Raw genomic sequence first — 57,671 nt, 5'->3', positions numbered from 1 at the left:
ACGCCGCAGACGATCCCACCGAACCATCACAGCCCATGCAAACCTCGACGCCCACGCCCATGCAAAGCCGCAAGATCCCCGCCACCATCGTCACCGGCTTCCTCGGCAGCGGCAAGACCACGCTGCTGCGCCACCTGTTGCAGAACGCCCAAGGCCGGCGCATCGCGGTCATCGTCAACGAGTTCGGCGAACTGGGCATCGACGGCGAGTTGCTGCGCGGCTGCGGCATCGGCTGCGACGAGACCGGGGCGCCGGACGGCCAGGTGTTCGAGCTGGCCAACGGCTGCCTGTGCTGCACCGTGCAGGAAGAGTTCGCGCCGGTGATGGAGCAACTGGCCGCGCGGCGCGATCAGATCGATCACCTGGTCATCGAGACCTCGGGCCTGGCCTTGCCCAAGCCCCTCGTGCAGGCCTTCCAGTGGCCGGCGCTGCGCAACGCCTTCACGGTGGACGCGGTGATCACTGTGGTGGACGCACCGGCCGTCGCCGCCGGCCGCTTCGCGGACGATCCGCTGGCGGTGGACGCCCAGCGCCGCGCCGACGAGAACCTCGACCACGATTCGCCGTTGTCGGAGTTGTTCGAAGACCAGCTGGCGACCGCCGACCTGGTGGTCGTGCACAAGACCGACGGGCTCGACGCGGCGACGCTGGCCGGCGTGGAGGCTGTCATCCGCGCCGAGACCGCGACGGGCGTGAAGCTGGTGCATGCGCAGCATGGACGCATCGACCTGGATGTGCTGCTGGGCATGGAGCGTGCGGTGGAGGATGCGATCGACCAGCGCAAGACGCACCACGACGAGGAGGAAGACCACGACCACGACGCCTTCGACTCGGTCTCGGTGACCCTGCAGGTCCCTGACCGCGGCCGCTTGCTGGCCGCCTTGCAGAGTCTGGTCGAGCGCCACGAGATCTACAGGGCCAAGGGCTTCGTCGCACTGCCCGGCGCGGCGATGCGGCTGGTGGTGCAAGGCGTCGGCGCGCGCTTCGACAGCTACTTCGACCGGCCCTGGCGCGCCGACGAGGCTCGGCAGACGCGCCTGGTGCTGATCGGGGCCGACCTCGATGCGGCGGCCTTGCAAGCCGAGCTGGACGCGGCGCTGGGCATGGCCGCGGTGGCCTGACGCGTCACCGGAAGCCCTTCATGCATCTGCTATCCACCCGCCCAGGCGGCCACGTCGAAGACGGCGGCCAGGGCGTCGTGCGCGTGGCGCAGACGCCCGCCTCGGTGGTCGTGCTCAGCGCCGCCGACACCACCCTGTCGCTGCTCGCCGACGCGGCCGGGCAGATGGGCGCCGACTATCCCAGCGTGCGCCTGGCCAACCTGATGTGGCTTCGACAGCCGGCATCCGTGGACATGTATGTCGACGACGTGCTGCGCCATGCCCGCGTGGTGGTGATCGACCATCTGGGTACCCCGAGCGACTGGGCCTACCTGGTGGAGCGCGCCATGTCCTCGGCGCGCGAACGCGGTCAATGGCTGGCGATATTCTCGGGCGATGCCTTCGAAGACGTGCAGCTGCTCATGCGCAGCAGCGCGCCGCACGACGATTGCCGCCATCTTTGGCGCTGCCTGCGCGAAGGAGGGCTGGCCAACGCGAAGGCCTTCTTCTCGCTGATCGGCCATGCGGCGTTCGGGCTGGGCAGCCGGCCGGCGCAGCCGGTGCCCCTGCCTTCGGCCGTGCGCTATCGGCCACCGGAGGCCGCCGGCCGCACCACGTGGAAGGCCGGCGCGCCGGTGGCGCTGCTGCTGTTCTACCGCGCCCATCTGCAGGCGGGCAACACGGCGGTGTTCGACGCGATGCTGGAAGCGCTGTCGGCCGCCGACCTGAACGCGCTGGCACTCGCCGTGGATTCACTCAAGAACCCCGACAGCCACGCCGCGGTACAGGCCCTGGTCGCGGAACATCGCGTGGCGATCGTGCTGAACGCGACCAACTTCGCGGTCGCGTCGATCGACGGCCGCGACGATGGGAGCGCAGGCGACGGCGACATGTCGCTCGCCACGCTGGCCGGGGACGCCCCCGTGCTGCAGCTCATCACCGCCGGCGGCACGCAGGAGCAATGGCTGGCCGACCCGCACGGCCTCGCGCCGCGCGATCTGGCCATGCAGGTGGTACTCCCCGAGGTGGATGGGCGCATCCTCACGCGCGCCATCAGTTTCAAGGGCATGGCCTGGCGCTGCGAACACACCGAGCTCGACGTGCTTCGCTACCAGGCCGAGCCCGGCCGAATGGCCTTCGTGGCCGAACTGGCACGCCGCTGGTGCGTGCTGCGCGACAAGCCCAACGCCGACAAGCGGATCGCGCTGATCCTGGCCAACTACCCGATCGACGACGCGCGCATCGCCAATGGCGTCGGCCTGGACACGCCGGCGTCGACCGTGGCCGTGCTGCAGGAGCTGCGGGCCGCGGGGTACCTGACCGGGGATCTGCCCGCCAGCGGCGACGCCCTGATCGCAGCGCTGTTGCGCGGCATCACCAACAACAGCGACGCCAACGACGCCCGGCCCGCCGCGCAGAGCTTCTCCCTGGCCGACTACCTGGAAGATTTCAATCGATTGCCCGCCGACAGCAGGGCGGCGGTCAATGCCCGCTGGGGCGCGCCCGAGCAAGAGCCGACGCTGCGCAGCGGGCGCTTCACGATTGCCGGCCTGCGCTTCGGTCATGTCTTCGTCGGCATCCAGCCGGCGCGCGGGCGTGCCGTGGACCTGGCGGCCACCTACCACGACGCGGACCTGGTGCCGCCCCACCACTACCTGGCCTTCTATTTCTGGCTGCGCCGCGCCTTCGCGGTCGACGCGATGGTGCATGTGGGCACGCACGGCAATCTCGAGTGGCTGCCGGGCAAGAGCGTGGCACTGAGCGAGACGTGCTGGCCCGATGCCATCCTGGGCCCGCTGCCGCATCTCTATCCCTTCATCGTCAACGACCCGGGCGAAGGGAGCCAGGCCAAGCGGCGTACCCAGGCCGTGATCATCGACCACCTGATGCCGGCGATGACGCGCGCCGAGACCTATGGCCCGCTGCAGCAGCTGGAGCGGCAGATGGACGAGTACTACGAAGCCTTGTCGCTCGACCCGCGACGCGCGCGGCTGCTGCGCGAGGACATCCTCGGGCGCACCGTGCGCGAAGGCTTGCACGAGGAACTGGGTTTCGCGCCGCCGACCGACGAGGGCGCCCGCGAGAGCCTGCTGCAGGGGCTGGACGCCTATCTTTGCGAGATCAAGGAATCCCAGATTCGCGACGGCTTGCATGTGCTGGGGCGTTCGCCGCAAGGCCGCCAGCGCATCGACACGCTGCTGGCGCTGGCGCGTTTTCCGGGCGGCACGGCCGCCAGCCAGAAGAGCCTGCTGGTCGCGCTGGCGCAAGACCTTGGCGTGGAGGGCGCGGACGGCTTCAGCGCGCTGGGGCCGGACTGGGCAGCGCCGTGGCAAGGCCCGCGTCCGAAGGCCTTGCAGGCGCTCAGTTCCGAGGCATGGCGCCACGCCGGCCACACGCGCGAGCGGCTGGAGCTTCTGGCCGCGCAACTGGTGGCGGCGCAGGCGGTGCCCGGCGACACCCGGGCGGGCGCGGCGCATGATGCCTTCGATGTCCATGCCTGGCCGCATGCGGCACCGGTGCTGCAGCGCCTGAAAGAGGTGCTGGCCCCCCGTCTCGATGCCTGCGGTCCGCAGGAAATGACGCAATTGCTGCGCGGCCTGGCCGGACGCTTCGTGCCCCCCGGCCCGAGCGGCGCGCCGTCGCGCGGCCGGCCCGACGTGCTGCCCACGGGACGCAACTTCTACAGCGTCGACACCCGTGCCGTGCCCACGCCCACGGCCTACGCCATGGGCGCGGCCGCGGCGGAAAGACTGGTCGAGCGGCACCTGCAGGACCACGGCGCGATGCCTGGCGAGGTGGGCTTGTCCGTCTGGGGCACGAGCACCATGCGCACCGGTGGCGAAGACGTGGCGCAGGCTTTCGCGCTGCTGGGCGTGCGGCCGAAGTGGGCCGACGGCAGCGCGCGGGTGATCGACATCGAAGTGCTGCCGATGGCCATCCGCCATCGGCGGCGCGTGGACGTGACCCTGCGCGTGTCGGGATTCTTCCGCGATGCCTTTCCCAACGTGATCGACCTCTTCGACACGGCCGTGCGCGCCGTGGCCGCGATCAGCGAAGACGACGAATCCGACGAGGTGAATCCGATCCGGGCCCGCGTTCGACGCGAAGCCGCCGAGGCCCTGGCGGCCGGCCAACCGGTCGACCAGGCACAGCGCCAGGCCACGTGGCGCGTGTTCGGCCCGCGTCCCGGCGGCTACGGCGTGGGCGTGCAGGAGGTGCTGGACAGCGGTCGATGGCAACACGGCGCCGACATCGCCCAGGCCTATCTGCAGGCCGGCGCCTTTGCCTACGGGCAGGGCGAACACGGTGTTGCCGCGCGCGCCTCGTTCGAGCAGCGACTGGGACAACTCGATGCGGTGCTGCACAACCAGGACAACCGCGAGCACGACGTGCTCGACGCTGCCGATCACGCGCAGTTCCAGGGTGGGATGGCGGCCGCCGTGGCGCATCTTGCGGGCGCACCGGCTGCGCTCTACCACGGCGATTTCAGCGTGCCGGGGTCGCCGCGTATCCGCAGCTTGCGCGAAGAGGTCGCGCGCGTGCTGCGATCGCGCGCCGTCAACCCGAAGTGGCTGGACGGCGTGCGCCGGCATGGCTACAAGGGCGCGGCGGAGATCGCCACCACCGTGGACAACCTGTTCGCGTACAGCGCCACCACGGGCGTGGTCGGCGACCACCAGTACGCGCTGGTGGCCGATGCCTACCTGCACGACGACAAGACGCGCGAGTTCCTGCAGCGGCACAACCCGCTCGCCTTGCGCAGCATTGGCGAACGGCTGCTGGACGCGATGCGGCGTGGCTTGTGGCAAGAGGCGGGCGACCACCGCGAACGCATCGAACACCACCTTCTGGCGCTGGAGCGCCGGCTCGAAGAACACGGCGAAGGGCCGCTCTGATGACATTCCATTCCACCGAAGCGATCGCCGGCCCGAGGCTCGAGGCCGCCAGTCGAACGACCTTCCCGTTCAGTGCGCTGATCGGTCAACCCATGCTGCAACGCGCACTGTTGCTCGCGGCCATCGACCCCGGTATCGGCGGCGTGCTCATCAGCGGACCGCGCGGCACCGCGAAGTCGACCGCGGCGCGGGCCCTGGCCGCGTTGCTTCCGCCTACGCCGGCTTCATCGGCCGCGCCCTTCGTCACCTTGCCGCTGTCCGCCACCGTCGAGCAGCTGGTGGGAACGCTGAACGTCGAGGACGTGCTGCGCGATGGGCGGCTGCGCCTGGCACCGGGCCTCGTGACGCGTGCCCACCATGGCGTGCTGTACGTCGATGAAGTCAACCTGCTGCCCGACGCGCTGGTCGACGCGTTGCTCGATGTCGCCGCCAGCGGCGTGAATACCGTGGAGCGCGACGGCATTTCGCAACAGCACGCCGCACGCTTCGTGCTGGTCGGGACCATGAATCCCGAGGAAGGCGAACTGCGCCCGCAGCTGCTGGATCGTTTCGGCCTGTCGGTGGCGCTGGCCAACCCGAGCGAAGCCGCCCAGCGTATGGCGATCGTGCGTGCGCGTCTGCGCTTCGACGAAGACCCGCTCGGGGTGGCCGAAGCACATGCCGGTGAACAGGCCCGTCTGGCCGCGGCGGTCGTTGCGGCCCAGGCCGGGCTGGCGCGCCTGGCGTGGTCGGATGCCGTGCTGCAGCGCGCTGCGGAATGCGCGCTCGTGGCTGGCGTGGACGGGATGCGGGCCGACCTGGTGATGCTGAGAGCGGCGCGCGCGCTTGCTGCTTTCGAGGGTCGCTCCGAAGTCACGACGGACGACGTGGATGCGGTGGCGGAACTGGCATTGGCCCATCGACGGGAGGAGGGCAGGGACAGCCCGGCGCCAGAGCCGAAAGCCGACATGCGGCAGGCAGCGCCGACGTCCACCGGCAGTTCCACACCATCCGCCAACAGTTCCCCCATGGGCGACTGGGGCGCGCTGCCGCCGATTCCCGAAGCCACTGCCCGCGTGCGGCCCGAAGGAGGGTGGCCCGCAAAAAAAGCGTGAGCCACCGCAGCCGCCTCATGCGCGCCGGGCGCGGAGGTCTGCGGTGGCTGAATCCAGCGGGGCCACCATGGTTGGCGCCGCCTGCACATCCGGATGCCGGGCGTTCGCGGGCTGCCATCGCATGGTTGCCCACCCTGCTGGCCAAGGGCCCGCAGCCCTTGCAAGGCGGCCATCTGCGCTACAGCCAGCGCTCGGTGCAACCGGCGCGCCTGCACCTGATCGTGCTCGACACCTCCGGCTCGATGCGCCAGCGCGGGCGATTGGCGCTGGCCAAGGGCCACGCCACCTGGCTGATCGAGCAGGCAGCGCGCGCCGGCGACAGCGTGGCCATGCTGAGCTTTGGCGGTCAGGGCGTCGAGCTGCGGCTGCCGCCCGGTCGGGCGCGCGCGTCTTGCAGGGAAAAAGTCCGAGCGCTGGGCGGTGGCGGGGGCACGCCGCTGGCGCATGCCCTGGCTCAGGCCGACAAGGTCCTGCGCCGCGCCGAGCGCCGCGACGGCCCCGCGGAATCCTGGCTCTGGCTGCTGACCGATGGCCGGACCGTGGAGCAGCCGGCGGCACCCGAGGCCGCGCGGCATGTCGTCATCGTCGACTTCGACGAACCCGCGCGCGCCATCGGCCGCTGCGCCGCCTGGGCGCAGCGCTGGGGCGCGGAACATCGCCTCGCCAGCCGATCCGAGTGACCCCCCTCAAAAAAAAGAACCATGTCCCACGCAGCTCACCCAGCGCCCGCCGCACCCGTCACCGAAGTCATCGTCTGCACCACCTGCCGACCTGCGGGAGCGTCGCGCGATGTGCCGGCGGCCGGCCAGATCCTGCTGGACAACGTGCAGATGCTGCAGTGCGAAGACCTCCGTACCGGAGTCCAGGTGCGCGGCATCGCCTGCATGAGCGGTTGCTCGAGGGCCTGCACGGTGGCGTTGCAAGCCGCCGGCAAGCCCACCTACTTCTTCGGCGATCTGCTCGCCGATCCCGAAACGGCGGCCCAGGTCCTGGCGTGTGCCGACCTGCACGCGCGCAGCGTCGACGGCGCGCTGCCGCGCAGCCAGCGCCCCGAGCGGCTGCGCAGCGGCATCCTTGCCAAGCTGCCGCCGTTCCTGTCGGCCGTGGTGGCGTGAGGCGTGCGCGCATGACACTTCCCGATCCTTCCGAAGCGGGTTCGCACGCCGAACCGACCGGACTGCGCCCCGCCGCCAAGGGCTGGTGCCCCGGCGCGCATCGCGCCATGGCTTCCGGCGATGGCCTGCTGGTGCGTGTCCGGCCGCAGCTGGCGCGCTTGACGCGCGCGCAGACCCTGGGTCTGTGCGAGCTGGCACGGCGCCTGGGCTCGGGGCTCATCGACCTGACCCATCGCGCCAATCTGCAGTTGCGTGGCGTGAAGCCGGACGACCACGGCGCGGTGGTCGATGCACTCTGCGCCCTGGGCCTGGCGGATGCGGACGCCACGCGAGAAGCCTGGCCGCCGGTTCTCGTGGCGCCTTGCTGGCTAGCGGGCGATGACACCGAAGGCATCGCCACGGAATTGTTGTCGCGCCTGAACGAGCTGCCCGCGCTGCCGTCCAAGTTCGGGTTCGCAGTGGATGCGGGGCCGGCGCCGGTCCTGGCTGCGGCCCCGGCGGACGTGCGCATCGAGCGGGCCCGCTCGGGTGGCCTGCTGGTGCGCGCCGACGGCGCCGCGGCCGGTCATCCCGTGTCCCGCGCCGGGGCGGTGGATGCGGCCCTTGCGATGGCCGCCTGGTTTGCGGCGACGGCCAAGGGGGTCGAGCCGGCATCGCGGCGGATGCGTCGCCATCAACAGATCTTCAGTTGGGCCGATGGCCCGCAGCCGCTCGAACCCGCGGCCGCCTCGGCCTCGCTGCCCGCACCCGGCATGTCCTCGCTCGGCCCGGTCTACGGCGTGCCTTTTGGGCAGATCGAGGCTGCGGCCCTCGCCACGCTGCTGCGCGACAGCGGCGCCGTGGGGCTGCGCCTGACGCCGCATCGCGCCCTGGTTCTGGAAGGGGGCCGGTGGTGCGAGGCGAAGGCCTTCATCACCGTGGCCGAAGATCCCTTGCTGCGCGTCGATGCCTGCCCGGGCGCGCCCTCGTGCGCCTCGGCGACAGTGGCGACCCATGCCGTCGCCCGCGCGCTCGCTTCGGGGCTGGATGCTGTGGGCAGCGCTGCACCCCGCAGCCTGCATGTGTCCGGCTGCGCCAAGGGTTGCGCACGTGCGCGCCCGGCCGATGCCACCCTGGTGGGCCGCAACGGCGCCTTCGATCTGGTGCGCAACGGCTGCGCCTGGGATGCGCCCGTGCAGACCCGACTGCCCCCTGAAGCCTTGTGCTCACTCATCGGAATGCCCTGATGCACGTCTATGAAACCGATGGCGCGGAAATCTACCGTCGCTCTTTCGCCATGATCCGGGCCGAGGCCGAGCTCTCGCGCTTCGATGCCGACGACGAGCCCGTCGCGGTGCGCATGATCCACGCGGCCGGCCTGATCGGGCTGGAAGCCCAGCTGCGCTTCCAGCCCGGCTTCTCTCGCGCGGCGCGAGCGGCGCTGGCGGCCGGCGCACCCATCCTGTGCGATGCACGCATGGTCAGCGAGGGCGTGACCCGCTCGCGCATGCCGGGCGGCAACGAGGTGGTGTGCACCTTGCACGACCCGGAGGTGCCCGGTCTGGCCGCCGCCATGTCGACCACCCGCTCTGCCGCCGCGCTGGAACTGTGGCGGCCTCGGCTGCAAGGCGCCGTGGTCGCCATCGGCAACGCACCGACGGCCCTGTTCCATCTGCTGAACATGCTGCAGGATCCGGCCTGCCCGCGGCCCGCGGCGATCATCGGTTGTCCGGTCGGCTTCGTCGGCGCGGCGGAATCGAAAGACGCGCTGTGGGCCGAACAGCCCGCGCCCTGTTGCATCGTGGCCGGCCGCCTGGGCGGCAGCGCCATCACGGTGGCGGCGATCAACGCGCTGGGGAGTCGTCTCGAATGAACCCGCGCGGCACCCTGTACGGACTGGGCCTGGGCCCCGGGGATCCGGACCTGATGACCGTGCGCGCGCACCGCCTGTTGCAGCGCGCGACCCATGTCGCCTACTTCCGCAAGGCCGGCCGGCCCGGGCAGGCGCGCCGCATCGTGGACGATCTGCTGCCCGAAGGGGTGACGGAACTCGCGATGGAGTACCCCGTCACCACCGAGATCCCGGTGGACGATCCGGCCTACAACCAACTGCTGTCCGCCTTCTATGCCGAATGCGCGGCACAGCTGCGGGCGCTGTCGGACGCCGGCCACGACGTGGTCGTGCTGTGCGAGGGCGATCCATTCTTCTACGGCTCGTTCATGCACCTCTACACCCGGCTGGTCGAGACCCACCCGGTGCAGGTGGTGCCGGCGATCACGGGCATGTCGGGTGCATGGACGGCGACCGGCCAGCCCATCACCTGGGGCGACGACGTGCTGACCGTGCTGATGGGCACGCTGCCCGAATCCCGGCTCGCGCGCCACATGGCCGACAGCGAGGCGCTGGTCGTCATGAAGATCGGTCGCCACATCGACAAGGTGCGCCGTGCATTGACGACGGCGGGTCGACTGCAGGACGCCTGGCTGGTCGAGTTCGCCACCATGCCGGGTCAGAAAGTGATGCGGCTCGCAGAGGCCGACGGCCGCGTCACGCCCTACTTTTCGATCGTGCTGGTGCATGGGCAAGGACGGCGGCCATGAGCGCCGCCCGGCCGCCCGAAGGCAATCGCACCGGAGTGCGAAGCACGGAGGTTTCCGAATGAGCGCCGCCCGGCCGCCCGAAGGCGCTCGCACCGCAGTGCGCAGCACGGAGGTCGCCTGATGAGCTTGGCAGCAGGCTGGCTGGTCATCGCCGGGCTCGGCCCGGGCGCCGATGGCTGCGTGACACCCGAGGTGAGCGCGGCCCTGGCCGATGCCACCGACGTGGTCGGCTACATCCCCTACGTGGCCCGGGTGGCGCCGCGCGCCGGACTCAGGCTGCACGCGAGCGACAACCGCGTCGAGCTGGAACGCGCCGCCCACGCTTTGCGCCTGGCCGCCGAAGGCCGGCGCGTGGTGGTGGTGTCGTCGGGCGACCCGGGTGTGTTCGCGATGGCCTCCGCGGTGTTCGAGGCGGTGGAAGCCGGCGATGCGGCCTGGCGCCTGCTGGACGTGCGCGTGTTGCCCGGGATCACCGCGATGCTGGCCGCCGCCGCGCGCGCCGGAGCGCCGCTGGGCCACGACTTCTGCGCCATCAATCTGTCGGACAACCTGAAGCCCTGGGCGCTGGTGGAACGCCGCCTGCGGCTGGCGGTGCAGGCCGATTTCGCGATGGCCTTCTACAACCCGCGTTCGCTGGCGCGGCCGGAAGGATTCGCGCGAACGCTGGCGGTCCTGCGCGAGGCCTGCGATGCGGCGGGAAGCCCGGCGCGTCCGGTGATCTTCGCCCGCGCCGTGTCCACGCCCGACGAGACCCTCCGCGTGGTCGCGCTCCAAGATGCACAGCCGGAGATGGCCGACATGCGCACCGTCGTCATCGTCGGCTCCAGCCTGACGCGGGTCATTGCCCGCGAGGGCCGACCCTGGGTCTACACGCCGCGCTCGGCGCCGCCCGAGGGGGCCGCATGATGCGCTGCCTCCAGCCACTGCAGCACCTCGGCCACGCGTGTCGCTTCCTGTCGCGCGGGCAGCGGTGGCCGCGCCACCATCACGATCGGCAGTTCGAGCTCGCGGGCAGCGTGCAGCTTGGCCTCTGCACCGGTGCCGCCGGCGTTCTTGCAGACGAGGATGTCCACGCAGTGCGCGCGCAGCAGGGCGATGTCGCCCGCCATGTCGAAGGGTCCGCGCGAGACGATGACCGTGTGCTGCGGCAAGGGCGGCTGCACCTCGGGCAGGTCGACCAGCCGCAGGATGTAGTGATGCTGCGGCTGTGCCGCAAAGGCGGCCAGATGCATCCGGCCCAGGGCCAGCATCACGCGTTGCGGCGGCCCGCTCAGCGCGGCGACAGCCGCGGGAAGGTCGGGCACGGACTGCCAGCGGTCGCCAGGGCCGGCCTGCCAGCCGGGGCGAGTCAGGGCCAGCAAGGGCAGGCCGCACTGCGCGCAAGCCGCGACCGCGTTCGCGCTCATGCGCGCGGCAAAGGGATGGGTGGCGTCCACGACGTGCGTCACCTGCTCTTCGCGCAGATGGCGCACCAGGCCGCTCACGCCACCGAAGCCACCCACGCGCACGGCGATGGGCTGCGCCTTGGGCTGGGTCACCCGGCCGGCATAGGACAGCACGGCGCGTTCGCCTCGTTCGGCGAGCGCCCGCGCCAGCGCGCTCGCTTCGAGCGTGCCGCCCAGGACCAGGACATTGCGCATGGCTGAATTCACTGAAACTACCCCGTGGTTGACGATCATCGGACTCGGCGAAGACGGCTGGGAGGGCCTGCCTTCCGCCAGTCGCGCGGCACTCGATGCGGCCGAACTGGTGGCCGGCAGCGCCCGGCATCTGGCGTTGCTGCCCCATCTCCGCGCCGAGCGGCTCGAATGGCCGGTGCCGTTCGCCGATGGCATCCCGATCCTACTGGCACAGCGCGGCCGCCGCGTGGCGATGCTGGCCTCCGGCGACCCGTTCTGGTTCGGCGCGGGCAGTTCGGTGACGCGCCATCTCGGCGCGCACGAATGGCATGCCCTGCCCGCTGCATCGACATTCGGCCTGGCGGCTGCGCGCCTGGGTTGGCCGCTGGAGCACCTCACCTGCCTGGGTCTGCACGCGGCGCCGCTGGCGCGCCTGCGACCGCACCTGCACACGGGCGAGCGGCTGCTGCTGCTGCTGCGCGACGGTGCCGCAGTGGCGGCGCTCGCGCGCTATCTCGTCGACAACGATTTCGGCGCCAGCGCGATGAGCGTGCTCGAAGCACTGGGTGGCCCGCACGAGCGGCGGCGCGACGTCGCTGCATCCGCCTTCGACCTGGCCGATGTGCGGCATCCGGTGGCCGTGGCCTTGCAGGTGGCCGGCACGGGCATGGCCATGCCATGCAGCACCGGCCTGCCGGACGACGCATTTGCGCACGACGGCCAGCTCACGAAGCAGAAGGTGCGTGCCCTGGCGCTGTGCGCCCTGGCACCGCGGCCCGGCGAGCGGCTGTGGGACATCGGCGCGGGCTCCGGGTCGATCGGCATCGAATGGCTGCTGGCGCATCCGAGGTGCGAGGCCGTGGCCATCGAGGGCGACCCCGAGCGCGCGATGCGGCTGCGTGCCAATGCCGACCGGCTGGGCGTCGATCGGCTCGCATTGGTGACAGGCCGCGCACCCGACGCCTTGGCCGGCCTGCCGCCGCCGGATGCGGTCTTCATCGGCGGCGGACTCAGCGACGCGCTGCTGGTGCATCTGTGGCGCCTGCTTCCGCGAGGCTGCCGCGTGGTCGCCCATGCAGTGACCCTCGAATCCGAAGCGCTGCTCGCCGACTGGCACGCGCGCGCCGGCGGCAGCCTGACGCGCATCGAGTTGGCGGAGGCCGCGCCATTGGGGACGCGGCGCGCCTGGCGCGCTTCCTACCCGATCGTGCAATGGAGTGCGACGCGATGATGGTGGCGGGCTTCGGTTTCAGACACGGCGCGACGCTGGCATCGCTGCGCGACGCGTTGGCGCACGCGACCGCGGCCTTGCAACCCACGGTGGCGGTGCAGTCGATTGCCTTGCTTGCCACCGCGCAAGACAAGGCCGACGCACCGTGCCTGCGCGCACTGGCCGATGCGCTGGGCGTGCCGGTGTGCGCCGTGGAGGCTGCGCGGATGAACGCCACCGCCACCCTGACCGACCACGCCACGGTGCGTGTGCTGCGCGGCAGCGGCAGCACCGCCGAAGCCGCGGCCCTGGCGGCAGCCCTGATCCACGGCGGTCCGGGCGTCTCGCTGCTTCATCCACGCGTGGTGTCGACCGACCGCCTTGCCACCTGCGCGATCGCCGCGCGAACACAACAACCGGAGTTTCGACCATGACCATCCACTTCATCGGCGCCGGTCCCGGTGCGCCAGACCTGTTGACCCTGCGCGGGCGCGACCTGATCGGCCGCTGCCCTGTCTGCCTCTATGCCGGCTCGCTGGTGCCCGAAGAAATCCTGGCGCACTGTCCACCCGGCGCGCGCATCGTCAACACCGCGCCGCTCGATCTCGACGCCATCGTCGCCGAATTCGTCGCCGCCCATGCCGCAGGGCAGGACGTGGCGCGACTGCATTCGGGCGACCTGTCCGTCTGGTCGGCGATGGGCGAGCAATTGCGCCGCCTGCGGGCCGCCGGCATCCCCTACACAGTCACGCCTGGCGTGCCCTCGTTCGCCGCCGCGGCGGCCGCGCTGGGTGCCGAGCTCACGCTGCCGGGCCTGGCGCAGTCGGTGGTGCTGACGCGCACCTCCGGGCGCGCGTCGCCCATGCCGTCGTGCGAGACCCTGGCTGGCTTTGCCGCCACCGGAGCCACGCTGGCCTTGCACCTGTCCATCCACAAGCTGGCGGAGGTGGTGGCGGAACTGGTGCCGTTCTACGGCGCCGAATGTCCGGTGGCCGTGGTCTATCGCGCGAGTTGGCCGGACGAGCAGATCTTCCGCGCGACCTTGGCCAGCATCGAGGCGACGATGGGCGAGGGCGTGGAACGCACCGCGCTGATACTCGTCGGCCCCGCACTGGCCGCAGAAGGCTTCACCGAAAGCCGCCTCTATGCCGGCGACTACGACCGGCGATTCCGGCCGACGCGCGCCGAGACGGGAGGCTCGCCAGTCACCTGAGATTGCCATTTCCGTTCGTTCATCCTTTTCCATCCACCCCCTCGCAGCGCCGCTCGCCGGACTGCACTCACCTCAAGGAGCCCCCGCCATGCACATGGAACCCGGAATCGTCGACGGCAGCAAGATCCTGCTGTCCTATGCCACGGCGAGCGCCTGCGCGCTCTATGCAGTGAAGCTGTCCCTCAACCACATTCGCGAGGAAGGTGCGGGCTCGCTCGCGCTGCGCAGCGTGCTCGCCGCCATGCTGGTCTTCGTCTTCTTCGAGGTGTTCCCGCACGTGCCGGTCGGCGTGTCCGAGGTTCACCTGATCCTGGGCTCGTCGCTGTTCCTGATTCTGGGCGCAGCGCCCACCGCCATCGGCCTGGCCGCGGGGCTGGCGCTGCAGAGCCTGTTCTTCGAGCCGCAAGACCTGCCGCAGTACGGCATGAACGTCACCACCTTGCTGGCCGCGCTGTTCGCCATGCAGGCGGTGGCCAAGCGGGTGCTGCCCGCCAGGCTTCCCTATGTCGAGCTGGGCTACGTGCACGTGCTCAAGATGTCGGTGGTGTTCCAGGGCGGGATCGTCGCCTGGGTGGCTTTCTGGACGATCTACGGCCGCGGCTTCGGGGCAGAGACGCTGCAAGCCGTGGGCAGCTTCGGCGCCGCCTACATGACGGTCGTACTGCTGGAGCCGCTGGTCGACCTGGCCGTGCTGGCAGCAGCCAAGGGGCTGCGCGGTCGGGCAGGGCAGGGCGGGTCGGTGCTGCTGGCGCGGCGCCTGCACCACGCGGCCTGACCACGAGCTGGCCGATTGCCGCGCAGACCCGCTGATGGATGCCATTCCCACGATCGAGCTGATGCTGATTGGCATCGGCACCGGCCATCCCGAGCATCTCACGCTCCAGGCCGTCGGTGCACTGAAGCGCGCCGACCTCGTCCTGATTCCGCGCAAGGGCGCCGACAAGACCGATCTCGCCGAGTTGCGCCGCCAGGTCTGCGCGACCCATCTGGACGGCCAGGCCCGACTGGTCGAGTTCGACCTGCCCGTGCGCGATGTCGCCGCGCCCAGCTATCTCGATGGCGTGCAAGCGTGGCACGCGGCCATTGCCGCCGTGTGGGCGGGGCAGATCGCCACATGCCTGCCTCAGGGCGGTCGTGTGGCACTGCTGGTCTGGGGAGACCCCTCCCTCTACGACTCCAGCCTGCGCATCGCCGAACGGTTGCAAGCGGCTGGCATGGCGCTGCGGGTCGAGGTGATTCCCGGCCTGAGCAGCGTTCAGTTGCTGACCGCCGCACACGCCATCCCGCTCAACACGCTGGGCGCCTCGGTACTGATCACCACGGGACGTCAGTTGCGGGCCGGCGGCTGGCCCGCAGGCCTGGACACGGTCGTGGTCCTGCTCGACGGTGGCTGCGCTTTCCAGGTTCTGCCCCCGGAGGGCATCGAGATCTATTGGGCAGCCTATCTCGGGATGCCGTGCCAGTTGCTTCTTGCCGGCCCTCTGGCCAGCACCGGACCACGCATCTCTGCGCTTCGCGCAGCGGCCCGCGAGGAGCACGGCTGGATCATGGACAGCTACCTTCTTCGACGGAGCACGGTCGGTCTCCCAGGTCTTGACGGTCCGACCGGTTGAATCCGCAAACCAAATCCGCCGATCAGAAGACGAACCTACTTCGGAAGCAACACCTGCGCCTGAAGGCGCAGCGACCATGACGGCGCGTAGTCGGGACGAACCACGTTGTAGTAGGCGCTGATCTGCGTGTTGAGCGGCAGGTTGCCCACGCGAAAGATCTTGCCGATTCCACCACCCATCGGCACGGTCCACTTCTGTCCGCTCGCCGCTTCCCAGTTGGAAGTGATCAGGGGCGAAGTGGTCAGGTACATGCCGCCTGGCAGGTTGTAGTTGAGGAATGGCTGGATGGTGAGCTGATTGATCTTGGGAGCGGTGGACGAACTCGAGACCGACCAGATGTTATTGACCAGAGCGCCGAACACCCATGGGCTCTGTTTGTCGGAATGCAGCAGAACAGCGGTGGGACCGAGCCCCCAACGATCGTTGCCGAGTTCGTCGGAAGTGTGCGTGGGCAACTGCGTGATGGCACCCACACCCCAGATCCAGCCGTTGTCCGCCGCTTTGGGCGAGAGGATGGCGCTGAGCTGGGTGTCACCGAGACCGAAGGTGGAGCCTTGACCGGATGCCATGGGCGGCTGCCAGATCAGGGGGAAGATGGTGCGCGTGATCAGGTTCCAGTCGCTGTTGATGCTGAAGGGCACCACCGGCTGGATGTTCAGCACGTCTTGCGTCTTGCCTAGCGGCCCGGTGTTGAAGTTCGTGTTGAGCTGGAACGGAATGCTGATCATGTTGGCCAGCGGGTTCTGCGCCGACTTTGCAAGCTCCTCGTTGGTYGCTCCTTGAGCCAGAGCCAGGGTCGATGCAGTACCGAGTGCTGCCATGGCTGACAGGTGGCGGAGGCCCTTCAAGTGCCTGGTCGGCTTCGCAGCCTTGGGTGTGTTTTTCAATGGAACCTTGCAAAGTGGAAATGAATGCCCCAATGGGCGAGGTGCCGGCCTCTCGTTCGGTGGTGCACATGCTGCGGGTCCACGCGCCGCTGCCGAGGTGGGGTGCAGGAGGAGGAAGTCAGCATGCAAGAATGAAGGGGGCGCGCGTTGATCATGGGTTGCAGCAAGACACTCGGCCTGCGGCTGCCAGCCCTTTGATCGGGACAAGTCTAGGGGAGCGACCCGCGAAGCGTGTTCAGTTTTCATCGCGTATTTCCATGCGCGATTTCCCTCTGCCAAGGAGACCCATCCGGGCACGCCTTGCTCCAGTGTTCACTTTCAGTTCTGTCGCAATGGCAGCGCCGGACCGAGTGAGTTCGCGTCGTGTCTCTATCACTCAGAAAGCCAGCGAGCAGGACTGAGTTGCTGCGGACGAGGCACCGGAGTCGGCTTGGCCCGGTAGAAGTACTTCCACTGGACGCTTGCGTCGGCGAACTACCTCGCGATTCGCCGGAGCGGATTCACGGCGCTGGGTCCGACGGCTTTGCCAACTGCTCGAGTTCGTGAAATATCAGCGCACGCACCTCCAGCACTGCCCGTGACGCGGGCTTGTTCAGCGACTGGTAGACATACAGTGGCCGGTCCGCCGTGCCTCCCCGGATCCGCGCGCCGGAGAGGCCGCCTTCGCGCAGCGCGACGTCGGCGGTGGTGGACGTGAGGATCGTGTACGCGCTGCCCGTGCGGGCCGCCTGCAGCATGAGCGCGAGCGAATCGGCCTCGCCGATCAGGTTGATGGCAAGTCCGCGCTTCAGCGCGAGGTTCTGCAGGTGATCTCGATGCCACTGGCCCCGTGGGCCCAGCACGAGCGGCAGCGCAAGGCATTCCTCCAGATCGATCGAGGGCTCTTCGTTCCCGCGACGCTTGCGCTTCGCGGGGGGAAATGAACCGGCGCATCCCACGGCGAACATCGACACCGGCACGACCAAGCGGGTCCGGGACTCGATGTTGACGGCCGGCGTGTAGACAACTGCGAGATCAATGACACCGTCCTCCACCATTTCGGGCAGGTTCGACAGTCCCGCTTCATGAAACGACAGGAAGACCTTGGGAAAGCGCTCGCGTGTGCGTTGCAGCAGCGGCGCGGCGATGCGCATCCCCAGCGATTCGGGCATGCCGACATGCACCGTTCCCACCGCTTCCGTAGCGGTCTGGCGCACCTGCGCCAGCGCGTACTCGATATCGAGCACGATGCGACGGGCATGCTCGAGGAGCACCTGGCCTGAGGCCGTCGGTTTCACGCCGCGCGGATGCCGGACCAGCAAGGGCTCGCCGATCTCCTCCTCGAGCCGCCGTATGTGTTGGCTCAGCGCCGGTTGGGCGATGTGCAGGTTGCGGGCGGCCTGCGTGAACGACCCGGACTGTGCAACGTTGGCGAAGTAGCGAAGGGATCGGATGTCCATCGAAGTGATGACCAGTTCGGCCTGTATCTTGTGCGGAGTGGGAGGACCCGAGAGTCCCGCCCGCAACGGCCGCCCGTGATCCCGAGGCGGGTCAGCTGGTCATGTGGAACCCGCCGCTGACACCCAGGTGCTGGCCTGTAATGTAGCTGGCGCCGTCCGACAACAGAAAGCAGACCGCTTGAGTGACCTCGCCGCTGTCGGCGAAGCGCCCCAGCGGGATCTGGTTCAGAACGGATTCGCGGAACTTCTGGCTGCGCAGCACCTCGGTCATCGTGGTCTCCACGACACCAAAGCACACCGAGTTCACCCGGATATTGAAACGGCCCCATTCCCGCGCCGCCGTCATCGTCATCCCCAGCAGCCCCGCCTTGGCGGCCGCGTAGTTGATCTGGCCGATGGCGCCCTTGCGGCCGCCCTCGGACGAGATGTTGACGATCGCGCCACCCGACCGGTCACCCTCCTTTGCTCGCGCCAGCAGATGCCGTCCCACCGCACGGGTCCAGTAGAACGATCCCGTCAGGTGCACGTCGATAACCTCCTGCCACTGGCGATCCGTCATCTTGTCGATCATCGCGGGCCGGATGATGCCGGCGTTGTTGACCAAGCCGTCGACGCTGCCGAACCGGGCGACGGCGTCTCCGACGACCTGGTCCGCCAGATCGGGATCGACCACTGTGCCCGTCGCGGTCATCACTCGGTCCGGCGGGAGGGACGCGAACGCCGCATTCAGAGCGTCCTTGTTCATGTCGACACCGACGACATTGGCGCCCATGGCGAGGCAGCGCTCGACGATGGCCCGGCCGATACCCTGGGCCGCGCCAGTCACGATGCAAGTGCGATTCTTCAGTTGTTCAGTCATGGATGGTTGTCACTTGAGGAAGGGCGAACGGGAGACGGTGGTCAGATGCGCCGGGCATGGCCTTGCCAGTAGTCGTCGCGCAGACGTCGCTTGAAGATCTTTCCGCTTTCATCGCGAGGCAACCGCTCGTGAAAGACGATGGTCTTCGGGACCTTGAAGCTCGCCAGGCGGTCACCGAGATAGGCCTGCACCTCGGACGGGGTGGCCCGCGTTCCGGCCTGCATCTGGACCGCGGCGGCCAAGCTTTCACCAAACTCCACGTCGGGTATGCCGAAGACCGCGACGTCTGCGATGCCTGGCATGGTCAGGAGTTCGGCCTCGACCTCGGCCGGGTAGATGTTCACGCCGCCCGAGATCACCAGGTCGGATTGCCGGTCGCAGATGAACAGATAGCCGGCGTCGTCGACATAGCCGATGTCGCCCGCCGTGACCAGGCCGTCCGCTTCGATCTGCTCACGAGCGGTCGGGTGGCCCAAGTACTCGAAATCAGGCATGGCGGGTTGACGCGCATAGATCAGCCCGATCTGGCCGGCGGGCAGCGTCGCGCCGGACTCATCGACGATGCGCAGCTTGGCGTTTCCGACCGGACGCCCGGCCGAGCCCGGTCGGCGCAGCCAGTCGGCGCTGTCGATGAAGGTGACGAAGCCGGTCTCCGTGGCGCCGTAGCCCTCGGTGACGATGGGACCGAACCAGTCGATCATCCGTCGCTTGGTGTCGGCGGGGCAGGGCGATCCGGTCGACGAGATGTGTCGAAGCGAGGAGAGGTCGTACTTCGTGCGCACGGCGTCGGAAAGCGCAAGGAGGCGTTGGAACATCGTCGGAACGAGGTAGGCCTCGGTGATCCGGTGCTGCTCGATCAGGCCGAGGGTACGCTCGGCCTGGAATCGCGACTCCAGCACGAGGACCGCGGCGTTCGCGCAGCAGTTGAGCACGAACGCCAGCGGGGAGCTGTGGTACATCGGCGCGCTCAGCAGCGCGCGCGATGCCTCCGTCACGCCGAAGACGGTGCGGTGCACTTCCCGCTGCGCCGCCTCGATGCTGGCGCATGCGTCGGTCCCGACCGGCAGTCGCCGGACGCCCTTGGGCCGGCCTGTCGTGCCGGAGGTGTAGAAGATGCTGTTGTTCGATGCGCTGCGCGGGGGCAACGGTGCTCCGTCGCCGAGGAGCGCGGCTCGCGCGGGGCTGCCCGGAGGCTCGCCGGCATCGTTTTCCGGCACGCTGATGACGTGGACCGTGGCGCCGATGGCGGTCGCGATCGGCGTCAGCAGGTCCTCGTTCACGACGAGCGCGGCGGCCCGGCTGTCGGCCAGCAAGTAGCTCGCTTCCGCCGACTTGAAGTGCCAGTTGATCTCGACGAGGTAGACACCCGCCTGGCGGCAGGCCACCGCGAGGGCAACGTGGACGGGACCGTTGCGCAGCATCGCTGCCACCGTGTCGCCCTCCGAGACTCCGATGCCGCGCAGGCGGGCCGAGAGGCCAGCGACCAAAGTGCGCATGTCGTCGGTGGACCACGCCTGGCCGTCGACAGTGAGTTGGGGGACCATGGGCACCGCGGCTCAGTCGACGGAGACGCCGGACGCCTCGATGGCGACCCGCCAGCGCTGCAGTTCCTCGGCGACGAAGGCCCGGGCTGCGTCGGGCGTGCTTCCCTGCGGCTGGAAACCGTAGCCGTGGATGCGTGCGCTGACGTCGGGCAGTTGCACGATGCGGGAGAGCTCGGCCGACAGCTTGTCGACCAGCGGCCTCGGGGTGCCCGCGGGCACCAGCGCGACGGACCAGCCCGGCAGGCTCACTGCCGGGTAGCCGAGTTCGGCGAAGGTCGGGACGTCAGGGTAGTCGCGCAGCCGCTGGGTGGCTGCCACGGCGAGCAGCCGCAACTCGCCGGACTTCGCCAGCCCGGCCAGCGTTCCCGTCGCGCCCATGACGACATCCACATCGCCACCCATCACGGCCTGGATCGCCGGCAACTCGCCCTTGAACGGCACATGCGTCAGCTTGAGTTGCGCATCGCGGGCCAGCGTGCCGCCCATGATGTTGCCGGCGCTTCCGGCCCCGCCCGAGCCGTAGGTGGATCCGTCCGGCTTGCCGCGTGTCCAGGCGATGAAATCAGCCAAGGTATCGACCTTCGTCCGCTTCCCGACGGCGAAGGCATAGGGCGCCATCGTCAGCATGGCCACCGGCGTCAGTTGCTCCAGCCGATAGGGGGGATTCTTCATCAGCAGCGGCGTCTGAACCAGGCTGCTGGGCGAGAAGAGGATCGTGTAGCCGTCCGGTGCCGCATTGGCAACGACACTGGTCGCGATGGCTCCGTTGCCTCCCGCTCGGTTCTCGACGATGACTGGCCGCCCCCAGCTGGTGCCCAGCTTCTCGGCGATCAGCCTTGCCATGCCATCCACCGACCCCCCCGGTTGCGTGGTGATCACGATGCGGATCGGACGATCGGGATAGCGCGTCGTGCTGTCTTGCGCCGATGAATGCATCGGAGATGCGGCCAGCGTGACGAATGCAATGGCGATGGCGCTGCGCCGAGTGAAGGCTTTCATTCCTGTTTGTCTCCTTGGGTTTCGAATGCTCTCGTTGCGTAGAAAGGGGCGTCCCGGTCCACGATGGGCGTGAACACGGGAATGGGTGTGCCGTCTTCGGCCGGCTTGAAGCAGAGCTCGACGCGTTGTCCGATGGTCAGAGTGTCGAGATCGCAATCGACGATGTTGGTCATCAAGGTGAAGCCTTCATCGAGCGTGACGTAGGCGATGGCATAGGCCACGGGACCGGCTCGCCGGGTCACGCTCACGCTGTAGATGACGCCTCGCCCGGACACCGCTTCCCATTCGACGTCGCCGAAGCAGAAGGGACAGAACGGTCGGGGATACCAGTGCAGCCGCTGGCAATCGGCGCAGCGCGGAGCCATCAGACGGCCTTCCTTCGCCGCATTCCAATGGCGTTCGGTGGCGGCGTCGACCAGCACGCCCGGAAGCACGCGATTTTCATAGGGCGTCGACATGACCTAGACCCTCTCCAGGATGATCGTGGCGCTCCCGTGGCGGGAGCCGAGCATGCCGCCGGTGCCCTGCACCAGCGCCAGGTCGCAATCTCGGACCTGAACGGCTGGATGGGCCTGGCCCCGCAGCTGGCGGACAGCCTCGATGACCTTGGTCATGCCGCCGCGATGGCCCGGATGGTTGTTGCAGAGCCCTCCGCCATCGGTATTGAAAGGCAGCGATCCGATGCCTGAAATCAGGTTGCCGTCGGCGACGAACCACCCCCCGCGGCCCTTCTCGCAGAAGCCCAGGTCTTCGAGCTGGACGATGACGGTGATCGTGAAGCTATCGTAGAGGGAGGCGTACCGGATGTCCCGGGGCGTGACACGCGCTTCCTCGAAGGCGATGGGTCCGGAGATCGCGGCCCCGGAGCGCATCAGATCGATCGCGCCGCCGCGCTGGCCCTGGATCGACTCTCCCGAACCGATCACCTGGATCCGCGGGTGTTTCAGGCTTCCGGCAATGCTCGGATGAGCCAGCACCACTGCACCGCCCCCATCGCTCACGACGCAGCAGTCGAGCTTGCCCAGAGGATCGGATACGCGAGGCGACGCCAGCACGTCCGCCACCGTGACGGGATCGCGCAACATGGCGTGGGGATTGTGTTGTGCATGATGAGAAGCTGCGACCTTGACCCACGCCAGCTGTTCACTGGTTGTGCCGAATTCGTACATGTGGCGCGCGGCCACCATCGCGTAGAGGTTCAGCGTGTTGGGGCCATAGGGAACTTCCCAAGGCACCTCGGGGACGGTCGGAGTCAGCAGGCGCGCGCCCACGTCGGCGCCCGCGCTGCCTTCAGATCGCGGCCGTCCGGCCATGGTGATGAGCGCCACCTTGCAGCGGCCGCTCATGATCGCCTGGGCCGCGTGCGCGACGTGGATCAGATAAGCGGATCCACCCGTGTCGGTCGTGTCGATGTGGGTGAGTCGGGTCAGTCCCAGATAGTCCGCCATGCTGTTGGCACCGAGCCCGGGTGCATCCCTTGCGCAGAAGTAGCCGTCCACGTCTCGCAAGGTCAGTCCGGCGTCTTCGAGTGCACCCTTGGCGCACTCCGCATGCAGTTGCGCAACGGTCTTGTCCGGTGCCTTTCGAGTGGGATGCTCGTAGATCCCCGCAATGCACGCACGCAACATCTTTGTCAAATCTCCGGCCTCCTGCTGCAGGACTCGATCGCAATGGGGTCGTCGTCTCGAAGTCTGGTTGAATCGAATGGAGTGCCAGGACTCATTCGACCGACATCACGTCGACATCCGAATCTCGATCGGCGAAACCAAAGTTTAGTGCCGGGCTTCGGACAACTGTCGACTTCGTCCAGACAGAATTACTTTGCCCGCCAGACTATTTCGCGATACTGATCGTCATGCCGATACGCCGCAAAGAAGTGAACAGCAATGCTCGCGAAATCAACGAGCTACAGCGCTCGGGCGGCGTCGTGGCTGGGGATTCGATCCGTCACTTTTGACACCGAAAACAAATCGCGATCCCTCAAGGCAGCAAGCTGGTCTTGCCTTGGCGCACAACGTCGACGACCTCGCGCGTCGCGTCGACCACCAATTGCGCTCGCTCCTTGTGGATCTCGTGACCGCTGTCGGTGCGGGTGATGTGTTTTGCGCCAGGCACCGAGGCGGCGAGGCCCGCTTGTGCCTGCCCTTGGGCAGCGTCGACGACATAGCCAAAGTCAGGTGGCGTGTCTGCCGGCAATTGGCCAGAGGCGACCAATTCGGCGAACTGCGGCCCCCAGCCGCGGTCGGCCGACAGAACGAAAAGCGGCATGGGCCGAAGCGGCGGCGATGCACGCACCTGCGCGAAGCTTAGATCGACATCGACCCGCTCCAACGCGGGATAGTCGTCCGGCGCGCGGCTGATGTCGCCCATCGCCAGCACGCGCTGAACAGCCCATTGTTCGGGTGTCTCGGCGTCCTGGAGTCCCTCGCTCAGGGCATCGACCAACACGAGGCCCGACACGTCGCTCGGATGAATCCGTGCATGGAGCTTGGCGATCAGGCCGCCATAGGAGTGGCCAACGAGCACGTAAGGGCCAGGTTCACCAGAGGCAGCCAACAGGGCCTGGAGGTCCCGCACCGCGTCCCCCGCAGTGGTCGGCTGCGCGATCGGATCACTGCGGCTCGGCTGCTCGCCGACCGGCGTTCCCGGGCGGTCGTAGGCGCAGGTCCTGGTTAGCTTCGCCACTTCCGGAAAGACTGCGGGGCCGGGCCGATCCTGAAGGGCCCAGTCGTCGGCCGAGGCGCGATACCCTCCGGACAGTACGACCGTCGGCTCCCCCTGACCCTGGCATCGCAGATACATCTTGCGACCACCGCCAACATCGATGAACCTGCCGTCGTCCGTTGCTGCCAACGCACGGTCGACCAAGCCGTCGCCGCTCCCTCCGCCGCATCCGTAGAGTGATGCCAACAAGGCAAAGACCAGAACCTGCGAGGGGGCGTGAAGCAACTTGGCAGCGATTGTTGAGGCGCGCAGCGTCGCCATCACATGGCGCAAGCCCCTGCTTGCGGCACCAGCGTCGCCGTCAGCAGGTAGTCCGATTGCACATCCACCACACAGGAGCGGCGCGCGGGGCCGCCGCCCTTCGCCACATGCTGGTGGGCCTCGAAGGTGAACAGTGATGCGTTGGCGAGCTTCGCCACCACTGCGGCCGAACTCTTCCAGGGTGTGCCAGGGTCACCGGTGGTGCCCCAGACCATGATCGGTGGCGTTCCGTGCGCTGCATAGTGTGTCGGCACCGGATCAGGCGCGACCGGCAGGTGTGCGCAAGGGCGTTGAATGTTGGCCGAAACGGCGCCTGTCAGCGGTGCGGCTGCGACGGCGCGCGCCACGATGGCTTCGAAGGCATCGCCCGGCGGCAAGGGCTGGTCCAGGCAGGTGGTCCACACGGTGGGTCCCATCGTCTTGGCATTCGCCGCCAGGGAAGCAGCCTGGCTTAGTAGGTGCCAGTCCGCGGGGGCGCGCGAGGCCGCATCGATGACACGCGCCAGATGGGCGTAGACGGCAGGGTTTTCGTTGTAGATGCTGAGCACCGGAATCAAGGTTGCCCAGGCAGTGGACAGGGCAATGGGTGCGCCGTCGAAGTCCAGGGTGCCCGGGTCATTGCGCGCGTTGTTCAGCATCGCTTGGAAGCGGGCCGAAGGATCACTGCGAATCGCGCAGTCCTCATCCCGCGTTTGGACCGCGCACCAGTCGAGGAAGTGCTGCAGTCCCTGCTGCCAGCTCACCGCCTGCTGAACCAGCATGTCGGCACCTGACTGCGCCGGGTTGACAACTCCGTCAAGGATCATGGCCCGCACCTGGGCGGGGTAGAGTTCGGCGTAGAGGATCCCCACTTCGGTCCCGTACGAAATGCCGAAGTAGCTGAGTTGGGCATCGCCCAGCGCGCGACGGAGCATCTCGACGTCGCGCACCACGTTCATCGTGCCCATGTGCGGCAGGATGACGTTGTCCGCGCAGGTCTGTGCGTAGGCCTTGGCGGCGCCTTCCAACGTGAGCGCGTTCGCGGGGCGCGTGTCGCTCAGGTCGTTCGCGATGTAGCTGGCCAGGCCTCCACCGCAGGGCAGGGCGGCAATTCTCTCGTCCACGCCAGTCGCTCGGGTGCGACCCACGCCGCGCGGATCGAAGCCCACAATGTCAAAGCGCTGCAGCACCCGCGCGGACAGGGCATCGGCGAAGTCCTCCACGCTCTCCACGCCAGAGCCGCCAGGCCCGCCCGGTTCGATGATGATCGATCCGATGCGCTCGGACGGGTTGCCGGCAGGACGGCGGCGCAGGGCCATCTGCAACGTCTGGCCGCCGGTATCGAGGTAGTCAAGCGGCAGTTGCAGGACGGCACATTCCGTGGGATGAACGCTGGCATCGGATTCCGCCCCCGCCCCCTTCCAGTCCTTGAATGTGCGCTCGCAGGCTTGCCATGCGGGTGCTGCCACTTGAGCGTGGGTGGCTGCGATATTTCTTTGTGCGTAAGGAGCTGGCGGCGCGCTGCCGCCGCAGGAGGCCAGCAGTGCTGCTGCACCCAGACTCAAGGCGATGGCACTCATTCTTCTTCTACCACGCATGCATCATTTCTCCAGACTGTTAAATGGGTCGCACCATGGCTCTGACTGTGTCGCGCCGGCGCTTGCCCAACCAGCAGCTTCCAACGGCCTTGCTGCACCTCGGGTGCCTCGTGCAGACCTTCCCTGGAGCGGTCCGCTCTGCGTGGCGAAAATCCGATAGTAATACGTATTATATTGACCTCGAAAGCGATGGGTGCATGAGCAGCAGGAGGCGGTCAAGCTGACTCGCCGATGATGACCTGCGTGTAGCCGCCTTCGGGCGGCTTTTTTCGTATCAGCGCCACGTGTACCTGCGAATTTGTCTGACAGTGCCGCGCTGCGGACGCGTCCAACGTTTGACAACTCTTGAAAAGGGGGTCGTCATGAAGCGATATCGCGAGAGCGACGTCGATATGGCATTTCGCAGGGTCGCCATTGCTGTGCTCATCGTGGCCGTCGGCGCGCTGGCCTACAAACTGCTTTCTGAGGATTCAGAGGCCTTTGGTACCGGTGCGGCTGCAACTCAAGTGGTCCCGCAGACCGGGACAGGAGCATCAGAAGGGGCTGACCGTGTGGCCGGTGCCGAGCAAGCAGGCCAAGAGCACGGATGAAGTCATGGTGCCGGTCAGCTGCGCCAGGAGACCCGGCCGAGTCGACATTTCGAACACTGCATTCAGCCCATGATGTTGACACCGCCGTCCACGTAGAGTGTCTGGCCGGTCAGCCTGCGAGCGTAGGGCGTCGCGAGGTAGGCGCAGGCGAAGCCGACATCGTCGATGTCGATCAGTTCGCCCACCGGCGCGCGGTTCGCGGCTTCGGTGAGCAGCAGGTCGAAATCCTTCAGGCCCGAGGCGGCGCGCGTCTTGAGCGGGCCGGGCGACACCGGATGCACGCGGATGCCCTTGGGCCCCAACTCGTAGGCGAGATAGCGGCAGGTCGCCTCCAGCGCGGCCTTCACCGGCCCCATGACGTTGTAGTTGGGCACGACCTTCTGCGCCCCGAGGTAGCTCATGGCGATCATGGTGCCGCCTTCGGTCATCAGCGGCGTCGCGAGCCGCGCCATGCGGACGAAGGAATGGCATGACACGTCCATCGCGCGCCCGAAGCCCTCCGCCGAGCAGTCGAGAAGGCCGCCCTGCAGGTCGGCCTTCGGCGCGAACGCGATGGAGTGCACGAGGATGTCCAGCCGCCCCCATTGGTCCTCGATGGCCTTGAACACCGCTTCGAGCTGCCCCGGCTGCTCGACATCGAGCGGCAGCACGATGGGTGCATCCAGCGCCTTCGCCAGCGGCTCGACATGCGGCCGCGCCTTCTCGTTGAGGTAGGTGATCGCCAGCTCGGCGCCGAGGCTGCGGAAGGCATTCGCGCAGCCATAGGCGATCGAGTACTCGTTGGCGACGCCCACCACCAGGGCCTTCTTGCCGGCGAGAACCGGGTTGTGCGGTGTCGGCATGGCGTTCATCCTCGTGCGAGCAGGTACCGCGTATGGCGGGCGATCATCAGTTCTTCGTTGGTGGGGATCACCCAGGCGGCAACGCGGCTGCCGGGCATGCTGATGCGGGGCCCGTGACTCGCGTTGGCGTCGGGGTCGAGTTCGACGCCCAGCCATGCGGCCCGGCGGCAGATCCGTTCGCGCACCACGGCCGCGTGCTCGCCGATGCCCGCAGTGAAGACGATCGCATCGAGCCCGCCCAGCGCCGCAGCGAGCGATCCGAGCTCGCGTCCGATGCGGTAGACGAAGAGGTCGACCGCGACCTTGGCCTGCGGCGCTTCGGACTCGAGCAGTTCACGCATGTCGCTCGAGACGCCGGAAACGCCGAGTAGCCCGGACTGGCTGTAGATCAGCTTCTCGACGGCGCGCGTGTCCATGCCATGCTCGTCCATAAGGTAAAGGATCACGCCGGGGTCCAGCGCGCCGCAGCGCGTGCCCATTGGCAGCCCATCGACGGCGGTGAAGCCCATGGTGCTGGCGACGCTGCGGCCGGACTGCAGGGCGCACATGCTCGCGCCGTTGCCGAGGTGCAGCACCACGGTCCTGCCGTTCGCGGCGCGGGCATCGAAGGTCGGCAGCACCGAGGCGATGTATTCGTAGGAGAGGCCGTGAAAGCCGTAGCGCCTCACACCCGCGTCCGAGAGTTCCTTTGGTAGCGCGAACATCTTCGCCACCGGCGGATTCGAGCGATGCGCGGCGGTGTCGAAACAAGCGACCTGCGGCAGGTCTGGCGCGCGTTGAAGCAGGGCGCGGATAGGCTCCAGGTTGTGCGGCTGGTGCAGCGGCGCGAGGGGGATCAACTTCTCGAGCCGCGTCACCACGTCGACGTCGATCCGCACCGGCGCCGCGAAGTCCATGCCCCCGTGAACCACGCGGTGACCGACGGCGGCCAGCCGGTGCTCGTGGCCGTGCGTGGTGCGCAGCCGCTCAACGATGTACACGATGGCGCCGTGGTGGTCCAGCTTCGCATCGGCATCCCAGCGCTTTTCGGCGACCTGCTCGCCGGCGGCGTCCTTGCCCACGAAGCGCGGCGCGCCGGTGTACAGGCCCGAGACCTGCCCGCTCGCGACGAAGGGCAGATCGTCGCTGCCCGCGAACAGTGAGAACTTGAGGCTCGACGAGCCCGCATTGAGGACGACGATGGCATCGCTCATGCGATCACCTTCGCCGCGTTCTCGCGCCGCGCATGCGCCACCATCGCCGCGACCGCGCACGAGGCGAGGCGCGCGGTCACCGAATCGGCGCGGCTGGTCAGAATGATCGGCACCTTCGCGCCGAGCACGATGCCGGCCGAGTCGGCATTCGCGAGGAAGCTCAGGCTCTTGGCGAGCATGTTGCCAGCTTCGAGGTTGGGCACGATGAGCACGTTGGCCCGCCCGGCCACCGGCGAGACGATCTTCTTGATGCCCGCGGCCGCCAGGTTGATCGCGTTGTCGAGCGCCAGCGGACCGTCGAGGATGCCGCCCGTGATCTGGCCGCGGTCGGCCATCTTGCAAAGCGCCGCGGCCTCGACCGTCGACGGCACCTTCGGGTTGACGGTCTCCATGGCCGACAGGATGGCCACGCGCACCTCGGGCTGTCGCAGCGCACGCGCCAGGTCGATCGCGTTCTGCACGATGTCCACCTTTTCCTCGAGCGTGGGCGCGATGTTCACGGCCGCATCGGAAATGATCAGCGCGTCCTCGTGCGAAGGCACGTCCATCACGAAGCAGTGGCTGATGCGGCGCGCAGTGCGCAGTCCGGTGTCCTTGCGCACCACGGCGGCCATGAGCTCGTCGGTGTGCAGGCTGCCCTTCATGAGGGCCTCGGCCTTGCCGGCCTGCACCAGCGCAACCGCGCTGGCGGCGGCAGCATGACTGTGCGGCGCGTCCACCAGCTCGCAGCCTGAAAGGTCCAGCTCGTGTTCTTTGGCCACGGCCTCGATCTTCGCCTTCGGTCCGACGAGGATCGGCCGGATCAGGCCGAGCCGTGCGGCATCCAGCGCCGCGGACAGCGAGCTGGCGTCGCAGGGATGGGCGACCGCCGTGGCCACGGCCTCGAGCGACTTCGCGAACTCGATGAGGCGGTCGTACTTGTCGTGACTCATTGGAGTACCCCCGTGCTTTTCCTTGCCGTCCGTGTGTTCGCTGTCGTCCGGCGTTTACGCCGCCCTGCGTGGCCGTACCGGCGCATCGAGCGACAGGACGGATGCCACGCGGCGAAACCGTTCTTCCTGATGCGCCGTGGGCTTGCCGCGCGCGCTCGCCACCTTGCGCGCCGCCTCGAATCCCTTGCGCCGCTGGTGCATCTCGGGCACCAGGCGCGGCAGTGCGGCGATGGCGCGCTCCTCGTCGAGCGCGATCACGAAGGCCTGCCGCTTCATGGCCGACTTGATCGCGGCAAGCGTGGGGCGGTGCTCGGGCTCGATCTCGTCGATCATCCGCCGCATCAGGTTGAAGGGACGTTCGTCGACCACGCTTTCTTCCCGCCGCACGTAAAGCAAAAGTCGTGCCCAGGCATCCACCGGTGTGCCGGTCTCGAACTGCGATTCGATCTCCTGCCGCTTGAGCCGCTTGAGTTCGTCCTGTTCCCAGGTTGCCGACTTCGGCCCGCGCCGGCCCAGCGCGTCAGCGCCGAGACCGACCGCCGCAGCCAGCCACGGCGCCTCGTAGATGGCCTTGAACATGCGCTCGGACATCTCGTCCCGGACGTCGCGCACGCGGTCGAGCGATTGCTCGATGCGGCCGGAGACTTCGCGCTCGGCCTTCGTGAAAGGGTTGTCCGGCGCGGCAGGCCGCCGGTTGGCGCGCACGTTCTCGGCCAGCGCCTGGACCCAGAACATCCATGGATTGAGGTTCGACAGAGCCCAGCGCTCCATGCGCGCCGGGTTCGCGGCCCGTGCCGCCTCGGCGCTCGCCTCGTTCGTCATGGCCCTCACCAGCGGCGAGCCCAAGGTGTCGTAGAGCCCCTGGTTGATCTGGGCCACGCGATCGACTACCTCGAAGGCCTGCTCATCCTTGCGCCCGTCGTCGAAGGCGAGGATGTCATCGAGGGTCCGCGGCGCGAACTGGATGAGGTAGCGGCCTTCGAGGTAGGCGAGGCCAGGCATGTCGGGTTGGGTATCCTGGATCACCGCCTCGTAGAGGCCGGGTGGCAGCGTCTCGATGAGGTCGAGCGCACTGGCCAACTCGGAGGTTTCGCGCTTGGCGACGCCAGCAGAGACGAAGATGCCCAGGTGGCCGATCTTCTCGTGCAGGCAGTAGACGATGGTCTGCTCGTTCAGCCGGATCTCGTCGACGCTGGCATAGACGTCGGGAATCCAGTTCAGGGCCTGTTGCGGCGGCGTGATGTTGTCTCCCCATGACGCGAACACGACGATGGGCGTGCGAATGTTGCGGATGTCCACGCGGTGCTTGCCATCGAAGGATTCGACCTCGCCGGCCGAGAGCTTGTTGCCGACGAAGAGGTTTTTCGTGATCCACTCCATCTCTTCCTTGTTCATGAGAAAGAGGCCGCCCCACCACTTCTCGAATTCGAGGAAGCGTTCGCGTTCGGTGTCGACCTGCGAATACAGGTTGTAGAGCTTGGACCAGTAGGTGTTCGAGGGATTCAGGCCCTCGAAATTGCTGACGAGGTGGGCACCGTCGAATTTGCCGTGGCCCAGGTCGCCGGCGAGCGAGGCCAGCCAGGTGCCGCCCATCAGCCCGCCCGAATAGCGCATCGGATTCTTGCCCTCGACGCCGGCCCAGTACGAGACGGGCGAGCCGGCCAGCAGGATCGGGCCGACCTCCTGGGGCGCCAGCGCAGCGAGCATGATCAATGCCCAGCCGCCCTGGCAATTGCCGATCACGAAGGGCTTTCCCTCGGCCTCGGCATGCAGCTCGTTCACCTTGCGCATGAACGCGATCTCGGCGGCGCAGACCGACTCGATGGTCTGCCCCGGCATCGGGATCGGGAAGAACATCACGAAGTAACAGGGGTGGCCGTGCTGCAGCGCGATGCCGATCTCGCTGTCCATCTTGAAGCCGCCGATGCCGGGTCCGTGGCCGGCGCGCGGATCGATCACCACGAAGGGTCGTTTCTTCGGATCGGTCCTGGCGTGGCTTGCGTCGGGCTTGATGCGCACCAGTGCGTAGTTGGCCGGCTTCTGGAACTCGCGGGCGTCGAGCACCATGTCGTAGTCGAAGACCAGGACCGGCGGCTTGCCGGATTTCGTGTGTTCCAGGTATTGGTTGCCGCGCTCACGCAGCACGTCCATGGTGAGGATGGTGCGCTGCCAGGCGTCGATGCCGTATTCGGCGGCCGACTGCGCAGCCTGTATCGGCCACAGGCCGGACAGGACGGAAGCCGAGGAGGGGGGCGAGTTCTTGTCAGCCATCAATGCGCTCCTGAAGTCGAAGGGTCATCGTCCTTGCCGGATGTTTCAAAACCGTGGCGGCAATCCCTGTGCACGACGGTCGCGCCGCCTTTTCGCGCGTCAGCCGCAGCGGCAGGCCGCTGGCCTTGAATACTGCCAGCATCGACGCGTTGTCGGCAAGCACCTCGGCCTTCATGGTGTAACGACGCGGATCGTCGACGGCAAACGAGGCCGAGCTTGCGCCCGCACCTCCCTGCGTGGAATCCAACCAAAGTAAGGTTTGCGCGCCGCCCTGGATGCCTTAAAGTGACTGTGTTCTCAATCGCGAAGCGCAGTTCGGAGGGCCGGATGGCCAGGCCGGGTGCGCCGGAGGATGGCACATGCAACAGATCCACATCGTCATCGGAAACCTGCCGGACGACGTCACCGAGGACGGCATCCGGGAGGCGCTCAGCAGCTTTGCGCAGGCCGATCAGATCCGCCTGGCCAATGAGAGCGGTACGCCCACTGCCCTCGTCGATGTAGGCATGTCGCGCGCGCAGGCCGAGTCGCTCGCGCAGCGCATCAACGGCCGGGTGTACCAGGGCCGGGTGCTGCGGGCATGGGTGCCCAAGATGGATTGGTAGCGCAACCACCGGCCGACCGATCTGCCGCGAGTCCCGCATGCCCCCTTCTGCATTGCTCGATCGAATCGTCTCGGCGTTGTTCGGGCGAGCGGCCGCGCAGACCGGCGACGCCGAGGAGCGAAAGCTGGTGGTCGACATGACTGAACTCGTGGTCGAGACGGTGGACTCACGCATCCGCCTGCAGACGCGCTATGCGGACAAGCTCGAGGGCGGCGTGAAGAAGACGATCGCCCACCTGCGCGCGATGGGTCGGCAGCCCCTGGATCCGTTGCTGCTCGCGCGCGCGTCCTGGAGCAGTGATGCGCGGTTGAATGCTTTCTTCGCCGCGGCCGATGACATACCCGCCTTCCTCGGCCGCAGCAAGGAACTGCGCGAGTTCTTCCGCCTGCCATCGAACCGGGACGCAGGCGAGGCCTTTGCGCTGTTGGCCATGAAATGCGAGGAGCGCACAGTGATAGGCGTCCGGCAGCACGGCGACCAGGTGCAGCACGACGTGCCTCAGGCGACCGTGAGCTTTTCGGGACACCGGCTGTTCGCGCCCTCGGCCACGGTCGAGGCGACCCGGCTGGAGGTCGGGCGGCGCATCATCTGGCGCCTGGCGCAGGTCGCGCTCAAGCGTATCGTCGACCTGGACATGAAGGCGACCGAACTGGGCGAGCGCAAGGCCTGGCTCGGCGCTCGCCTGCGGCTCGTCAAGCTCGCAGTGGATGGCGCTGCAGGGCTGCTCGAGGACACGGCGGAGACGTGGTCGCAGATCGCGACGCTCGAACGCGAGCTGAAGGAGACGGTGCACGACTACATCGAGACGAAGGCCGGCATCGCGACGCTCGATGCCTACATCAAGCATATCGACGCCGTGTTCTCGCACCCCGAGCAGCACGTGAGCCTGCGGCAGAAGCCCCTGCGTCTGAGCCGGATGGGGGTGCGGGTGGACGCCGACCATGCCGGGCCGGTCAACGAATTCGTCATGACCGAATTGGCGATCGGGGAGGGCGTCAGCGTGGTGGTCGCCATCGTGCGTTGTCCGCTCTCCGAGTTGCCGCCCGAAGAAGATCTGCTCTCGAACGCCGAGCGCTACATCTAGAAGCGCCAGAAGCGGGCCACTGCGAGCGGCAATCACGCGAAATGTCCAGCACGGGTCCGTCGCGAATCGCCTACCCTATCGACGGCGATGCGGCGATGCGGCGATGCGGCGATGCGGCGCCGAGTCGCCGCCGGTCACCAGTGCCACCATGCCATTGAGCTTGCCGCTGCCCAGGTAACCCGAGGCCATGATGCAGACAACGATTCATCGAAAAAAGGGGGGCGTCATGAAGTCTCGCCGGTTCCGCGCGAGCGATGCGATAGGGTATTTCGCTGGGTCGACCTAGCGGGACATCCAGACACGGAGCTTGCCCTGCAGGGAGCTTGACGCCCCTGCGAAGGCGAGCGCTGCCCCCCTCTGACGGGCTTGGCGAAAAGCCAGCGCAGATCGCAAGTCCAGGCGTCGGGCAACGGCTTCTCGTTGAGCGCAAGCTGGAAATCTCGCAGATCAATGCCCGCACTTGCCGCAGAGGTTCCATTGGACCTTCGAGGCGCAGGCGCAGATCATGTGGAGGCATGCGCAGGCACGCCAAGCGCCCGCTTCGCATGCCTGCTGAGAGCGGAGGCAATAGAAATGACCGAGGCAATCTACTGTTTCGACACGGCCACGGTGCGGTTCGCGATCTATCCGGAAGGCCCTGAAGGCGTCAGGGTCGTCGCCGCGATCTCGGAAGATCCGCTGCGCGACCTTTTCGGCGCTACCGGCGGGGGCGACACCCTGGTGGCAGCCTACAAGACACACGCGGCGGCCATCGACGCCCGCGCCCTCGAGCGCTACCGAGAGGCCCCCCGGCATCCCGTGCTGCTGGAAACCCGAGATTTCGAAGTGACCGACGCGCATGCCGAGTGAGTGAACGACGGTTCGTCTGCACTCTGGAGTGTGGCCGCAGGCGGCAGATCTCGCGTCAGGCAAGCCACTGCACGTCGAAGACGTGACGGCCCCACGGCGGCAGGTCCAGGAACAAGCCCCGTGACAGCAGGTCGTCACCCGGACGGTCGTACACAGCCGGCCCGAGCAGATCGCGAAGCCGCAGAAGGCGCCCCGCCATCTGCGGGAAAGGCAGACACACGAAGCACTGGGACGGCTGCGGCGAGTAGTTCACGGCCGCCAGGACCCGCTCGCCTGCGGCTCCCTCCCAATCGAAGGCAATGAAGTTGTCCGAGCTGTTGTTGCCGGCCCAGGCCGGGACGCAGTCCCGCAGGGACCAACGGCCGTCGCGCAGCGCCGGCAGGCCAAGCACTTCGAGCAGCCGGCCATAGAACTGCTCGAGATCGCCGTCCACGGCTTCATCCGGCCCGCGAATCAGGTGCGGAGAGATTCGTGTGCGCCGGCCTTCGAACTGCCCTTGATGAAAGAAGCGCAGGCCCGGCGAAAGAAAGGTCAGCACGGCCGCGGCGGGGTGAACCTCGGGCGCAAAGGCAGCAGCCGCACGAGGTTCGTCGTGGTTCTCCAGAAAGCGCGCGAGCCTGTCCTGGTAGCCCATGTCCGCACACAGGTGTTCGCGCACAGGGCGGGCGCGCCGCTCGTGCAGGCGGTCGTACAGGCGCTTGTCGTAGGCGTAGTCGAAGCCCTGCTGCTGCAATGCCCATTCCATGTCCCAGTAGACCTCCGCCATGAACAGGAAGCCGGGATGTGCGCCTCGCACCGTCTCGATCGCCTTCGGCCAGAAAGGTTCGGCCCGGATGCTCCAGGTACGCTCGAACACCTCGGGCAGGACCAGCATGGCCATGTCGCAGCGCACGCCGTCGCACTGGCCGGCGATGCGCTCGAGTTCGCCGATCATCGACGCCTGCAGACCGGCACTACCGTAGTCGAGCTGCAGCGTGTCGGGCCAGCCATCGAAGTACGGGTCCCGTCCGTGGGCGAGCAACAGTGGTCCGTTGTTCGTCTTCACGCGGCAATGGTTCTGGGGCGCTCGCGCCAGGTCGTCTTCGCTGGCATGCACGAAGTAGTCCGGATGCGAGTCCGTCCACGGATGATCGAGGGCCATGTGGTTCGGCACGAAGTCGAGCATCAGGCGCAGGCCTCGCTGGCGCATTCGCGCGCGCAGGCGCGCCAGTGCCTCGTCGCCGCCCAGGGCGCGGTGCACGCGGTAGTCCTTGATCGCAAATCCCGAACCGGCAATGTCATCGTCGCGCAGGTCGGGCAGCGTTTGCTCGAACTCGCGCCGCCACGAAGGATTGCTGCGCGAGATGCGCTGCGCAGCTTCCCCCGTCTGCCAGACACTCAGCAGCCAGAGCCAGTCGAATCCCATCCTGGACAGGCGGTCCAGTTCGGCGTCGGCAATGTCGTCTAGCGTGGCCGCGCGACCGAGCGACTGCGACAGTCCCGTCAGGCTGACACGGGCATTGATCTGGTAGAGCGCTGGATAGCGAGGTCCCTGCATGGTCTTCCTCCGGGCGAGCGCCTCGCATGGATTCACGCGCGATTCGTGGGTGTCGTCTTCGGTTCGGCGCCCTTGGCCCTGCCGTGCAAGGCGCGTGCTGCCGCCGCCTCGGCCCCCGGCATGAGCAGAAGTTCCTTCGTCAGAACTGCATTGATCTGGATGATGCGCGCCACGCAGCCGGTCCAGCCGGTCTGGTGGCTGGCGCCGATTCCGGCGCCGGTGTCGCCGTGGAAGTACTCGTGGAACTGCACCAGCTCGCGCCAATGGGGGTCGTCGCGGAACCTCGGATCCGCTCCGTAGGCGGGCCGACCGCCGTCGCCGCCGCGCAGGAAGATGCGGCTCAGGCGCTCGCCCAGCTCCTTCGCCACTTCGAGCAGCGTCTTCATCTGCCCCGAGCCGGTCGGGCACTCGACCTTGAAGTCCTCGCCGAAATACGCGTAGAGGCGCAACAGCGAGGTGTAGAGCAGGAAATTGATTGGCATCCAGACCGGCCCGCGCCAGTTGGAGTTGCCACCGAACATGCCCGAGTCGGAGTCGCCCGGCACGTACGCCACGCGATATTCCTGCCCCGCGTGTTGGAAGACGTAAGGGTGCTCCAGGTGGCTGCGCGACAGCGCGCGAAGACCGTGCGGGCTGAAGAATTCGCTCTCGTCGAGCATGCGCGCGAGGATGCGACGCAGCTTCTTCTCGTTGACGATGGCCAGCATCCTGCGGTTCGCCACGCCTGGCTCCTGGGGCAGATGCATGTTGGCCGCCAGTTCGGGGTGGCGCGCCAGGAACTGCCGCGCCCGCTCGCTGAATTTCGGCAGTTTCGCGAGGATGTCCTCTTCGAACACGGCCACCGCGGCCAGCGGCAGCAGGCCGACGATCGACCGTACCTTCAGCCGCGTGGCACTGCCGTCCGGAAGCCGCAGCACGTCGTAGAAGAAGCCGTCCTCCTCGTCCCACATCTCGTCTTGCCGCTCGCCGACGCGGTCCATCGCGCCGGCAATGAACAGCGTGTGCTGGAAGAACTTCTCGACGAACTCCTCGTACAAGGGCTCCTGCAACGCCAATTCGACCGCAATGCGCAGCATCTGCTGGCTGAAGAACACCATCCACGCCGTGCCGTCGGCCTGGTCCAGGTAGCCGCCCGTGGGCAGCGGCGACGATCGGTCGAACACGCCGATGTTGTCGAGCCCGAGAAAGCCGCCCTCGAAGACATTGGCACCGGTGCGGTCCTTGCGGTTGACCCACCAGGTGAAGTTGACCAGCAGCTTGGAGAACGCGTACTTGAGGAACTCGATGTCGCCGATGCCGCCTCGGCGCTCCTTGTCGATCAGGTAAAGCTGCATCGTCGCCCAGGCGTGCACCGGTGGATTGACGTCGCCGAAGTTCCATTCGTAGGCCGGGAGCTGGCCGTTCGGATGCAGATAGTCGTTGCGCAGCATCAGGTCGAGCTGCTGCTTGGCGAAGTCGGGGTCGACCATGCCTAGCGGGATCATGTGGAAGGCCAGGTCCCACGCGGCGTACCAGGGGTACTCCCATTTGTCGGGCATCGAGATGATGTCGTCGTTGAACATGTGCGCCCACTCGGTGTTGCGCACCCGCCGGCGCTCCGACTGCGGCAGCTGGCTGCCCGCGCCATGCTCGTCGAGCCAGAGGTCGAGGTCGTAGTAGAAGTACTGCTTGGTCCACAACATGCCGGCCAGCGCCTGGCGCATCACGCTCGCGCGGTCCGGGTCGTCGCGAACGGCGGGCGGCGTCACCGCCGCATAGAACGCGTCGGCCTCCTTCAGCCGGGCCGCGAAGACGGCATCGAAGTCCTCGAAGGGCTGCGCCGATGCTCCGGGCGCGCTGGCCGCCAGTCGCAGCCGGATCTGCCGCGACTGCCCGGAGCCGATGTCGAGCCGGTAGTGGGCCGCCACCTTGGTTCCCTGCTGCTGCGGATTGACCGTGTCGGTGTTGCCGTGGACGATGAATTCGTGGATGCCGTCCTTGACGTAGGCGGAGGCGTTGTGGCCACCGAACAACCGGGCGTTGTTGGTCTCGTTCTCGGTGAAGAGCAGCGGCACGTCGGCGTCGCAATGGAGTTCGTAGTCGCCCAGCGATTCGAGGAACAGCGGGTCGGTATGGCGGGCGCGGACGGTTGCGGGTCCGGCGGTTCCGACGCGTTCGAGGATCGGCTTCGAGCCGCCGCCCGGCTGCGACCAGGTGTTCCGGAACCACAGCGTCGGCAGCAGGTCCAGCGACGCAGTCTCCGGGCCGCGGTTGAAGACGGTCATGCGCACCAGGATGTCGTCGGGTGCGGCCTTCGCGTATTCGACGAAGACGTCGAAATAGCGGTTGTCGTCGAACACGCCGGTGTCCTGCAGCTCGTACTCGGCCTCGTGCTTGCCACGGCCGCGGTTGGTCGCGACGAGTTCCTCGTACGGGTAGGCCGCCTGCGGATACTTGTACAGGTACTTCATGTACGAGTGCGTCGGCGTCGAGTCGAGGTAGAAGTAGTACTCCTTGACATCCTCGCCATGATTGCCTTCGCTGTTGGCGAGGCCGAATGCGCGCTCCTTCAGGATCGGGTCGCGCCCGTTCCACAGCGCCAGCGCGAAGCACAGCACCTGATGGTCGTCGCTGATGCCGCCGAGCCCGTCTTCACCCCAGCGGTAGGCGCGCGAGCGGGCCTGGTCGTGGGTGAAGTAGTTCCAGGCATCGCCGTTGTCGCTGTAGTCCTCGCGCACGGTTCCCCATTGCCGCTCGCTGAGGTACGGCCCCCATTTCTTCCAGGCCGCGCGGTTCGGGTGCGCCTCGTCGAGCCTGTGTTGCTCCGCTGCTTCGGTGCCCATGAGAGGTTCTCCTTCAGGTCGCTGACTCAGCCTCCCAGTGTGTCCTCGTCGAATTGCATTGGCAAGAACTCACTCCGGCTTGAAGGCGTCTGGGCCTATTCGGGCGCCAACACCGAAATGGGTCTTTTGCGGCATCGGTCGCGCCATGTGATGGGTTTTCTCCTACGCCGTCGCGTCAAGAATCAGCGCGGCGCCGGGAAAGGCGCGCAAGACCGCTGCGACCTCGATCTGTCCGCCGAACGGGGGGTGGCGCTCAGCTGTCAAGTGGTTCTCCATTGGCGCAGCGCCAAGCCCGGACGGCAGCATCACACGGGTGTCGCTCCAGACGGCTGGACCCAACGGCATCAATTGCCCGTGCACCGCGTGGTCGAGCAGCGCGAACAGCCGCACCACGATCATCACCAGAACTTTGCCTTCGTGTCGACGCATGAAGGCGATGACGTGCTGTGCGCGCTCGCCTTGCACCTTGAGCGGCTCGTAGCTTCCATCGCGAAACAGCGCCGGCCAGCGCTTGCGCAGTGCGAGCAGACGCCAGATCAGCCACAGTTTGGCGCGACCGTCGGAGGGCGCGGCTGCGAGCTCCTGCACCATCGCTCCGAGTTGCGGGGCCGATCCGAGCGCCTCCAGCATCCGCGCGCGCTCGTCGTAGTCCACGGGTCGCCGATTGTCCGGATCGACGAGGCTGAGGTCGATCAGCTCGCAGCCCTGGTACAGATCCGGCACGCCGGGTGAGCTGTACTTGAGGAGGGTGAGGCTGATGCCGTTGAGCGCGCCGTAGCGGTTCAGCACGCCTGCGACGCTGCGCAGTTCGGTCAGGAAGTCGTTGCCCTTGCGCGGCCTCAGCACGCCGCGCACGAAGCCTTCCAGCGCCGCCTCGTAGCCGGGGTCGGGGCGGGTCCAGCTGGTGCCGGTCTTGCCCTCCCGGGCAGCCTTGCGCATGTAGCGCACGATGCGCTCCGCATACGCTTCCTGCTCGGGCGCATCGAGCGCCGGCACCGGCATCGTGCCGAGCAGCGTCTGGTAGAGCAGGTACTCGTGCCTGGCAGACACCGACCCGCGCAGCGGCGCGTTGAAGCGTGCCCAGCGCCGCAGCGCGAGGCGCCACAGCCCGGGCAGCTCGGACAGCACGTCGATGCGCAGCCGCACGTCTTCGGCACGCTTGTTGTCGTGGGTCGAGGTCGCAAGCATGGTCTGCGGCCAGCGCCTCTGGCGGTCGCTGCTGGCCGCGTGGAATTCCGCCACCGAGATGCCGGGCCGGTCCGGCTCGCCGCCCACCTCGTTGGCCGAGCTGAGCGGAAAGTAGCGATAGAAGGCCGTGTCCTCGACGCCCTTGGCGGCCACCGGCGCGCTGAACTGCTGGAAGCGACGGGCCAGGCGAAGCGCCCGGCGCCGGGCTGCGCGGCCGTGGCCAGGCGCCCGGCCCAGCAGGGCTTCGCGCACGAAATCGAACACCGAGGGATCGGGCAGCGCGAGGCGCTCTCGCGCTGCGGCGATCGCCTGGTCGACGAAGCGCAGGTCCTGATCGGCCACGTCTTCCGCGTTGTAGGTGCGGTAGACCGTCAGGCTGGCCGCCACGGTCGCCAGCACCTCGCGCAGCGTGTTGAGCGAGTGGTCGCGGGTGCTGCGGTGGGCCTTGCCGATCGCCAGCAGCGCGATCGCGAGCACCTCGAGGTCGGCGGCCAGCGTGGCGCTCGCCACCTCGCGCTTCGACGCATAGACGACCTCCTCGAAAGGCGTGACGAGTCCGGTGAAGCCCCGCCAGATCCGCAGCAGGCGCGCGGCGGCGCGCTCGTCCACCAGCACCGCGTTGGCCAGGTTGGCGAAACGGTAGCCGGTGGTGCCGTGCACCGCCCACGAGACCGGTACGTCTTCGTGCGGCGCCGCGATCTTCTCCGCCACGACGTACAGCGGGCGTTCCGGGCGGCCGTCGGCATCGGTCCCGCGCGGCGGCAGACCGGCGCGCGCCACGAAGCCGTCCTGCAGCCGCTCGAAATAGTGCGCCGGGTCCTGCAATCCGTCGGGATGGTCGATACGCAGGCCATCGACCCAGCCGCGCGCGGCCAGGTCGAGCGCCATCGCATGCGTGGCCTCGAACACCGAGCGGCGCTCGGTGCGCAGCGCCACCAGTTCGTTGACGTCGAAGAAGCGCCGGTAGTTGATCTCGTCCGCCGCCACGCGCCAATGGGCGAGGCGGTAGGCCTGCAACTCCAGCAGCCGGTGCAGCGCGTCGCGCTGGCCGCTGCCATTGAGCGTGTCGATCGCCGCGGCGATCTCCTGCGCCACCGCGGGGCAGGCGCCACAGAGCCGCGCGAGCTGGACCTTGAGAAGCTCCTTGTCGCGACCCCGTTCGGCGATCGCCTTCGAGCCGCCATGGTGCATGCCGGGCAAATGGCGCAGCGCGGTGGCGATGCCGGCGAGCGGAGCGCTGGCGTCGCCGGGTCCCAGACGGGTCCATGCACGGTCGAGAATGACGGCCACGCTCTCCGGCGCCAACGGGAAGCGGTGCTCGAAATAGCCGAGGTGAAATTCGCCGCCTTCGGCATTCCACTTCAACTGCAGCTCGCCGCGCTCCAGCACCCGACCGTAGTGATCGCCGAGCACCGGCAGCAGCACCTTGCCCGCCAGGCGCGGCGTCAGGGGCGTCCAGTCGATGTCGAAATGCCGGGCGTAGCGCGAGGCCATGCCGTTCTCGAGAACATCCGACCACCATGGGTTGTCATTGCCAAGCACACCCATGTGATTCGGCACCAGGTCGATCAGCTGGCCCATGCGATGCGCCTTGAGCGTTGTCGCAAACCGCTCGAATGCGGCCAGGCCGCCCAGCTCGGGGTTGATCTCGTCGTGGGCGACGACGTCGTAGCCATGCATGCTACCGGGCCGGGCGCGATGGATCGGAGAGCAGTAGACGTGGCTGATGCCCAGCCGATCGAGGTAGGGCACGATGCGCGCGGCATCGTCGAAGGTGAAGCCGCCGTGCAGTTGCAACCGGTAAGTGGCGCGCGGAACCCGTGTTCGGAACGGCTGGCTTGCGGCGTCGCCGGGACGCTCGCGCGGCCGGTTGCGCGCCATTGCCGCACACAGCCGCTGCATCTGTGGGCGGCCCCAGATTTCGTGAAGTTCGGCGTCGTACTTGCGTTGCCAGTTGGGATGCTGGAAGGTGGTACCAGGGAGGTTGGGCTGCTCCAGCTCGCCGAGCCCATCTTCGAGCTGGACCATCATCACGCTCGAAGGCGCGCCTGCCAGGAAGGCGTGCAAGGCCGCCACCGCTTCGGCGTCCAGTGTTCCGGCCTCGGCCACCGCCACGCTCTCCGGCGTCAGGGCCTGCCGCTGCCGCACCATCTCCAGCAGCCGCGTACGGTCCTGCTTGCGCTCCTGCACCAACTGCTCGCAGGCCGCTGCGTCGGGAATCAGGCCGAGTTCGAAGCGTACCCGCACGTCGTGGGCAGACCACCATCCCGCGAGCGTGGGCAGGTCGTGGGTGCTTACCGCCACCACTGCCTCGCGCGGATAGGCCGCCGGTGCGCGGAAGGAACCATCGGGGTCGCGCTCGAAGTACAGCAACCGGTACGACTGCACGCCGTACCTGCGCATCGCGTCGCGCATCGCATCGGGCACGGTACCGAGGTCCTCGCCGATCACCAGGCAGCGGTGGCGTTGGCTCTCCAGCGCCATGATCGCGAACAGCTCGTCGACCGGATAGCCGACGTAGCTGCCGTCGCGCGGCGTGCCGCCGGCCGGAATCCAGAACAGGCGCATCAGCATCATCACGTGGTCGATGCGGATCGCACCCGCGCCGCGCATGCTGGCGCGCAGAGCCTCGATGAAGGGCGCGTACCGGCCTTCGCGCAGGCGGTCCGGGCGCAGCGGCGGAAGGCCCCAGTCCTGGCCCTGGGTATTGAAAATGTCGGGGGGCGCGCCGATGCGCACGTCGAGCGCGAAGCTCTCGCGATGGCGCCAGGCGTCGGAGCCGCCTCGGTCGACCGAGACCGCAAGGTCCAGGTAGAGCCCGATCGCCATGCCGAGGTCGGTGCAGCGCGCGCACGCGGACCCGAGCTGCCGCTCCGCTTGCCATTGCAGGTACTCGTAGTAGCCGATGCGCTCGCCGTGTGCGGCCGCGAAGCCTGCAACCGCCGTGCCGCCCGGATCACGAAAGGCCTCGGGCCAGGCTGGCCAGCCCCAGATTGCGGGGTCCGCCGCATGCAGGTGCGCTTGCAGCGCTTCGAACAGAGCGTGTTGGTGCAAGGCCTCGCCACCACGCTCTCTGAAGCGGATCAGCGCGTCGGCCTCTGCATCGCCCGGTGCACGCTCGAGGAAGCGCCGGTAGAGCAATTCGAGCAGCTCGTGCTTGACCGCCGAGACGCCGGCATGGTCGATCAAAGGCGCGGCGCGAAGTGCGGCCAGCCGCGACTGGAACGCCGGCGAGCGAACCCGATCCTGTGCTGCGGCCGAGGCCCGGAAATCGGGCACCGCCTCGACATCGATGTAGAGCACGTTGAGCCGGGCCCGCGACGAGGGGCTGTAGGGGCTCTGGTGCCCCGGGTTGTGCGGGAACAGCGCATGGAGCGGGTTCAGCCCGATCAGGTCCGCGCCTTCGCGCGCGGCCTGGACCGCGAAATGGGCGAGGTCGCTGAAGTCGCCGTAGCCCCAGTTGCGTTCCGAGCGCAGCGAATGCAACTGCAGCGTGAAGCCCCAGATCCGCCCGCCGCGCTGCAGCAGCGCCGGCCGGTGGCAGCGCGAGGGCGCGCAGACCAGCAGCGTCTCGCCCGGCAAGCCGGCGATGCTCAGGCGGTGGTAGCCCTCGGGCAAGGCCAGCGCAATCGGCAGGCGGAAGCGCCGGTGCGTTGCGCCGTCGATCTCGGCCTGCGCTTCGGTCTGCAGGGTGGCGCTGTCGACGACCCCTTCATGGAGGCCGCCGCTCTCGTCGGCCAGCCGCCACTTGAATCGAGTGGTCGAGGCCGAAAGCCGCAGCAGCACCGTGAAGTGCGTGCTGCCGGCGGGGACCACCTGCACCGGAGGCAGTGCCTGCAACCAGTTCGCGCGCTCCGCGGCCGCCTCGGCGGCCGACGGACCGCCGGCCGGCAGGTAGCCGGCATCGTGCAGGAGCGCGGCCAGCGCCCCGGGCGCCGCCGCTTGCCAGCGGCCGAAGACGTCTCGGTAGCCGGTCGCGATGCCATGGCGCTCGCAGAGACGGCGCAGCGCCTCGAGTTCATCCATCGTCGCGCTCCTCGAGCGTGGCGCAGACGCCGCCCGGCGCCAGCCGCAGCGCGGCGCCGGGCGGGAGCGCCGCTGCGACCCGGAGCAGATGAATCGTGCGCCCGGGCGGCCAGGCCACCTCGGTTTCCACTGCGCCGAAATTGGCGACCAGGTGCAGCAAGGGTGGCGCAGCGGTGTCTTTCGCGTCGCCGGCGTCGAGCTGCCACACCAGCCGGAGCGCATCGCCCTCACAAGACCACTGGCGGTTGCGGCAACCGACGCCGAAGCGCGGCGCCAGTTCGGTGCGCCGCACCCTCAGCACTTCGCGCGTCTGCGCGAGCGCCTCGGCGTGCGCGGCTTCCGCGCGCTCGCCGGCATCGAGCCGCGACGCCCGGAAAGCGGCCTCGTCGTTCGGATCGGGAATGCGCGAACGCGCGGTCTCGCCGGCAAAGGCGGCGAAGCGTCCGAACTCGGCGCGCCGGCCGGCGGTGACTGCCGCGGCCAGTTCGGGGCCGAAGTCGCAGAAGTACTGAAAGGGCGTCGAGGCCCCGTATTCCTCGCCCATGAACAGCATCGGGGTGTGCGGCGACAGGAGCACGCAGGTGCGCGCGGCCATCAACAGCACCGGGTCGGCCAGCGCGTCGATGCGCTCGCCCACCGCGCGATTGCCGATCTGGTCATGGGTCTGGAGGAAGGAGACGAAGGCGCCTAATGGCAGGTGGGCGCAAGGCTCGCCGCGCGGCTCGCCGCCGCGGAAGACCGAGGGCTGGCCGCTGTAGACGAAACCCTGCGCCAGGGCGAGCCCGAATTGCTCGAGCGGGCGCTGCGCATAGTCGGCGTAGTAGCCGTCGGTCTCCCCCGTGAGCAACACGTGCGCCGCATGGTGCAGGTCGTCGTTCCATTGGGCGGTGGCGACCCGCGGCAGGCCGTCGGCATCGCGCTCGAGCCGGTGCGCCTGGTTCAGGTCGTTCTCGAGCACCACGTGCACATGCCGGTGGCGGCCCGGCCCCTGCTGCAGCGCGGTGCAGATCTCCTCGACGATGGGCGGCATCGAGTCGTCGCTGATCGCATGCACCGCGTCCATTCGCAGGCCGTCGAACCCGTACTCCTCGATCCAGTAGAGCGCGTTGTGGACGAAGAAGTCGCGCACGGTGCGGGCCTGGTCGCCGTCGTAGTTGATGGCGGGCCCCCAGGGTGTGGGGAGCGCTGCGTCGAAGAACTCCGGGCAATAGACATGCAGATAGTTGCCTTCGGGGCCGAAGTGGTTGTAGACGACGTCGAGCAGCACCATCAGGCCGAGGTCGTGCGCGGTCTCGACGAAGCGCTTGAGGTCGGTCGGCGTGCCGTAGCTGCCGTCCGGAGCGAAGGGCAGCACGCCGTCGTAGCCCCAGTTGCGCTGTCCCGGAAAGTCGGCGATCGGCATCAGTTCGACCGCGGTGATGCCGATCTCGGCCAACTCGGCGAGTCGGGCCCGGGCGGCGGCCAGGCTACCCTCGGGCGTGAAGGTGCCGAGGTGAAGCTCGTAGAGCACCGCTTCGTTCCAGGGGAGACCGGTCCAGGTCCCGTCGCGCCATGCGTGGGCCCGCGGGTCGACCACCTCGCTCGGGCCGTGCACATCCTCCGGATTGCGGCGCGAAGCCGGGTCGGGCACCCGCAGGCCGTCGGGCATGCGGTAGCGGTAGCGGTCGCCCGCGCGTGCATCGGGCAGCGTCGCCTCGTGCCAGCCGTCGGCGCTGCGCTGCATCGCGTGGTCCCGCCAGCCGTCGCCGTGTGCGCGCTCGAGCACCACGTTGTCGATCGACGGCGCCCAGAGCCTGAAGCGCACGCCGCCGCGGTCCAGTACCGCGGCGCCGAAGGGCATCGCGTGGGTGCGCTTCATGGTGCGGGCCGGCTGCGGCGCAGCAGCGCCAGCGATCGGCCCTGCAGCGGGTAGCGGGTCTCGGCCAGCAGCAGCGAGAGGGCGCTCTCGCGCGCAGTGTCGACCACGCGGGTCCAGCGGTCGCCGGGGCGGGTCGGCATCGTGAAGGGCAGGGGCTCGTGATAGGCGTTGAGCAGCAGCAGGAAGTCGTCGTCCTTCTGCTGCTCGCCGCGCGGCCCGACATCGGTGATGCCGGTGCCCGAGAACAGCATGCCGAGGCAGCGAACGTGTTCGCCCCCCCAGTCGGGCGGCGTCATCTCCTGGCCGTCGGGCCGCAGCCACACCACGTCCTTGGGCTCGCCGTCGCCGGCGGGTTGGCCGCGGAAGAAGCTGCGCCGACGGAACGACGGATGCAGTCGCCGCACCCGGATCAGCTGGGCCACGAAGTCGCGCAGCGACTCGGTCTCGGGTCGCGGCGTCCAGTCGAGCCAGCTGAGTTCGTTGTCCTGGCAGTAGACGTTGTTGTTGCCTTTCTGCGTATGGCCATGCTCGTCGCCCGCCAGCAGCATCGGCACGCCCTGGGAGAGCAGCAGGGTGGCGAGGAAGTTGCGCTTCTGGCGCTCGCGCAGGGCGTGGATCTCGGGGTCGTCGGTCGGGCCCTCGACGCCGCAGTTCCACGACAGGTTGCTGCTGTTGCCGTCGCGGTTGTCCTCGCCGTTGGCCTCGTTGTGCTTGTCGTTGTAGGAGACCAGGTCGTGCAGCGTGAAGCCGTCGTGGGCAGTGATGAAATTGATGCTCGCGTGCGGCCCCTTGCCGGACCAGCCGTACAGGTCCTGCGAGCCCGCCAGCCGGTTGGCGACATCGCCGACCACGCCGGCGTCGCCTTTCCACCAGCCGCGAATGCCGTCGCGGTAGCGGTCGTTCCACTCGGCCCACCCGGGCGGGAAGTTGCCGACCTGGTAGCCGCCGTGACCCAGGTCCCAGGGCTCGGCGATCAGCTTGACCTGATTGAGCGTCGGGTCCTGGCGGATGGCGTCGAAGAAACCGCCCAGGTTCTCGACCTTGCCGGCTTCGCGCGCCAGCGCCGAGGCCAGATCGAAGCGGAAGCCGTCGACATGCATCTCCTCGGCCCAGTGGCGCAGCGAGTCCATCACCAGTTGCAGCGCGCGCGGGTGCTCGAGGTTGACCGTGTTGCCGCAGCCTGTGAAGTCGTCGTAATAGCGCGGCCGCTCGGCGTTGGCGATGTAGTAGGAGGCGTTGTCGACCCCCCGCATCGACAGCGTCGGCCCGAGGTGATTGCCCTCGCAGGTGTGGTTGTAGACCACGTCGAGGATCACCTCGATGCCGGCGGAATGCAGGGTCTTGACCATGGTCTTGAATTCCTTCACCTTGCCCGAGGCGCTGTAGCGCACCTCGGGCGCGAAGTAGGCCAGGGTGTTGTAGCCCCAGTAGTTCTGCAGTCCTTGCTCGGCCAGGTGGCGGTCGTTCAGGAAGGCGTGCACCGGCAGCAGTTCGAGCGTGGTCACGCCCAGGCGCTGCAGGTAGTCGATCGCCGGCGAACAGCCGAGCGCGGCGTAGGTGCCGCGCAGGTTCTCGGGGATGCCCGGGTGCCGCATCGTGAAGCCGCGCACGTGCAGTTCGTAGATCACCATGTCCTGCCAGGGCACCTCCGGCCGGTGGTCCTCGCCCCAGGTGAAGGCGGTCTCGAGCACCCGGCCCTTCGGCATGAAGGCGGCGCTGTCGCGGCGGTCGAAGGAGAGATCCTGGCGTTTGCTGCCGACCGCGTAGCCGTACAAGGCGTCGCTCCAGCGCAACTCGCCCACCAGATCCTTGGCATAGGGGTCGAGCAGCAGCTTGTTCGGGTTGAAGCGGTGGCCTTCCTCGGGCTTGTAGCGGCCGTGGATGCGCAAGCCATAGGCCAGCCCAGGCCGCGCCTCCGGCAGGTAGCAGTGCCAGACATCGTTGGTGCGCTCGCGCAGCAGGATGCGCTGGCGCTCGTGCCGCCCCTTGTCGTCGAAGATACAGAGTTCGGCGCGTTCGGCGTGCTTCGAGAAGATCGCGAAGTTCACGCCCTGGCCATCCCAGGTGGCACCGAGCGGGTAGGGCTTTCCGGGCCAGACGGCGGACAGCGGCGTGTAGGGGCGCTTCGTCATGGGTGCGGTCGATCGTCCTGGTGGGAGCGCGAAGGCCATACGGTCGCAGGCGGGTTGGCGTTTCGCACGCTGTCGCGCGGAAGTGGATCATGCGCCGTCGGACGCACCGTCGAACCGTTCCTGGGCCACCATTCCTGTATCCGGTCGGCCGCCCAGTCCTTGCCCGCGAGCCCGAAGGCCAGCGCCAGCGCGAGGACCACGCCACCGAGGACGATCAGGAAACTCTGGCGCACGATGTCGCCGCCGATCTTGACCTGGTCGAGGGCGATCAGCACGACGAACAGCAGAATCGCGTATTGCGCGATCTTGCTCAGCAGCAGGGCATCCTGGATGCCGGCGTTGCGGCCGTAGGTTCGTACGGCCTCGCTGACGAAATTGGCGAAGTAGGCGCCGAAGGCCAGCACGAGCAGCGCGACGAAGACATTCGGCACGAACCACATGATCCGGCCGAGCAGATCGGTCACGTGGCTCAGGCCGAGGCCGTTGAAAGCCACGACCAGCGAGGCCAGGATCACCATCCAGTAGGCCAGCGCGCCGAAAATCACGGTCGAGTCCGACACCATTCCCCCCTGGCGCAGGAAGTTGTCGATGCCGGCGCGCTCGCTCAGCACATGGAAGTTGATCGCGTGCAGGCCGCGGATCACCGCGAAGCGCGCCACCTTGGCGATCAACCAGCCGGCGAGGACCACCAGCGTCGCGAACACCAGCCGCGGCACGTAGGCGCCGATCTGGAACAGGAAGGCGCGCATGGGCTCGAGGTAGAAGGTCAAGGTGTCCATGAGACTCTCCGGAGAAATGCAGGGGGAGGCGCCGCGCCTTCGGATCAGCGCGCCGCATCGCGGTCGAGCAGCGCCAGGATGCCCTGCAGCGGCACCGGCACCCAGTCGATGCGGTTGCTGAGCTCGTAGCGGAGTTCGTAGAAGGCCTTCTCGAGCTCGAACAGCCGCAGCAGCTGCGGATCGACCGGGCCGGCTTCGGGCGCCAGTGCCGCGCCGTAGCCGGCCAGGAAAGCCTCGCGGGTCTCGAGCTCCCAGGCCCGGGCCTCGACGTCGAGCCGCGCCAGTTCGTCGGCGTTCTGCGCCGCCCGCCGCAACGCGCTCCACCGCGCGTAATTGAAGGAGCGCAGCATGCCCGCGACATCGCGCAGCGGCGACTGCTTGGTGCGGCGTTCCTCGATCGAGCGCGCCGGTTCGCCTTCGAAGTCGATGATCACGAAGTCGTTGCGCGCCAGCAGGACCTGGCCCAGGTGATAGTCGCCGTGGAAGCGCGTGCGCCGCCCCCCTCGGGGCTCGATGCGCAGGGCATCGAAGAAGGCGTCGATCGCGCCGCCTTGCGACAGCAGCCGCTGCGCATCCTCCGTTGCCGCAGGAATGAGGCCGGCCTGGTGTTCCCGCAGCCCGCCCAGCGTGGCCTGGGCCTCGGCGCGCACCGCATCGCGAACGCTGCGCAGGTCGGTTTCGGTCATCGGTTCGGGGTCGAAGGACGGGTTGCCCGTGCGCTGTCCCAGCGCGTTGTGCAGTTCGGCCGTGCGCCGACCGAGGATCTCGATCAAGGCGAGGAAGGCCCCGTGCGGGTTTGGCGGCCGCCCGGCGTCGGCGTCGCGCAGCTCGCCGAGCACGCGCTCGAGGTAGGCCAGCGTGTGATCCCAGCCATCGCCCTGGTTCGGTACATAGGCCTGCAAGAGCGCGAGCGTGAACACCGTGCCGTTGTCGCCGAGGTATTCGACGGCGCCGGCCACCGGAACGCCATGCAGAAAGCCGGCGTCCTCGGTCAGGAAACGGCCCATCTCGAGCTCGGGATTGACGCCGGGGCGCACGTGCCGGTAGCCCTTGAGGAACAGCGTCTCGCCGAGCGTCACGACGGTGTTGCTGCTCATTGCCTTTGGCCGGCTGACCGCCAGCGCGTCGATCGCGTCCAGCGCCAGCTCTCGACCGAGCGAGGTCGGATGGAAGTGCATCCGGCCGTGCGCCGTGGGCAGTTTCGAGTCGGTGATGATCGCCCGCACCACGGCGCGGCAGAAGGCTTCGTCGAAGAAGGCGTCGCCCATCACGCCGACATTGGCCTTCTGGCGCACCTTGGCGATCGCGGCGGGCTGCAGGCATTTCATGCGTTCCTCGTCGCGGTCCTCCCAGGCCAGCGCCAGCGGCATGGAGTAGGTGGCCTTCTCCGGCAGGCCCTCGAGCTCCAGCAACGGCAACATCCAGGTGTGGCCACCGGCTTCCCAGATCGCCTGGTCGGCCAGCCGTGCGCGCGTGACGCGCGATCCCTTGGACGCATACCACCGCTGGGCCTCGATGTGCGGCGGCAGCGTGTCGGTCTCGAACTGCTTGATCAGGCGGTCGGCGAAGCCGATGCGCCAGGGCATCACGCGGTCCTTCAGCAGGCTGGTCCAGCCGTCGAAGAGCACGATCACCGGTCGATCCAGCAGCGCCACGCCCTCCTGGTGCCAGCTGGGCATCGGCGCCTCGTCCGCGAGCTTGAACCAGTAGAAGCCGTAGGAGGCGAGGGTGAGCAGGTAGGGCAGCTCGCCGATCGGCGGGAACGAGGTGCGCCCGAGCATCTCGACGGGCACCCGGCCCTTGAAGGCCGACAGGTCGAGTTCCACCGGCTGCGCCGCGCGCGAGAGGTTGAACACCGACAGGATCACGTCCTCGCCGTGCTCGCTCAGGTAGGCCAGGATCTTGCGATTTCCGGGCTTCAGGAAGGTGCGGCGGCCGCGGCCGAAGGCGCGGCTGGTCTTGCGCACCGCCAGCATGCGCCGGGTCCAGTGCAAGAGCGAGCTCTTGTCGCGCTGCTGGGCCTCGACGTTGACCGCCTCGTAGCCGTACATGGCGTCCATGATCGGCTGCAGGTAGAGCCGCTGCGGGTCGGCGCGCGAGAAGCCGGCGTTGCGGTCGGGGCTCCACTGCATCGGCGTACGCACGCCGTTGCGGTCGCCGACGAAGACGTTGTCGCCCATCCCGATCTCGTCGCCGTAGTAGATGATCGGCGAGCCCGGCATCGACAGGAGCATGCTGTTCATGAGCTTGATGCGATCCTTGTCGTTGTCCATCAGCGGCGCCAGGCGGCGCCGGATGCCGAGGTTGATGCGCGCCTGCATGTCGGCCGCGTAGGTCGTGTACATGTAGTCGCGCTCGCGGTTGGTCACCATCTCGAGCGTCAGCTCGTCGTGGTTGCGCAGGAAGATCGCCCACTGGCAGCCGTCCGGGATCTCGGGTGTCTGCTGCAGGATCTCGACGATCGGATCCCGGTCCTCCTGCGCGATCGCCATGTACATGCGCGGCATCAATGGAAAGTGATAGGCCATATGGCACTCGTCGCCGTCGCCGAAATACTCCCGCACGTCCTCGGGCCACATGTTGGCCTCGGCCAGCAGGAAGCGATTCTTGTAGTTGGCGTCGATCGCAGCGCGCAATTGCTTGATGACCACATGGGTCTCCGGCAAGTTCTCGTTCGAGGTGCCGTCGCGTTCGATCAGGTAGGGAATGGCGTCGAGCCGGAAGCCGTCGACGCCCATGTCGAGCCAGAAGCGCATGGTGCGGAACACCGCCTCCAGCACCTGCGGATTGTCGAAGTTCAGGTCCGGTTGGTGGCTGAAGAAGCGGTGCCAGAAGTACGACTTGGCGACCGAGTCCCAGGTCCAGTTCGACTTCTCGGTGTCGGTGAAGATGATGCGCGTGCCCTGGTAGCGCTGGTCGCTGTCGCTCCAGACGTAGAAGTCGCGCTCTGGCGAGCCCGGCGGCGCCATGCGCGCGGCCTGGAACCACGGGTGCGCATCGGAGGTGTGGTTGATGACCAGCTCGATGATCACGCGCAGCTCGCGTCGGTGGGCCTCCTCCAGCATGTCGCGGAAGTCCTGGAGCGTGCCGTACTGTGGGTGAACGTCCTCGTAGGCTGCGATGTCGTAGCCATCGTCGCGCATCGGCGAGGGATAGAAGGGCATCAGCCAGATCGTGTTGACGCCCAGGTCCCGCACGTAGTCGAGCTTGCTGGCCAGGCCCTTGAAGTCACCGACCCCGTCGCCGTTGGAGTCGACGAAGGCCTTCACGTTGCACTGGTAGATCACGGCGTCGCGGTACCAGGTCGGGTCGCCCGACGTGTCGATTTCGGTGGTCTCGAGCGCCAGCTTGGGCAAGGGAGCGTTCATTGGCGGGCTCCCTAGATGTAGTAGTCGAAATCGCGCTCGTCGCGCAACCGGCGGCGCACCGCCAGCACATGGGCCGGCATGCGATGCGGTTCGAGGAGGATGTAGTGACGTCCGTCGCGCCAGGTGAAACGCTGGTCGGTCAGCAGGTCGTGCATCTGGAAGGGCTGGTCGCGCGGGACGTCGATTTCCGAAGGATCGAGCGACAGGAAGCCGGACTGGGCATTGCGCGGATCGAGGTTGACCACCGTGACGACCACGTTGCTGCCGTCCGCCGAGGTCTTCATGTAGGCGATCAGCTGGTCGTTGTCGATCTCGAGGAAGCGCAGGCTGCGGTCCCACTGCAGCGCCGGGTTGTCGCGGCGGATGCGATTGATGCGCGCGATGAAGGGGCGCAGGCCGCTGTCGGCGCCCCAGTCCCAGTGACGCAATTGATACTTCTCGGAGTCCAGGTATTCCTCGCTGGCCGGTCCGCGCGGCAGATGCTCCACCAGCTCGAAGGGCGGGCCGTAGATGCCGTAGCTGGCGGCCAGGGTCGCAGCCAGCACCAGTCGCGACCTGAACACGGGTTCCTCGCCGGTCTGCAGCGCCGCGTGCAGGATGTCAGGCGTGTTGGGCCAGACATTGGGGCGAAAGTAGTCAATGCCCGGCCCTTGCGAGAGCTCGGTGAAGTACCCGGTGAGCTCTTCCTTGGTATTGCGCCAGGTGAAATAGGTGTAGGACTGGCTGAAGCCCAGCTTGGCCAGGCGATGCATCACCTTGGGCCGCGTGAAGGCCTCGGCCAGGAAGATCAGCTCAGGGTGCGCCCGCTTGCATTCCGCGATCGCCCACTCCCAGAAGGCGAACGACTTGGTGTGCGGGTTGTCGACGCGAAAGATCGTCACGCCTTCGGCGATCCAGTGGTCGAGCACGCTCTTGAGCTCGGCCCACAGCCCCTGCCAGTCCTCGCTCTCGAAGTTGAAGGGATAGATGTCCTGGTACTTCTTCGGCGGGTTCTCGGCGTACTGCACGCTGCCGTCGGGACGCCAGCGGAACCAGTTCGGATGCGCCTTGACATACGGATGGTCGGGCGCGCACTGGAAGGCGATGTCCATCGCGATGTCGAGCCCCAGGGCGCGCGCGGCAGCCACCAGGCGGCGAAAGTCCTCAGGGGTGCCGAGCTCGGGCAGGATGCTCTTGTGACCACCCTCGGCGGCGCCGATGGCCCATGGGCTGCCGACGTCGCCGGGCTCGGGGACGAGTGCGTTGTTGCGACCCTTGCGCTGCTCGCGACCGATCGGGTGGATCGGCGGCAGGTACAGAACGTCGAAACCCATCGAGGCGACCAATGGCAGCCGTGCCTCGAGATCGCGGAAGGTGCCGTGCCCGCCGGGTTCGTTGCCCGCCGAGCGTGGGAACAGTTCGTACCAGCTGCTGAAGCGGGCTCGCTCGCGTTCGGCGATCAGCGGCAGCTCGACCGCGAAGCGGGTCTCGAGTTCTCGGGTGGGATGACGGCCGGCGGTGGCTGCCAGGTTTTCATCGAGCGCCAAGGCCTTCAGCGCTGCCGCCTCGGTCGCCGGATCGGCGGCCCCCTGCTCGAGCGCGAGGGCCCAGGCCATCAGCGCGTCACGGTCGGCGCCGCTGGCGCGGTCGGCGCGGCGGGCCGCGGCGGCGATCTCCAGCGCGCCGACCCGTGCGGCGAGCCGGATGTCCTCGCCGTCGACGCGGCGCACCAGTTCATGGCGCCACGATTCGAATGCATCGACCCAGGCCACCACCGTGTAGTGGTAGCGCCCGAGGATCGGCGGAACGAAGTCCGCCAGCCACTCGTCGTTGTAACGCAGCTTCATCGGCAACTCGTGGCGACCCGCATCGCCGTCCTTCCACCACTGCAGCATCACGCGGGGCGCGTCGTGGCCGTCGGTGAATACGTGGGCGGTCACGCGCAGGCTCTCTCCCGCGACGTGCTTGACCGCGAAGCGGCCGCCGTCGACCATGGGCCGCACCGCATCGATGACGGCGCGGCTGCGGCCGTCCGGAGCGTCGATGGCGGCGGGCGGGCGAGGCGCAGCCGCGGTCGGCTGCAGCAGGAGGCTCCTAGACATCGGCAGCCGCCTTCAGGTAGAGCGTGGACAGCGGCGGCAGGGTCAGGCACAGCGAGTGCGAGTGGCCGTGCGAACGCATCGGCGCGGCCTCGACTTCCCCCAGGTTCCCCCAGCCGGCACCGCCGAAGGGTCGCGCGTCGCTGTTGAGGATCTCGCGCCAGGTTCCGCCGGTGGGAACGCCCAGGCAGCAGTTCTGCCGCGGCACCGGCGTCAGGTTGCTGACCACCAGCACCGCCTCGCCGTTGCGGGCCCGGCGCAGGAAGGCAATCACGCTTTGCACGTGGTCGTTGGGCTCGATCCATTCGAAGCCCTCGGCGGAGAAGTCCAGTTCGTGCAGAGCGGGCTCCGCGCGCAGCACCCGGTTGAGTTCGCCCACCAGGTGCTGCATGCCGCGGTGCTCGGGCAGCTCGGCCAGCTGCCACTCGAGTTGGCCTTCGTGCGTCCACTCGCGGTACTGCGCGAACTCGCCGCCCATGAAGAGAAGCTTCTTGCCCGGATGCGCCCACATGTAGGCGAACAGAGAGCGCAGGTTGGCGAATTGCTGCCAGGCATCGCCCGGCATCTTGCCGATCAACGAACCCTTGCCATACACCACCTCGTCGTGCGAGAGCGGCAGCACGAAGTTCTCGCTGAAGGCGTAGACCATCGAAAAGGTCAGCCGGTGATGGTGGAATCTCCGGTGCACCGGGTCTTCCTTCATGTAGGCCAGGGTGTCGTGCATCCAGCCCATGTTCCATTTCAAGCCGAAGCCCAGGCCGCCCATCTCGATCGGCCGCGAGACCTGCGGCCAGGCGGTCGATTCCTCGGCCACCGTGAAGGTGTCGGGGTGCTCGCGGTAGACCGCCCGGTTGAGCTCATGAAGAAACGAGATGGCCTCGAGGTTCTCGCGGCCGCCACGCTGGTTCGGAACCCATTCCCCACCGCGTCTCGCGTAGTCGAGGTACAGCATCGAGGCGACCGCATCCACGCGCAGGCCGTCGACGTGGTAGCGATCGAGCCAGAACAGACCCGACGAGATCAGGAAGCTGCGGACCTCGTGGCGGCCGTAGTTGAAGATGGCCGAGTTCCATTCAGGATGGAATCCCTGGCGCGGGTCGGCATGCTCGTAGAGGTGCGTTCCGTCAAAGTCCGCCAGGCCATGCGCATCCGTCGGGAAGTGCGACGGTACCCAGTCCAGCACCACGCCGATGCCGCGCTGGTGCAGGTGATCGACGAAGTACATGAAGTCCTGCGGCTCGCCGTAGCGCGCCGTCGGCGCGAAATAGCCCGTGGTCTGGTAGCCCCAGGAGCCGTAGAACGGATGCTCCGTCACCGGCATCAGTTCGACGTGGGTGAAGCCCAGCGACACCACGTAGTCGGCCAGTGAATGCGCCAGCTCGCGATAGTTCGGAAACTGGCCGTCGCTGCGCCGCCAGGACCCAAGGTGGATCTCGTAGATCGACATCGGCGCAGCCAGGCTGTTTCGCTCGGCGCGGGTGCGCATCCAGTTGTCGTCGCCCCAGCCGTATTCCAGCGACCAGAGCCGCGACGCCGTGGCTGGTGGTGGCTCGGCCAGCAAGGCGACCGGGTCGGCCTTCTCCAGAACGCGACCGCGTGCGGAAACAATGCGGTATTTGTACGCGTTGCCGCGTCGGGCATGCTCGCAGTCGGCTTGCCACACGCCGGTCCCGTCGCGATGCTGCAGCATCAGGTCGGCTCGCGGATCCCAGCCGTTCCAGTCGCCGATCACGGACACCGAGCGCGCGTTCGGCGCCCAGACCGCGAACCGGGCCCCGCCGCCGTCCGCCGCCACATGCCCGCCCAGCCTTTCGTAGAGACGCGCGTGCGTCCCCTCGCCGAACAGGTAGGCGTCGGTTTCGCCAAAGGTGGGGAGAGAGGTCGGTGGCGTCACGGGCATCGCGGAAGTCACTGGGCAGGGCCTTCGGGCGAGGCCCTGGGCCAAAGGTTTGTGTAGTCCTCCCGTCGGCGATGCCAAAGCGCCAAAGCGCCCGTCCTGATGTCGGACAGGGTCCCGGGCGCACGCTGTCAACGCGCCATGCGAGCTCGGCCTGCGCGCGCATACCGGACACCGATTGCGCCGGATCCAATCCCCGAGATCGACCGGCTGGGCGACGCGCCCGACTGCGCCATCACCCTTCAGGCAGCGCCTGCGCCGCTCGAGACTCGGCGGGATGCAGCACAGGCCTCAGCGCGAATTGCACTGAATCGGGCTTGATCGACGTCGCGTAGCCCAGCCCATCCGCAAGCAACTGCAGCGCGACGGCATCGATGGCAAGCGCACGCGGAGCGACATGGGTATCGTCCGGCGGATCGGCGAGCGGTGTTTCGCCGAGGCGGACATGGAGACGCAAAGCCTCGGCACCCTCGGCCTCGATGCAGATCGCATCGATATGTTCAGCGTTGTCGTTCAGATAGGCGAGCGCGCCCAGGAACATATAGAGCAATGCCGCGCTGTTCGGGAATCGCGGCCCTTCTTTGCTCGGAGAAATCGCGTCACCGACACGGAGGCTGATGCCTCGGAGATCGAAGGCCACGCGCATGAGCGCAGTACCTTGCGCCACGAGTTCGCTGCGCGTGATGCTATCGCCGTCGCTCGAGAGTTCCCAGGCGCGCAGGAAATGCTTGCCGGGCGCCAGCGCCGCGATCTGGTCCTCGATGCGCGCCGCCCGTTCTGCCAGTTCCGCAGGCTCGATCGCGGCCTCGCTTGCCAGCTGATGCTTCATCAACAGGACGGCCATGCGAATTGCGGCCACGGGGGCAGCCATCTCGTGTCGCAAGGCGGGCAACGCGCGCATGAGCAGCTCGTGGCGCACGCCCGCCGCCATCCAACTGCGCGCTCCTGGCGATGCCTTCATTTGTCCGCACCTGCCATGTCATTGGGGCCGCATGCCCACCGAGGGCCCGTGGTCTTTGACGCCCGCTGCCCTCGCGATCACTGAACAGGAGTGCAAGTTGTGCATGATGGGCTCCTTGGCGAGAATCTTGCGGCCGCAAGCAGGAGCGATTGGTAGCGCCGCTGAGGTGACGAGGTGCGTAGGAGAATTTCTCTCCTCGAGCCGATCATCGACCTACAGGGGATGAAGCTGACGATCTTGAGCGTTGAGAAGGAGATCGCCACCGCAGGCCCGGACCGAGCTGCGTCAAGCCACGGACGCTTGTCGAGCATGCCCATTGGGCGCGCGGGCCTCAGTTGACCAGCTCCAACGCCGCACGTTTGAACGCGTCCGCAATGTCCATCCTGTTCTTGGCATGGCTGCTTGCTGAGCACATCACGTCATCCGATGTGTCCGGGAAGCCGAGGGCAGCCCATGTTGATCGGTCGCGCAGGCGAGCCGGGTCAACTCGAGCGCCTGCACGGTCCCGTGCCAAGTGCGGAAATCCTTCGCAGTGAAGTTCTCGCCGGCAATTTGTTTCAAACAATCATTCACATCGGTAGCCAGATCGCGCGCCACTTGCCGACGAATCGCGGGCAGCGCATGGCCGAACTCTCAAGCCTGATGGCGCGCACGTCGCAGGGGTGTAGGACGCCAAGAGCGTTGTCGGTGCGCTGCACGCCCATCCCACGGTCCGTCATCCATTGTTCCTTCCGCCGAGGAACACAGTTCACACGGCCTCACCGGCCGGGCCCCCCCCCGGGGCCGCCGCCACCGCCGGGGCCACCGCCWCCRCCGGGGCCACCGCCTCCACCGGGGCCACCGCCACCGCCGGGGCCACCGCCACCGCCGGGGCCACCGCCACCACCGGGGCCGCCGCCACCGCCGGGGCCACCGCCACCACCGGGGCC

At 67.9% G+C, this 57,671-nt stretch carries 44 protein-coding genes and 1 pseudogene; 18 read left to right on the top strand and 27 right to left on the bottom strand.

Annotation, left to right across the window (positions count from 1 at the left end; genetic code table 11):
* The first annotated feature begins 59 nt into the window (after positions 1-59).
* From cobW to cobJ, 9 genes are all read left to right on the top strand, one after another.
* Positions 60-1,121 carry a cobalamin biosynthesis protein CobW gene (cobW, locus tag AB4Z46_RS12490; RefSeq protein ID WP_442283959.1) on the top strand — a complete coding sequence of 354 codons (1,062 nt, stop codon included), beginning with the start codon at positions 60-62 and terminating at the stop codon, positions 1,119-1,121.
* A 20-nt stretch (positions 1,122-1,141) separates the two neighbouring features.
* Complete coding sequence (cobN, locus tag AB4Z46_RS12485) at positions 1,142-4,996, top strand: cobaltochelatase subunit CobN (protein ID WP_442283811.1); 3,855 nt, start codon at positions 1,142-1,144, stop codon at positions 4,994-4,996.
* The gene (locus AB4Z46_RS12480; protein WP_442283810.1) at positions 4,996-6,090 is read left to right on the top strand and encodes an ATP-binding protein; all 1,095 of its coding nucleotides are present in this window, start codon (positions 4,996-4,998) and stop codon (positions 6,088-6,090) included. The genes cobN and AB4Z46_RS12480 overlap by 1 nt, the downstream gene beginning before the upstream one ends.
* Before the next feature lie 125 nt (positions 6,091-6,215).
* On the top strand, positions 6,216-6,770 hold the full coding sequence (locus tag AB4Z46_RS12475) for a vWA domain-containing protein (protein ID WP_442283809.1): 555 nt from the start codon (positions 6,216-6,218) through the stop codon (positions 6,768-6,770).
* Positions 6,771-6,791: 21 nt separating this feature from the next.
* On the top strand, positions 6,792-7,205 hold the full coding sequence (locus AB4Z46_RS12470) for a DUF1636 family protein (RefSeq protein ID WP_442283808.1): 414 nt from the start codon (positions 6,792-6,794) through the stop codon (positions 7,203-7,205).
* A gap of 11 nt (positions 7,206-7,216) precedes the next feature.
* Complete coding sequence (locus AB4Z46_RS12465; RefSeq protein ID WP_442283807.1) at positions 7,217-8,431, top strand: hypothetical protein; 1,215 nt, start codon at positions 7,217-7,219, stop codon at positions 8,429-8,431.
* Entirely contained in the window at positions 8,431-9,057 is a 627-nt protein-coding gene (locus tag AB4Z46_RS12460; protein WP_442283806.1) for a precorrin-8X methylmutase, read from the top strand. Before AB4Z46_RS12465 ends, AB4Z46_RS12460 begins: the two co-directional genes overlap by 1 nt.
* Positions 9,054-9,785, top strand: coding sequence for a precorrin-2 C(20)-methyltransferase (locus AB4Z46_RS12455; RefSeq protein WP_442283805.1), 732 nt, complete (start codon positions 9,054-9,056; stop codon positions 9,783-9,785). The genes AB4Z46_RS12460 and AB4Z46_RS12455 overlap by 4 nt, the downstream gene beginning before the upstream one ends.
* 120 nt (positions 9,786-9,905) lie before the next feature.
* Positions 9,906-10,691, top strand: a complete 786-nt coding sequence (cobJ, locus tag AB4Z46_RS12450) for a precorrin-3B C(17)-methyltransferase (protein WP_442283804.1) — start codon at positions 9,906-9,908, stop codon at positions 10,689-10,691.
* On the opposite strand, the gene AB4Z46_RS12445 is transcribed toward cobJ, so the two are convergent.
* The gene (locus AB4Z46_RS12445; protein WP_442283803.1) at positions 10,652-11,425 is read right to left on the bottom strand and encodes a cobalt-precorrin-6A reductase; all 774 of its coding nucleotides are present in this window, start codon (positions 11,423-11,425) and stop codon (positions 10,652-10,654) included. The genes cobJ and AB4Z46_RS12445 overlap by 40 nt on opposite strands.
* Between AB4Z46_RS12445 and cbiE the strand changes: the two genes are divergently transcribed.
* The 5 genes from cbiE (at position 11,424) to cobF (ending at position 15,440) form a co-directional block, all read left to right on the top strand.
* Complete coding sequence (gene cbiE, locus AB4Z46_RS12440; RefSeq protein WP_442283802.1) at positions 11,424-12,635, top strand: precorrin-6y C5,15-methyltransferase (decarboxylating) subunit CbiE; 1,212 nt, start codon at positions 11,424-11,426, stop codon at positions 12,633-12,635. The two genes, AB4Z46_RS12445 and cbiE, sit on opposite strands and share 2 nt — an antisense overlap.
* Entirely contained in the window at positions 12,617-13,048 is a 432-nt protein-coding gene (locus tag AB4Z46_RS12435) for a cobalamin biosynthesis protein (RefSeq protein WP_442283801.1), read from the top strand. The genes cbiE and AB4Z46_RS12435 overlap by 19 nt, the downstream gene beginning before the upstream one ends.
* Positions 13,045-13,827: a precorrin-4 C(11)-methyltransferase gene (gene cobM / locus AB4Z46_RS12430; RefSeq protein ID WP_442283800.1), complete on the top strand. Its 783-nt coding sequence runs from the start codon at positions 13,045-13,047 to the stop codon at positions 13,825-13,827. The genes AB4Z46_RS12435 and cobM overlap by 4 nt, the downstream gene beginning before the upstream one ends.
* Before the next feature lie 88 nt (positions 13,828-13,915).
* Complete coding sequence (locus AB4Z46_RS12425) at positions 13,916-14,602, top strand: energy-coupling factor ABC transporter permease (protein ID WP_442283799.1); 687 nt, start codon at positions 13,916-13,918, stop codon at positions 14,600-14,602.
* Between the two features lie 34 nt (positions 14,603-14,636).
* Positions 14,637-15,440, top strand: a complete 804-nt coding sequence (gene cobF / locus AB4Z46_RS12420; protein WP_442283798.1) for a precorrin-6A synthase (deacetylating) — start codon at positions 14,637-14,639, stop codon at positions 15,438-15,440.
* Between the two features lie 35 nt (positions 15,441-15,475).
* On the opposite strand, the gene AB4Z46_RS12415 is transcribed toward cobF, so the two are convergent.
* The 9 genes from AB4Z46_RS12415 to AB4Z46_RS12375 form a co-directional block, all read right to left on the bottom strand.
* Complete coding sequence (locus tag AB4Z46_RS12415; protein WP_442283797.1) at positions 15,476-16,261, bottom strand: hypothetical protein; 786 nt, start codon at positions 16,259-16,261, stop codon at positions 15,476-15,478.
* A 566-nt stretch (positions 16,262-16,827) separates the two neighbouring features.
* Positions 16,828-17,766, bottom strand: a complete 939-nt coding sequence (locus tag AB4Z46_RS12410; RefSeq protein WP_442283796.1) for a LysR family transcriptional regulator — start codon at positions 17,764-17,766, stop codon at positions 16,828-16,830.
* A 91-nt stretch (positions 17,767-17,857) separates the two neighbouring features.
* Positions 17,858-18,625, bottom strand: coding sequence for an SDR family NAD(P)-dependent oxidoreductase (locus AB4Z46_RS12405; RefSeq protein ID WP_442283795.1), 768 nt, complete (start codon positions 18,623-18,625; stop codon positions 17,858-17,860).
* A 41-nt stretch (positions 18,626-18,666) separates the two neighbouring features.
* Positions 18,667-20,169, bottom strand: a complete 1,503-nt coding sequence (locus AB4Z46_RS12400) for an AMP-binding protein (RefSeq protein WP_442283794.1) — start codon at positions 20,167-20,169, stop codon at positions 18,667-18,669.
* Between the two features lie 12 nt (positions 20,170-20,181).
* Entirely contained in the window at positions 20,182-21,168 is a 987-nt protein-coding gene (locus AB4Z46_RS12395) for a Bug family tripartite tricarboxylate transporter substrate binding protein (RefSeq protein WP_442283793.1), read from the bottom strand.
* Positions 21,165-21,626: a Zn-ribbon domain-containing OB-fold protein gene (locus AB4Z46_RS12390; RefSeq protein WP_442283792.1), complete on the bottom strand. Its 462-nt coding sequence runs from the start codon at positions 21,624-21,626 to the stop codon at positions 21,165-21,167. The genes AB4Z46_RS12395 and AB4Z46_RS12390 overlap by 4 nt, the downstream gene beginning before the upstream one ends.
* A gap of 3 nt (positions 21,627-21,629) precedes the next feature.
* Positions 21,630-22,796, bottom strand: coding sequence for a thiolase domain-containing protein (locus AB4Z46_RS12385; protein ID WP_442283958.1), 1,167 nt, complete (start codon positions 22,794-22,796; stop codon positions 21,630-21,632).
* 352 nt (positions 22,797-23,148) lie between these two features.
* Entirely contained in the window at positions 23,149-24,153 is a 1,005-nt protein-coding gene (locus AB4Z46_RS12380) for an alpha/beta fold hydrolase (RefSeq protein ID WP_442283791.1), read from the bottom strand.
* Complete coding sequence (locus tag AB4Z46_RS12375; RefSeq protein ID WP_442283790.1) at positions 24,153-25,712, bottom strand: alpha/beta fold hydrolase; 1,560 nt, start codon at positions 25,710-25,712, stop codon at positions 24,153-24,155. The genes AB4Z46_RS12380 and AB4Z46_RS12375 overlap by 1 nt, the downstream gene beginning before the upstream one ends.
* 380 nt (positions 25,713-26,092) lie before the next feature.
* Here AB4Z46_RS12375 and AB4Z46_RS12370 point away from each other — a divergent pair, with 380 nt between their 5' ends.
* The gene (locus AB4Z46_RS12370) at positions 26,093-26,320 is read left to right on the top strand and encodes a hypothetical protein (protein ID WP_442283789.1); all 228 of its coding nucleotides are present in this window, start codon (positions 26,093-26,095) and stop codon (positions 26,318-26,320) included.
* A gap of 62 nt (positions 26,321-26,382) precedes the next feature.
* Here the strand turns inward: AB4Z46_RS12370 and fabI are convergent, their stop codons facing one another.
* From fabI to AB4Z46_RS12345, 5 genes are read right to left on the bottom strand one after another with little or no spacing between them, the layout of a single operon-like run.
* Entirely contained in the window at positions 26,383-27,162 is a 780-nt protein-coding gene (gene fabI / locus AB4Z46_RS12365; RefSeq protein ID WP_442283788.1) for an enoyl-ACP reductase FabI, read from the bottom strand.
* Between the two features lie 5 nt (positions 27,163-27,167).
* Complete coding sequence (locus AB4Z46_RS12360) at positions 27,168-28,355, bottom strand: acetate/propionate family kinase (protein ID WP_442283787.1); 1,188 nt, start codon at positions 28,353-28,355, stop codon at positions 27,168-27,170.
* On the bottom strand, positions 28,352-29,287 hold the full coding sequence (locus tag AB4Z46_RS12355; protein WP_442283786.1) for a phosphate acetyltransferase: 936 nt from the start codon (positions 29,285-29,287) through the stop codon (positions 28,352-28,354). The genes AB4Z46_RS12360 and AB4Z46_RS12355 overlap by 4 nt, the downstream gene beginning before the upstream one ends.
* A gap of 54 nt (positions 29,288-29,341) precedes the next feature.
* On the bottom strand, positions 29,342-31,558 hold the full coding sequence (locus AB4Z46_RS12350) for a DUF3141 domain-containing protein (protein ID WP_442283785.1): 2,217 nt from the start codon (positions 31,556-31,558) through the stop codon (positions 29,342-29,344).
* Positions 31,551-31,733, bottom strand: coding sequence for a hypothetical protein (locus tag AB4Z46_RS12345; RefSeq protein ID WP_442283784.1), 183 nt, complete (start codon positions 31,731-31,733; stop codon positions 31,551-31,553). The genes AB4Z46_RS12350 and AB4Z46_RS12345 overlap by 8 nt, the downstream gene beginning before the upstream one ends.
* A gap of 184 nt (positions 31,734-31,917) precedes the next feature.
* Between AB4Z46_RS12345 and AB4Z46_RS12340 the strand changes: the two genes are divergently transcribed.
* The 3 genes from AB4Z46_RS12340 to AB4Z46_RS12330 all read left to right on the top strand — a co-directional run bounded on the left by AB4Z46_RS12340 (position 31,918) and on the right by AB4Z46_RS12330 (position 34,096).
* On the top strand, positions 31,918-32,163 hold the full coding sequence (locus tag AB4Z46_RS12340) for a hypothetical protein (RefSeq protein ID WP_442283783.1): 246 nt from the start codon (positions 31,918-31,920) through the stop codon (positions 32,161-32,163).
* Positions 32,164-32,200: 37 nt separating this feature from the next.
* Positions 32,201-33,247 carry a hypothetical protein gene (locus tag AB4Z46_RS12335; protein ID WP_442283782.1) on the top strand — a complete coding sequence of 349 codons (1,047 nt, stop codon included), beginning with the start codon at positions 32,201-32,203 and terminating at the stop codon, positions 33,245-33,247.
* Positions 33,248-33,820: 573 nt separating this feature from the next.
* Entirely contained in the window at positions 33,821-34,096 is a 276-nt protein-coding gene (locus AB4Z46_RS12330; RefSeq protein ID WP_442283781.1) for a hypothetical protein, read from the top strand.
* 55 nt (positions 34,097-34,151) lie between these two features.
* Here the strand turns inward: AB4Z46_RS12330 and AB4Z46_RS12325 are convergent, their stop codons facing one another.
* The 12 genes and pseudogenes from AB4Z46_RS12325 to AB4Z46_RS12270 form a co-directional block, all read right to left on the bottom strand.
* Positions 34,152-35,633 (bottom strand): alpha-amylase family glycosyl hydrolase, encoded by a 1,482-nt coding sequence (locus AB4Z46_RS12325; protein WP_442283780.1) that lies wholly within the window; start codon positions 35,631-35,633, stop codon positions 34,152-34,154.
* Between the two features lie 32 nt (positions 35,634-35,665).
* The gene (locus tag AB4Z46_RS12320) at positions 35,666-38,455 is read right to left on the bottom strand and encodes an MGH1-like glycoside hydrolase domain-containing protein (RefSeq protein ID WP_442283779.1); all 2,790 of its coding nucleotides are present in this window, start codon (positions 38,453-38,455) and stop codon (positions 35,666-35,668) included.
* Between the two features lie 162 nt (positions 38,456-38,617).
* A complete protein-coding gene (locus AB4Z46_RS12315) occupies positions 38,618-43,669 on the bottom strand; it encodes a malto-oligosyltrehalose synthase (RefSeq protein WP_442283778.1) in 5,052 nt (1,683 codons plus the stop codon).
* Positions 43,662-45,527, bottom strand: coding sequence for a malto-oligosyltrehalose trehalohydrolase (treZ, locus tag AB4Z46_RS12310; protein WP_442283777.1), 1,866 nt, complete (start codon positions 45,525-45,527; stop codon positions 43,662-43,664). The genes AB4Z46_RS12315 and treZ overlap by 8 nt, the downstream gene beginning before the upstream one ends.
* Positions 45,524-47,659, bottom strand: a complete 2,136-nt coding sequence (gene glgX, locus AB4Z46_RS12305) for a glycogen debranching protein GlgX (protein ID WP_442283776.1) — start codon at positions 47,657-47,659, stop codon at positions 45,524-45,526. The genes treZ and glgX overlap by 4 nt, the downstream gene beginning before the upstream one ends.
* Positions 47,656-48,438, bottom strand: coding sequence for a mechanosensitive ion channel family protein (locus AB4Z46_RS12300; protein WP_442283775.1), 783 nt, complete (start codon positions 48,436-48,438; stop codon positions 47,656-47,658). Before AB4Z46_RS12300 ends, glgX begins: the two co-directional genes overlap by 4 nt.
* Before the next feature lie 44 nt (positions 48,439-48,482).
* Positions 48,483-51,806, bottom strand: coding sequence for a maltose alpha-D-glucosyltransferase (gene treS / locus AB4Z46_RS12295; RefSeq protein WP_442283774.1), 3,324 nt, complete (start codon positions 51,804-51,806; stop codon positions 48,483-48,485).
* An 11-nt stretch (positions 51,807-51,817) separates the two neighbouring features.
* Positions 51,818-53,887, bottom strand: coding sequence for an alpha-1,4-glucan--maltose-1-phosphate maltosyltransferase (locus tag AB4Z46_RS12290; RefSeq protein ID WP_442283773.1), 2,070 nt, complete (start codon positions 53,885-53,887; stop codon positions 51,818-51,820).
* The gene (gene glgB, locus AB4Z46_RS12285; RefSeq protein ID WP_442283957.1) at positions 53,880-55,784 is read right to left on the bottom strand and encodes a 1,4-alpha-glucan branching protein GlgB; all 1,905 of its coding nucleotides are present in this window, start codon (positions 55,782-55,784) and stop codon (positions 53,880-53,882) included. The genes AB4Z46_RS12290 and glgB overlap by 8 nt, the downstream gene beginning before the upstream one ends.
* Positions 55,785-56,016: 232 nt before the next feature.
* Complete coding sequence (locus AB4Z46_RS12280) at positions 56,017-56,742, bottom strand: hypothetical protein (protein WP_442283772.1); 726 nt, start codon at positions 56,740-56,742, stop codon at positions 56,017-56,019.
* 468 nt (positions 56,743-57,210) lie between these two features.
* A pseudogene (locus AB4Z46_RS12275) lies at positions 57,211-57,318 on the bottom strand (DNA topoisomerase IB); the annotation flags it as partial.
* 172 nt (positions 57,319-57,490) lie between these two features.
* Positions 57,491-57,671, bottom strand: a 181-nt coding sequence (locus tag AB4Z46_RS12270) for a hypothetical protein (RefSeq protein ID WP_442283771.1), incomplete at its 5' end; no start/stop codon positions are given.

It is taken from the genome of Variovorax sp. M-6, from assembly GCF_052114385.1.
GTDB lineage: Bacteria > Pseudomonadota > Gammaproteobacteria > Burkholderiales > Burkholderiaceae_C > Variovorax.
Note: the sequence above shows the minus strand (reverse complement) of the source record. Positions and strands in the feature narration are given on the sequence as shown.

Coding starts and splice junctions, on each gene's coding strand:
- cobW (WP_442283959.1), top strand. CDS start 60: ATGCAAAGCCGCAAGATCCCCGCCACCATCGTCACCGGCTTCCTCGGC.
- cobN (WP_442283811.1), top strand. CDS start 1,142: ATGCATCTGCTATCCACCCGCCCAGGCGGCCACGTCGAAGACGGCGGC.
- AB4Z46_RS12480 (WP_442283810.1), top strand. CDS start 4,996: ATGACATTCCATTCCACCGAAGCGATCGCCGGCCCGAGGCTCGAGGCC.
- AB4Z46_RS12470 (WP_442283808.1), top strand. CDS start 6,792: ATGTCCCACGCAGCTCACCCAGCGCCCGCCGCACCCGTCACCGAAGTC.
- AB4Z46_RS12465 (WP_442283807.1), top strand. CDS start 7,217: ATGACACTTCCCGATCCTTCCGAAGCGGGTTCGCACGCCGAACCGACC.
- AB4Z46_RS12460 (WP_442283806.1), top strand. CDS start 8,431: ATGCACGTCTATGAAACCGATGGCGCGGAAATCTACCGTCGCTCTTTC.
- AB4Z46_RS12455 (WP_442283805.1), top strand. CDS start 9,054: ATGAACCCGCGCGGCACCCTGTACGGACTGGGCCTGGGCCCCGGGGAT.
- cobJ (WP_442283804.1), top strand. CDS start 9,906: ATGAGCTTGGCAGCAGGCTGGCTGGTCATCGCCGGGCTCGGCCCGGGC.
- cbiE (WP_442283802.1), top strand. CDS start 11,424: ATGGCTGAATTCACTGAAACTACCCCGTGGTTGACGATCATCGGACTC.
- AB4Z46_RS12445 (WP_442283803.1), bottom strand. CDS start 11,425: ATGCGCAATGTCCTGGTCCTGGGCGGCACGCTCGAAGCGAGCGCGCTG.
- AB4Z46_RS12435 (WP_442283801.1), top strand. CDS start 12,617: ATGGAGTGCGACGCGATGATGGTGGCGGGCTTCGGTTTCAGACACGGC.
- cobM (WP_442283800.1), top strand. CDS start 13,045: ATGACCATCCACTTCATCGGCGCCGGTCCCGGTGCGCCAGACCTGTTG.
- AB4Z46_RS12425 (WP_442283799.1), top strand. CDS start 13,916: ATGCACATGGAACCCGGAATCGTCGACGGCAGCAAGATCCTGCTGTCC.
- cobF (WP_442283798.1), top strand. CDS start 14,637: ATGGATGCCATTCCCACGATCGAGCTGATGCTGATTGGCATCGGCACC.
- AB4Z46_RS12410 (WP_442283796.1), bottom strand. CDS start 17,766: ATGGACATCCGATCCCTTCGCTACTTCGCCAACGTTGCACAGTCCGGG.
- AB4Z46_RS12405 (WP_442283795.1), bottom strand. CDS start 18,625: ATGACTGAACAACTGAAGAATCGCACTTGCATCGTGACTGGCGCGGCC.
- AB4Z46_RS12400 (WP_442283794.1), bottom strand. CDS start 20,169: ATGGTCCCCCAACTCACTGTCGACGGCCAGGCGTGGTCCACCGACGAC.
- AB4Z46_RS12395 (WP_442283793.1), bottom strand. CDS start 21,168: ATGAAAGCCTTCACTCGGCGCAGCGCCATCGCCATTGCATTCGTCACG.
- AB4Z46_RS12390 (WP_442283792.1), bottom strand. CDS start 21,626: ATGTCGACGCCCTATGAAAATCGCGTGCTTCCGGGCGTGCTGGTCGAC.
- AB4Z46_RS12385 (WP_442283958.1), bottom strand. CDS start 22,796: ATGTTGCGTGCGTGCATTGCGGGGATCTACGAGCATCCCACTCGAAAG.
- AB4Z46_RS12380 (WP_442283791.1), bottom strand. CDS start 24,153: ATGGCGACGCTGCGCGCCTCAACAATCGCTGCCAAGTTGCTTCACGCC.
- AB4Z46_RS12375 (WP_442283790.1), bottom strand. CDS start 25,712: ATGAGTGCCATCGCCTTGAGTCTGGGTGCAGCAGCACTGCTGGCCTCC.
- AB4Z46_RS12370 (WP_442283789.1), top strand. CDS start 26,093: ATGAAGCGATATCGCGAGAGCGACGTCGATATGGCATTTCGCAGGGTC.
- fabI (WP_442283788.1), bottom strand. CDS start 27,162: ATGCCGACACCGCACAACCCGGTTCTCGCCGGCAAGAAGGCCCTGGTG.
- AB4Z46_RS12360 (WP_442283787.1), bottom strand. CDS start 28,355: ATGAGCGATGCCATCGTCGTCCTCAATGCGGGCTCGTCGAGCCTCAAG.
- AB4Z46_RS12355 (WP_442283786.1), bottom strand. CDS start 29,287: ATGAGTCACGACAAGTACGACCGCCTCATCGAGTTCGCGAAGTCGCTC.
- AB4Z46_RS12350 (WP_442283785.1), bottom strand. CDS start 31,558: ATGGCTGACAAGAACTCGCCCCCCTCCTCGGCTTCCGTCCTGTCCGGC.
- AB4Z46_RS12345 (WP_442283784.1), bottom strand. CDS start 31,733: ATGAAGGCCGAGGTGCTTGCCGACAACGCGTCGATGCTGGCAGTATTC.
- AB4Z46_RS12340 (WP_442283783.1), top strand. CDS start 31,918: ATGCAACAGATCCACATCGTCATCGGAAACCTGCCGGACGACGTCACC.
- AB4Z46_RS12335 (WP_442283782.1), top strand. CDS start 32,201: ATGCCCCCTTCTGCATTGCTCGATCGAATCGTCTCGGCGTTGTTCGGG.
- AB4Z46_RS12330 (WP_442283781.1), top strand. CDS start 33,821: ATGACCGAGGCAATCTACTGTTTCGACACGGCCACGGTGCGGTTCGCG.
- AB4Z46_RS12325 (WP_442283780.1), bottom strand. CDS start 35,633: ATGCAGGGACCTCGCTATCCAGCGCTCTACCAGATCAATGCCCGTGTC.
- AB4Z46_RS12320 (WP_442283779.1), bottom strand. CDS start 38,455: ATGGGCACCGAAGCAGCGGAGCAACACAGGCTCGACGAGGCGCACCCG.
- AB4Z46_RS12315 (WP_442283778.1), bottom strand. CDS start 43,669: ATGGATGAACTCGAGGCGCTGCGCCGTCTCTGCGAGCGCCATGGCATC.
- treZ (WP_442283777.1), bottom strand. CDS start 45,527: ATGAAGCGCACCCACGCGATGCCCTTCGGCGCCGCGGTACTGGACCGC.
- glgX (WP_442283776.1), bottom strand. CDS start 47,659: ATGACGAAGCGCCCCTACACGCCGCTGTCCGCCGTCTGGCCCGGAAAG.
- AB4Z46_RS12300 (WP_442283775.1), bottom strand. CDS start 48,438: ATGGACACCTTGACCTTCTACCTCGAGCCCATGCGCGCCTTCCTGTTC.
- treS (WP_442283774.1), bottom strand. CDS start 51,806: ATGAACGCTCCCTTGCCCAAGCTGGCGCTCGAGACCACCGAAATCGAC.
- AB4Z46_RS12290 (WP_442283773.1), bottom strand. CDS start 53,887: ATGTCTAGGAGCCTCCTGCTGCAGCCGACCGCGGCTGCGCCTCGCCCG.
- glgB (WP_442283957.1), bottom strand. CDS start 55,784: ATGCCCGTGACGCCACCGACCTCTCTCCCCACCTTTGGCGAAACCGAC.
- AB4Z46_RS12280 (WP_442283772.1), bottom strand. CDS start 56,742: ATGAAGGCATCGCCAGGAGCGCGCAGTTGGATGGCGGCGGGCGTGCGC.